We start from the raw sequence: 57,671 nt of genomic DNA on the forward strand, positions 1-57,671 counted from the left end.
CATGCTCCTTTTTTAAAGGTTGAAAACACTAAGGACTTTCAGCTGGATGAAGATTGGCGCTCTGCCGCTGCGAATGGCGTCATACTTCCGCGGCCCGTCAATGACTTGCCAGCTGCTGCTGCATAAGAAACAGGCTTCGTGGATTTCACGAAGCCCATACCGTAAGTAAAGGAGTCGTCAGCCCACAGAGCTATATTCACGTGCCAGCTGGTGCTGCTCAACGAATTGGCGGACCAGCTTGCCGGATAGCGACGAAATGCTGTTTCCGCTCAGCAGCTCGCCGATCATGGGTGCAACGCCAAACTCGTTCAGCAAACGCGCCCTCAGCCGGATCGCCATCATGGAATCAAGCCCGATCTCAGGCAATGCTTTGGTCGTGTCTACCTCATCGGCTGCGAAATGCAACAAATCAGCAATGATGATTTCCAGATGTTGCCGGACGGCAAGCTCCCGCTCGTGCGGGGCAAGCATTTTAATCGCCTCGATCGCAAGCTCTCCGGATTCTGATACGCCGGCGCAGCCGGAATCGTCCTCCTCCAGCAGCTCGAGCAGCGGAATATAGTCATACAGCTTGCGGAAGGCGCGCCATCCCGCGGAAAGCGCAACGATCTGGGTGACGTTTTGCCCGAGCAAATGCTCAAACAGCCGCATACCGACGGCAGGGGTTATAATGTCGATGCCATTTGTCTCGAAAATATCGGTCAATTGCAGCTTCTCCACCATTCCGACAGACCACGGTCCCCAGTTGATGCTGAGTGCCGGCAGGCCGAGAGAACGGCGGTAAGCGGCGAGCGCATCAAGGCATGCGTTGCCTGCCGCATAGTTTCCCTGCCCCGCAGCCGGAAGCAGCGAGCCGAGCGAGGAGAACAGGACGAAAAACTCCAGCGGTTGTTCGAGCATCGCCTGATGCAGCAACCATGCGCCCATTGCCTTCGGGTCGTACGCTTCGTCGAATATCCGGCCGTCCATTTGCGTCAGCAGCACGTCCTTCACTGTTCCCGCGCTGTGCACGACGCCGCGGATCGGCAGTGATCCGCCCGCTTCATACTGCTGGATAAATCCGGACATTGCAGCCTCGTCCGTCATGTCTACACCCACGACAGAAATGTGCGCCCCTGCTGCTTCCAACTCCCGGACAAAAGCAATCCGCTCCCCTTCCCGGCTGTCCGCAGCTATCCGGTCCCACCTCGTCCGCTCAGGCAAGCTGGTCCGACCGAGCAGCAGCAGGTGTCGGGCTCCTTTGTGAACGAGCAGCCGGGCCACCTCCTGGCCGATCGCGCCGAATGCTCCCGTCACGAGATAAGCTCCGTCAGCCCTGCACCGCATTGGGAGCGAGGATGGCGTCTCGCTGTCCCGCTTCAGTCTCAGCACATAGCGACGGTTCTCCCGGTAAGCGATTTGGTTTTCTGCATCGCCCGCTGTCATTTCATTCACCAGGCTTTGTGCTGTATAAGCGGCTGAGGCGCGCGGGTCCATATCAATCAGCCCTTTGCCGTACTGGCTCATCTCCTGCTGGCCGATATATCTTCCGAGCCCCCATGCACCCGCCTGGAATACGGCAACCGGCCGCTCCTCCCCGGGGATGCTTTGCGCCCCTTGTGTAACGATCCATACACCGGTGTCGGCACCGGTGCGCGCGAGGCTTTGGGCCAAATACAGAAGCGAGTGCGTGCCAATGCTCTTGATCCGGTCCCATTGCCCGCCGAGCTGCCGTCCGGCCAGCTCCTCCATCGCAGGCAGATCGGCGTTCCAGATGTGCACAACGCCAGACAGCGCACCTCCTGTCACCTGCACTGCATCAGCTAGCAGCCGGTCATAGTGGGCCGAGACCTTCGGATCGATCCGGCTTGCTCGTGCTTCACCTCCGAAGGCGTACCCGTCCCCGGCGGCGACGAGCAAGCAATTGTTGCCTTCTCTGCGCAGCAGCGCCGCTGCTTCTTCGGCGATGCCCCTGGCATCAGCCAAAATCAGCCATGTGCCGGGTGCCCTGCGGCCCAAGGCGACAGCCGTATCCGGATTGGCAACCGGGAGCTCGGCCTCCCGCCACTCCAGCCTGTTCAGCCAGCGCCGTGCCTGCAGTCCGTCCATCCGGCTCGTCGCCGCCCCGACCGATCGCTTCACAAAGTCAAGAAACTCGGCGACCAGCTTCCCCTGCTCGTTATAGACACGCAGGTTGCCACGGGTAAGGGTCCCGTTGCGCTCGCTCATCCGGCTGTGCGCCCATAGACGCCCGCCCGGTCTCTCATAAAAACGAATGCTCCCGATTCCCACAGGGATGCGGAATTCATGCCCGAAATCTCTGGGCTGCTCGCCCTCAACCGGAAATTCAGCGGCGAGCAGTGCCTGGAAGCACGCATCCATCAAGCTTGGATGAAAGCCGTATTCCCGCGTGACTGCGTCCTCCAACGGCAGCTCGATCTCCACCCACGCTTCGTCCTCTCCCAGATGTACCTGCTGAATGCCTTGAAATGCAGGACCATAGTCGAAGCCGGTATTTTTTAAAATACGGTAAGCCTTCGCTTGATCGATAACCATAGGTGTCGCTTGGCGGGCAGCTGTAATATCGACGGCTGCTTCACCCGGGTGATGCTGAACTTGTCTTAACCGCCCGGAAGCGTTCAGTACGAATGCCGAGCGCTGCTCATCCTGTGCGGAAAAAATACGGAACGTGCCATTTTCTGCATCCAGCACATGCTGTATGACCGCCGACGGTTGGCTCGGAGGCAGTGTCAAGCCCCGATGCAGCTCCAGCTGCTCCAGTACGCAGCTGCCTTCGGCCAGCGACAGCGTCTGCGCGATCGTCGCCATTGCACCCTCAATGTACGCTGCTGCCGGGTACAGCACCTGGTCCAGTACGCGGTGATCCCGCAAATAAGGGAGGCGGCGCAGCGTGATTTCGCTTTCCCAAGCTTTGGCGGCTCCCGGAAGCGGCCGGCCGAGCAGCGGATGATCCTTGTGGCCATGGCGAATGTGCCGGATAAATTCGGGCTCATGCCAATAGCGCTTTTTCTGCCACGCATAGGCCGGGAGCTTCGTCCATCGTCCCTGGCGGCAGACCGCCTGCCAGTCCGGTTCAAATCCGGCCGTGTAGAGCTCTGCCAGCCCGCGCATCATCGCTTCAGACTCATCCTCCTTGCGGCGGATGGAAGCGACCACGAGTCCCGGCTTGTCGCCCAGGCATTCCGCCAGCGGTCCCGCCAGCACGGGATGGGCACCAATTTCCAGAAAATTCGTAAATCCTTGCTGGATGAGCCGGTCGATGGCAGATGCATAAGCTACCGTCTCCCGTACATTTCGCCACCAGTAAGAACCGTCTATCTCCTCGCCACGAACCTCGCCTGCGGTTACGGAAGAATACAGCGGAATGGATACCGTGCGGGACTCAACCCGATTCAGGCTATTGATCAGTTCTTCCTTGACCGGGTCCATATAGCGGCTGTGGAACGGCGCTTGCACGCGCAGCATCCGGGTAAACAGCTTTTTCTCCTCTGCCCGCCGTACAATTTCCGCCAAAGCCTCTTCATCGCCGGATAACGTAACGGAAGATGGGCTGTTGACCGCGCCGATTCCGACTTTATCCTCCAGACCGGCCAGCAGCTCCGCAGCTTCCGTCCCGGAGACGGCGACGAATGCCATTCCCCCGGTGCCGCCCATCCGGTCGAGCAGCCGGCTGCGGTGGTAGACAACGCGAAGCGCGTCCTCCAGCGTGTAGACGCCCGCCTCGTGAAAAGCGGCTACTTCGCCTGCACTGTGGCCAATAATCATGTCCGGCACTATGCCCCAGGAACGCCACAGCGCGGCAAGCGATACTTGCAGCAGAAAGCTGAGCGGCATCGAGATCCCTGTCTCATTCATACGGCTGTGGGCCTCATCCTTGAGCAATTCCTCCAGCATGGACCATCCGGCAACCGGGGTGAACAGCGCGTCGCCTCGCTCCATAATTGCCCGGAAGACGGGCTCCCGCTGCAGCAGCTGTCTGCCCATCCCGTACCATTGCGGTCCCATTCCGGAAAATGTCCATACGAGCTTGGGCTTCTCCCCGGACGGCTTTCTGCCGAAGAAAACACGTTTGCCCCGCTCTGCATCGCTAGTCGGACCCGAGCCGTTCAGCTGCGCAGCCAGTTCCTCGCGGGTGCGGAACACGAACGCCTGCCGGTAGCTGTGGTGCTCACGCCGTACGCCTGCGCTCCAGCACAGGTCCTCCAGCGCGTGAGGCTGCAAATCGCCGCTTCCCGTCAGGCGGAGGTATGCCGCACGTGCTTGCGCAAGCGCCTCACTCTTGCGGGCCGACAGCGGCAGCACGTACACTTGTCCCTGCGAATTGTCCGCAGCCGCAGTTTCAGGACCCGCCTTCGCAGTCCTTCTCCCCGGCGGCGCTCCTGCTGTCTCGGAATCAGATCTGGCAGTCTCCCTCATGGCCGCGTCAGCTTCCCCTGTTGGTGCCATCTCGTTCTGCAAAGGCTCCCTCACAATCGCATGCGCATTTGCGCCACCAAAGCCGAACGAATTAACAGCGGCGATGGCAGGACCTTCGTGCTCTGGCCACGGCTCCAAGGCCGTCGGCACCTTCAGTCTCCAGCTATCGAAAGCAATCGCCGGATTCGGCTGCTGCAAATGCAAGTGCGGAGGAATTTGCCGGTGCCGGAGGCAGAGCACCGCTTTAATGAAGCCGGCGATGCCGGCGGCCGATTCGGTGTGGCCGATGTTCGTTTTGCACGAGCCGATAAGCAGCGGCTCGCTCGCCAGCCGTCCTTGACCGTACACCTCCCCGATCGCTCCCGCCTCAATCGGATCCCCTACCGGCGTTCCGGTACCGTGCGCTTCAACGTACCGAATGTCCGTCGGCTTAACGCCGGCCTTGCGGATCGTATCGCGGATCAATCTTGCCTGCGCGTTACCGCTCGGCACCGTAATGCCGACTGTATGCCCGTCCTGATTGACACCGCTGGCGAGAATGACCGCCTGAATCGGGTCGCCCGCTTCTACGGCGTCGGACAAACGCTTGAGTGCAACAACGCCGACGCCTTCCCCGCGGACGTATCCGCTTGCGGACGCATCGAACGTCTTGCAGCGCCCCTCAGGGGACAAAAAGCCGCCGGCGCTCTCGACCACGGTATATTGCGGTGCAAACGTCAGCACAATGCCTCCGGCAAGCGCCATTGCACTCTCTCCGCTGCGCAAACTCTCGCAGGCGAGATGCAGCGAGACGAGAGAGGAAGAGCAGGCGGTATCAATCGTCATCGACGGGCCGCGAAAATCGTAGATGTACGAAATCCGATTTGACAGCATCGTGGCCATGCTGCTGGCTGCACTGTATGTACTGACGCTGCGCTGGAACGGATCGCCGAACTGCAGCGCATGGTAGTCCAGCGCAAACGCGCCGATAAATACGCCGACATCAGTTCCCCTTAGCTTTGCAGGCACATGTCCGCCGTCTTCGAGCGCCTCCCAGGTGACCTCCAGAAGCTGGCGCTGCTGCGGGTCCATCCGTTCGGCTTCATTGGGTGAAATGCCGAAAAATTCAGGATCAAACTGGTCCATGCCGTCGATAAAGCCGCCAAAGCGGGTCACCATTTTGCCTTTGCGCCCGCGCTCGGGATCATAATAGTCATCCAGGCTCCAGCGCTCTGGAGGAACCTCGATAATGGCATCCTGCCCGCTTCGGAGCAGTTCCCAAAACTGCTCCGGATTGTTCACCCCTCCGGGAAACCTGCAGCCTATGCCGACGACAGCAATGGCATCCCGCGTATCCCGGCCAACAGCGTTTTGGAACGATTCTCTTTTTTCCATCAGTCAGCGACCTGCCTTTCTTAATTTATCTCATGTGGCAAATGGTGCCCATACGCAAACGGAGGCGACGGAATCACCGTCCGGTCCTTGCATCAGCTCATAACCAAGCGTGTAGATATTGCCCCACGGGTCGACACACAATTTATCTGTATTGACGCCTGCGGTGGAGGAGAGGAGCGCTCCGTCAGCGTCATAAATATCCAGTCCGTATTGGCTCGGCCGGGAGCCGTCTCCCTGATAATATAAAAGGTACATTCGACCTGAATTGTCGATATCCAGATCTAAATAATAGGTATTATTATCCGGTTTGAGCGGCAGCAACGCCGATGTTCCAAAGTACGGGTACGGATTGCCGAATACGTCGAACGCCTGCAGCCGGCGATTGCCTGCCTCCAGCACGATGAACTGGCCTCCCGGTGCTGCCGCTACCGCGACAGGCATAGACAGCAGTCCCTCGCGGGTTCCCCGCCCGCCGACCGATACCGGAACCGGCGCATCCGCATCGTTCACAGCTTCCGTGCCAAGCCGCACGATTTGCAGATTATTTTCCGCAGCCCCGACGGCGGCCGCAAAGCCTGCCGAATGGATGGCCAGATCGTCCACATAGCTTAACCCTAACGTTCCGAGACTTGTGCCTGAAGGGAAGCGGAACGGCGTTGTATCGCCTATTTCAATGGCTCTAAGCCCATACGGGGCCGTCCGGTTGTCGTAAAACAAGTTGTTCGCAGCCCCGTTGCCGCAGGCAATAGTAGCGACCGTATACAAGCCGCATGATGCCGGCTTGAGTGACTGCTGCACAGATGCCGACACAGACACAGCTTGGAGCCGGTACAGCTGCTGTCCGCCTGACCCTCCACTGCAAGGCAGCGCTGCCGGACCTGAAGCTCTCCATCCGTAGACCAGCGTTCGCACGGCTGCATTATAGGATATACCGGTCAACTGACACAAACGCGTGCCGGTATTGCTGCAATCCAGCGCGGTGTGCGTCGCCATGCCGAACGAAGAAGCATGCTTCCAGCCATAGCCGTTAATGTCGTCATAGGAAAGCGCCATGACCGGCTTGTATACGGTGGACGAATCAATGACCGCCTTCGCTTCTTTAAGAACGACAACCGTCTGCCGGGACGCTTGGCTTGTTACCGCCCCTTGGGCCAGCAACACACCTAGTTCATCATAGACGAACGCCTGCACCACGGCGTATTCCCTGCTGAGGACAGCCGGGAACGATACGTGTACGGGAGTGTTGGTCCAAAGGCCGTTCATTGTTCCTTCGGCGTATTTGCTTTCGCCGTCCGCCTCCCAGGTCACACGGTAGGACGCTGCCTTCAGCGGGTATGCGCCATGTGCAGGATCGGGCCGTACCTCGACGAGCGCATCCATAACGAGCCGCATGCTGTAAGATTGCAGGAGCGAGGCAGGAACGGATAGCGTCTGGACAATGCCGCTCATCGCCCCTGGCAATGTCGAAATCAGCCCTGAAAGCGACCAGTTCAGCCCTTGGGCGCCATTGATAAGAGCAGCATCGCCGAATTGCTTTTTCAACTCCGTCAGCAGCAGCGGCAAGGATCCGCCGAACAATAGCGTTCCGATCTGCTGCTGCAGCAACTGAAGCGCCTCCTCCGTAGAGGGGGCTTCCGTTAAAAATCCTGCGGCGCCTATAACTTCATCCAGCAATTTCTTATTGGAGATCAGCGAATTGTACCAGGTTTGATCAGGGGTTGTTGTCTGCCCTTTCATGATCCAGGGCACGGCATAGCCGAGCAGGCCGGTCACAATCAGCGGCAGCGCGTTCACGGTGGAATTCCAGCCTTGTGCACCCATTGTGCCGATAGTAAGTCGAATCGTCTCTGTTCCTGGCGGAGCGCTTCCCTCGAACTTCACCTGCTTTGTCGTCATGGGAATGCCTGCAATAGCGACAGTGGGTGGCACAAAGCAGAGAAATTTCATCGTTGCCGTCTCAAAGCCGGAACTGCCTCCCGGCAGCCGGGATACCCAGCCGTCAGGTGCAATCAAGTGGCCGTCCGCGTCGGCAAATTCCGCATACACGCTATAGAATGCCGGAGCTGCATTGCTCAACACGAATTGAAACGCTCCAGTAGCCGGGTCGGCGCTGACTGACTGGACCGTCAGGCCGAATTGCGGCTCGAACCGTTCCGCCGTCCACGCAAAGGGAGCAACAGGTGGCACAGAAGGTTGTATCGGACCTGGCTGGCCTTCTTGCAGCGTCCACAATTTGTCTTGTAAGGAAGCATCCTGCTTTACAAGCGCGAGTGTGCCTTGGAGGATTGCAACGGCGCTGCTTGCAGTTTTCTCCGACCAGTTGTACCCGTAGACAATCTCTGTCCCAAGCGTACCGACTTCCACCTTGCGGGCCCATCCGCCCGTCTCCGTTGCCGGACCTTGTGCGGAAATGGTGCTGGCAAACGCGTTGAGCACATTTTCCTGACTGTTAATATAGGCGAGCACCGGGGTGCTGACCGCCGCATCTGGCGAAGACAGCTCGGCATGGCTGCCGGCCAGTGCGCGCGCGTAATCGATCGGCGCAGAACTGCCCGCAACATCATTATCGGGGTGGTTCATAAACGTAAAAACACCTCTCTTTCTGACACCAGTAATCCATTCACGCCATGCATTCCTGCGACCTCGGCTGTTCCGTGGTGTCTATCAACTCCTGCACAGGATACTGCGAGGTTCAGCCGACGACAGCAGCGTGTCCGCAAGCTCCCCTCTCTTTACGGGCACCAGCTCTCCGGGCTTGGAACGCAAACGGGCGGGTTCGGCGGGGCGGCCGCCGTCATCATCTGTTCCCACGTAATGCGCTCCGGCGGCCGCTGATCCAAATAGCGGGACAGGCGCATGCCGTTCGGGCATGTTGTCGACCGGTCCATGGCATTCTGCGGAAGCTGCGTCGTCGGCAGGGCGATTCGCACATTTTCAAGCTCATGATCCGCTCCGGTACGAATAATCATCAGCACCCGTCCGTAAACGTGCAGCATATTGTCGTCATTGTTGTTCAACACGTAAAACTCGGAGTAGCCTTTTTGCAGCTTCGACGTATCCGATTCAATATTTTTCATATGCCAGAAGCTGCCCGGGATGATCACTTGATCGATATTAGCCGACGACAGCAGCGGATAGCCATTGTTGCTGAATGCATCCTGTATAGCCCGGGACACATTTTTTCGGTCCAAATCTGCACTGAGCGACTGTCCCATGTCAAATAGATGAACGCCGAACGGCCGGCCGGATACGTTAAGCTTCTGGTCCGCTTCCGCGATATTATAAACCGGATATACCGGGTCGGAGCCGTTTAAGATCGTCCAGCTGCTATTTGGAATGTTTACGGTAACCGTAGCGTTCAGAGCGAGCGGATAGTTGTTGGTCTGAAATTGAGTCCGCAAATCGGACGATATCATCTGATTGTTCAGACCGGCCGCATAAGACATAGACAGCGTGAAAAATGGCCCTTGGTCAAGCGACACGGCCGCATTTGTCAGCACGGCCCCTTGCAAATGCGCCTGGACGAACGATGCCCCCTGTACATTGGCAAAGGCGAGCGACGCGGGCTTTTTACTGACCGAGGTGCGTAAATAAGCACCGTTAAAAATGGTGTCGATCAAAATCGACTGGCTTAACGTACAGCCGTACATGCGAGCCTGCGTGAAATCCATGCTGCCCAAATTGGCGCCCGATAGATTGACATCCTCCAAATCGGCGTTATCGGCCTTGGCGGCAGCACCGTACCAGTTCACGCCTGACATATCGACCGCATACAAATTCGCGTTCGTGAACACCGCATTAGGCATATAAGCCCCGGCCAGCACGGCTGCATAGTGCTCGTTGGAGTAGACCCATACAATTAGCTCTGAGCTGTTGTTCGTGACCGTATAAATGGTGTTGACATTGGTAATGACCCAGTTCTCATTCGGGATACGCACCTCCACAGCGGCACTGCCCGACAGCGGATGCCCTCCGTTTTGAAATGCGGTCCGCACGCCCGAGGTGACCGACCCGCTGTTCAAGTCGGAAGCGAGCGATTTATTCATCGTGAACGATGCTTCCTTTGCTCCAAGCTGCGCGCCGGTGAAATCCGTCGATGTCAATGTCGCGTTGGACAGACTGGCACTGTAGAGCTTTACGCCTCCCGTAAGCTTTGCTTTAGTCAAATTGGCATAGCTGAAATCCCCCCCGGTCAGGTCGGTGTTGTCAAGCAGCGCTTCGCTCAGATCAGCGCGCGTGAACGTCACCTTGGGCAGTAAGCAACCGGTCAGCCGCACTTTTTGCATGCTCGCTCCGGTGAAATTCGTCTTGGCATCGATTTGCGCCGTCCGCAAATCCAGTTCGTCCAACTTGGCCGCGGCAAGCGTAGCGCCAGGCAGATGAATATCCTCCACACTGGCCTTCCTGAGATCCGCGCGCGTTAGATCGGCATTGTCCAATCTGGCGTTTCTTATTAGCGCTTCGCTCAAATTGGCGTCGGCCAGATTGCTGTTTTGGACGCGCGCATTCAAGAGCAGCGCCTTGGTCATGTTCGCTCCGGTAAAATTGCTGCCTTGCAGGTTGGCATCCGACAGCTTCGTACTCAGCATGGTTGAATTGGTCAAATTGGCACCAGGCATCGTCACCTGATTCATGACAGCGTAAGACATAATGGCGTCCACGAACTTGGCGCGGGATAAATTCGTATCCGTACCCGGAAACTGGGCTCCGTATAAATTGCAACCCGAAAGATCAGCGTCCGACAAATTGGAGTCGGTAAAAATAACCCGGCTTAAATCGGCGGATGCCATATAAGCCCAACTGAAATCGGAGTCCACCGCTACCTTGAATGCCTGAATGTCGTCAAGCCCAGGCGAGATCGTCTCTCGGCTTAGCAGCGTACTTGCCGGAGGATTGCTTACCGGCACCCGACTTACCGTACTGCCGCTGACGCTGACATAATACCTCGTGCCGGACGCCTGCTCTACAAGCCGGACAGAGGCTCCCGATGTCTCCAGTGTAAATAAGGCAGGGGAGCCGGTTCTCGGCTCCGCTGCGGTATATCCGCTCCCCTTATAAGCGACATATTTCCCGTTATTGCCCTGCAGCCAAAATCCGCTGCCCGTATTGCTGTAGCTGTTGAACCGCTGGTTCCCGCCCGGCGTGGAAGCGCCACCGGCCACAAGCTTACCGCTCGCATCCAAGCTAATGTACGAGCCGGCGCTCGTACTGCGCAGCGCCCATTTTCCGATAAACCGTTTATCCGAAGCCATCGCTTCTCCTCCCTGTTTCCAGCCTCCGGCTACAACTGATCGACCTGCTCGACGGAAACGGCTCCGCTCCTTCCGGTAATCCCCGGTGTCCCCGGTGTGCCGGACACGCCGTTTGCCCCGTCGCTAGCGCCGGACGGCGGCTGGCCCGGCGTTGTGCCGTTCAATCCTCCCGGACCGCCGACACCTGCACTCCCCGCAGGGCCGCCTGCCCCGCCGACACCGCCGGATGAATTGCCGGAGACAGGGCTTAGCAGCGAAGTCGTCACATACCGGACGGTAATATCCCCGCCGTTCCCCCCATTGCCCCCGTTACCTCCGTGTCCCGCGTTGCTGCCGTTGCCGCCGACACCGCCAAGTGCTGCCGGAAGCGAGTCCTGGCACTTGGAATCCTGCTGTCCCGCACTGCCCCCGGCGCTTCCATTGCCCCCGTTGCCGCCCCGTCCGCCGCTTCCGCCATTGCCTCCACGGCTTTCAATTGTAATCATCGACTGCGTCACGAACTCCTGCACCCGCAGCACAAAATCAAAGCCGTTGCCGCCCGCGCCGCCGTTTTCCCCGCTTATACCTGCTGATATCGCGTTTTGTCCGGGCTGTCCGTTGGTTGCCGGAGTGCAGTGCGGATTGTCATTTTTATTGTAAGAACCATTCTGGCCTCCGGCTCCGTTTTGTGTCGCGCTTTGCCCATCCGTACCGTCCGCTCCGTCCGCCCCTTCAGGCGGTTGAATTATAATATCGTACATAAACTCATTCCTCTCCTTATAAGTTCAGTCTGGCTCCGTGCTTTTCGGCTTACCGTCTGCCAGAAAAGCGCAGGCTGCCGATGCCCGCTTACCTGTCAACATCGGTTAATTGAGCGGCACATTGTTGACATACACTTTGCCAAGCGTGCCGCTGACGCCGTTCTGGCCGACGCTGCCGGCACCGCCACCGCCGCCGTTCGGGTTTCCTTGACCTGCGGAACCGCCGTTGCCGCCCCGTCCGCCTTGACCGGCCTGCCCGTAACCGGATGGCGGAATAACCTTGAATGATCCGCCCGGAGCTAATGTGGAATATGTAATGTTAATCGTCCCTCCGGCCCCGCCATTGCCGCCTTTACCGCCGTTTCCTCCACCGCCTCCATTTCCGCCCCTGCCTTGCGCCCCCTTTGAGCAATTGCCCGTTGCGGGCCCTCCCGGTCCCCCAGTCCCCCCGGTACCTCCGTTGCCCCCGTTGCCTCCATTCCCGCCATTGCCGCCTACTGAAGCGACAAGCACCTCGCCATTGACGGTATCAAGCGTGAGCACGACCGGTGCAGCATCTCCGCCATTGGAGCCATTTCCGCCAGCGCCCCCAGGATTGCCTGTACCTCCGGTTCCTCCTTGTCCCGGCTGCTTGTCACAAGAGTTTTTCCCGCTCGATCCCGAGCTTCCTGTTGATCCCGTGGTGCCGGTGCCGCCATTGCTGCCCGAGTTGCCCGGGGTTCCTGTCGTTCCCACATTAAGCATCGTGTAGCTGCCGGTGCCCGGCTCCTGAGTCAATACATTCGTGATCAGCTGAATATTGCCCGTAGCCATAAGCTTTCCGCCGGCACCAACTGTCACCGAACTATAATCGTGGACAACAGGCTGGTTCGTGCCTCCTTGCAGGGTTACCGTCTGCCCCGGCGGCACGTTCAGGCTGCCCGCGGCCAATATCGCCAGCTTTGTAGGGAAGAAATATTTCTGAATCGCTTCCTTGTACGATCTCACTTTCTTTGAATTGCCGCTGATATAGGCCGTATACGCTTTGCAAATTGCCGTTCTCTCCTGCGGCGTCAGATCATCGTATGCCAGTGCCGTTCTCCCCGCAGGCCACGGAGCAGGCACCTCGTGTCTTTCCTCCAAAGCGCCGTTCTCGAACAAATAATCCGGCTGGCCGCCAAATTCCTTAAACTCGTCAAGGGTATTGATCGTAACGTAAACCGGCTTTACCGGAGACGGCGCGTCCGGGTCGGCGGAAATAATGACAGGATTCGGTCCCTGGGCATTAATATCGATTCTTGGAAGCATCTCTTCCGTAAGACCGTAACGGGACATAAACACTTGGCGAAAACGATTCACTTCACTCATGGCATGGCGCCTCCTTGATATTCAATAATTGGTTTTCGTTTCAACAAAGTTTACTTTTTAATAAATTGATTAGCCGTAATAATGACGGGAGCATGGCAGATGATTTGTCCTTCCGGCTCCAGCGTTATCGAGTTGGCTGCCACGATGACCGGATCATGGCCTTGCGGCTCGATGACAAGCGGATTGTCCTTGGTCACGACGATATCTTCGGCCGCATACACGACAGCCTTCATCGGGAAATACCGGCGCTTTACCAAGTCTGTATAGCTGGACACCTCCTCCTGCTTTCCGGCCAATATGGCGCGCAGGGCGGCGTATACGGCCCGCTCCTCCGACTCGTTCAGCCCCTTGGGGTCGACTTCTCTTCTCACATGAGGCCAAGGCTCGGGCAACCTCGCCGGTGCGCCTGTCCCGGCAAACCCGCCAACAATGTCCTGCAGTTCCTCCACAGTTGCAATTGAAACCAGCTTGGCCTTCAGCGCCGACGGAAACTGTTTCTTGGCCGACAAATACGTCGGGCGTGCGGTGCCTTTGGTGGTCAGCGTGCCTTGATGGATGTCCGCTTTGGTCAAACCGAGCCGGCTGGACGTTTCTTTGAATAGATCGACCACGTGTTCTCCTCCTTATAAGTGGAACTATATATTTATGAAAAAGTCCCTGCCGGGCTTTAAGTGCTGTACCATGATGAAGCAGGCAGGCAGGGACGTTTCATACGGTAATTTGAGACCAGCTCTTACGATGCCGGAATGCCGTATACTTGCAGGCTGCTGCCGCTGCGGATGACATCATACGTTTTGGATCCGTCGATGACGTACCAGAATCCGCTCTCGTTCACGGTTTCGATCCTTGTGGAGGTACTTAGCGTAATTCCGTTCGCTGCAAAATCCGCCCGTATGGCATTCACATTATGATTGTCGAAGTCCGGCTGCTTCTCCAGCGGAAGATCAAAGAGCGGCGGAGTCGGCGTCCAGTGGCTGATGCTCGGCTCCGTCCGGTTGTTCGCCCCGACGATTGCTTCATAGTTGAGCGTGTATACGCTGCGCCAGACATCGATGACGAACTTCGCCGCGCTTATATATTGCGGATTTGCCGGCTGCAAGCGGGAGTTTGGCGTCCGCACGAGGAACGAGCCGTCCGGGTTGTAAATATCCATGCTGTAATTGCTGACCACACTGCCGCTGGACACATACGAGAGCACATAGATATACCCTTTTGCCTCTACAGCGACATCGAGATACGTAATGTCCGTCCGCCCGTCCGGATTGTAGAGCTTCATATGCGGCAAATAGCGGTTCACATTCAACTGCTTGTTGTTCGTCTCATCCTTGGCAATATAGTAAGATTTCGCACCGGCGCTATCCTCCAAGACCCAAGTGCTGCCCTCAGCGCGCACATCAATCGTAACATCTGTCAGCGCATGATTGACGTTCAATACGTTGCCCGCTTTTTGGATGTCATAGACGGCACTGCGCGTCGGGTCGGTAATTTTCCACTGTTGGCCCTGCACGACAATCGTCACAAAAGCGCTGATATTATGATCGTTCATGTGCTCTTTGTCGTACGCGAGATATACGCCTTCATCGGCGAAGGCATCAATCAAATAATCGGTCAGTACGCCCGAGTTCAAATCAGAAGCCAGCGAACCGGCCAAATCGAAAATATGCGTCAAGCCGTTCGCTTGGAACTGCTGCTGCAGCGCTGCGGAAAATTGCCCTTTGTCTAAATCGGCGGCATAGCCGGAGGCCGGCAGTGTAAACAATTTTTCACCCAGGAAGCTGGCTACCGGGTTTCCTTTCGTATCGAACGACTGAATGCGCTGGTTGACGGTTTCGAGAATGAGCACACGCCCGTCCGGGGTCACCGCCAGCGCCCGTGGTCCGTTGAGCAGTCCTTGCCTCACACCAAGCCCGGATACCATCTGCGCATCCTCCGCCTTATTGTCATCTGACGGCGCCTCAGGAATTTGCAAAATTTCCATTTTGCTGTCCCGCCAGCTGACGGCAATCACCGCACCGTCCGGATGCACCACGACTCCGTCGATATTGGACAAATTGAATTTGCCCCAGCTTTTCAAATTCGAATCGTTCAAACCGAAGCCCGGCTTGTTATCCATCAAATCGACACGGCGCAAATGGAACTGGTTATTTCGCGTATCGACAATAAAGTTATTCAGGCTGACCTCCCGCTCTTGCCCTTCCTTCGGCTCGACGCCAAACTGGTCATAAGCGATGGCCGGCTGAACGGGAAACGCTGTCTCGGACAGCTTGAAGCGCGACTGCGGATCAGCCAGCACAGACAAGTTTTGCGCCAAATAATTTTGGCTGCTGGCGCTCCATACATAGCCAACCTGATACGCCTGTCCGTTCAGCGTCATGCCGACCGGCTTGCACAGCCGGTTGCCCCCGCTGCTGCAATCAAGACTCGCCACCGTCGCTGTCGGCAAATCGCCCGCATGCCAGACGTGCTTTTGACTCGGAGCGTCGTACACGATTTTTTCCTTATAGTTGTACTGCGTATCCTGCGTGAGCGGGACGAGAATTTCCGTAATGTTGCCGGAAATCTGCAGCGAGGTTGATCCGTCGTCCGGGAAAGCGGGCAGCCATTCACCCTGGTATTTGCCGCATAGCCAGCCGCTCTCGGAGTAGATGCCTGACATAATTTGCAGCTTGCCTCCGACCGGAATGTCCGCAAACGTCAGCTTAAGCGGCGTGCTGGACGTCGTCTCCGGCATTCTGCCCTTCAGGACGAAGTTCGTTCCGCCCTCATACTGCACGGTCACCTGATAGTGATGCGAGACAGCAGGCCAGACGGCCGTCTCCGGATGTCCCGCTTCGCCATGCTCCGGGTCCGGCTTCAAGGTGAACTCCAAATCCATGGAACGGGCTACGGTAGCTGACAGTGTCGATGGGGAGGACAAAATTTCGCCCGTTGTAACCGCCATGGCTGCGATATTAATCGCCATATTCGCCGCACGCAGCGCCCAGCCTGCAAACGGAATGTTGGTCGCAAGCGCAGCGACTGTAATTTCGCCCGCAATTTTCAGCGCGAGCTTCTCCAGCCCTTTTTGTACCAGCATTCCTGCAACTGCATTGGCTACGGTGGACAGCGCCCACTTCGTTTGGTCAAACGCAGATGCCGTCGCTACCCCTCCACCGACAATTGGGAAGGCGACGCCCAATACGGCGACAATGTTATCCCAATCCTCGACGAATTCGTTATACCATTTCGAGCTTTTAACCGCTGCTCCCGCTACAAGGAAGATGGTCGGGATGCCGTACTGCATGATGCCCGTCATCAGCGATCCAACCAGTGCAACGTCCTTATCCCACTGAGACGTGCCCAGCCCGCCGAACAGCAGTTTGAGGCTTGTTGCATCGCTTGGAAATTGGAACGACAGCGTTTTAGGATCGGTCGGCATCGGTATGCCCATCACCGAGTTGACCGCCGAGACGGGTGTAATGAATTTTTTGTAATCCGTCTCGAACCAGCTTCTCATAAATTCCGGAAGCTTCTCTTCCCAGCCCGCCGGATTTTTGATCGTTTCGCCTTTCTCGTTAAAAAACTGCGCAAACGCGCCGAGCGACCTCAAATATGTATTTTTTACTTTGATGGAAAACGTGCCGTCCGCATGGAACTTCAGTGAGCCCGCATCCACGCCCAGGCCGTGATTCGGTGTCAGTTCCTTCACGGTCCACTTGAACTGAGGTGCGGCAGTCTCCACGGCGGCAGCGTACGCTCTGCGAACGGTGACGCTGCCCGATCCGCTGTTGTCTTGATGCTCGCTCGCCGTCTTGCCCTGGTTTACGCTCCATGTCTGGTTTTGCAGCGAGGTATCGTTGCTCGCCGTCTGCATGGCCCCGCCGTTGGGTGCTGTGGCTTCATCTGTCGTCATTTCCGACCATTTGTACTCCAGAACACGGTCACCTGTTTTGCGGTCGTCTAAATCAAACTCGAAATAAAGCGGGTTGCCGTCCTTATCGACGGAATCGGTAATGGTCGCCCATCCGCCAGTCGAAGTGGCCTGGCCTTGTTTGCTGATGATGGTTGCCAGTTGGCGAACGCGGTTGTATTGCTGCGGATTAATGATTTCCGACGGGTAAATATGATCGTGGGTCACAATGGCGGCCGTATGCGGCCGGTTGGAAGCCAGCTCCGGATTGGAGAACAGGATCGAGATTGCAATATCTAATGGTGTCTGCAGCAATTCAGCATCGACACAGGCCTGAATGAGCTCGCTTGTGCTCAAAGTATTGGATAGTTTGGCAAGGCCCAGTGCGCTCAGCTTCGGGTGGTGGTACATGCCGCTTCGCGCCATTTTGCGCTCATAGTACCTTCTTCGGTGCCGCTCAGGGATATGGATTGAAACGTGATGCAGAGCAGGAAGATAAATATCTGGATCGGGATCAGGAGATGTGACCCGGATGCGGGTTAAATGATTGGTCGGGAGCAGCTTTTCCGGAATTTCCGCATAGTGGGTGAACAGACTTTGACTCGTTCCCGGGAGCAGCGTGAGCGCCCGGTTGCCCGAAACAGCATTGCGAAGCGTATGCGGGGTATGCGCTTTTACAGCAACCTTTTCCGTGCCTACCCAAGTGGTTAGTTCCTGGTCCGTGTAGCCCTCTACGAGTTGGAAATGAAATGTTTTTGCCATTCACATTCTCCTTTTCAGCTTATACTTCTGAGATGGAAAATTTGTGGGATAGGATATCAGAAGCGTAATATCCTTTTTTCACTATGCACCTCCAATTACTGGGAAACAACTTGACTTATGACAACGAGTTAATCTTATGACAACTTGAATTCCGCTAGAACACAAAATCCGGACATGACAAAACAGGTCAGCCAAAAGAATGGACTGGCCCAGTAATATGAAAGCGCTGTCTAAAATGAGCTTTCCTTTTCCAGTTATACTTGCCGGGTTACTTTAACGACAGCTTAAAAGGCTGCCGATGACCGGCAGCCCTGTAATTGAACGTAAATGGATCTCTTACTTTCTTGCCCTCATAATCATAAAGCTCTGGTCAGGATTTACTTCAAGCACAGAATAATCACCATAAATGGAAATGTCGTTGAATCCGGCCTTTTCAAGCATCATCATGAATTCATACTTACCAAACCATCTCATTTTAGTCGTGCTGTATCGGGTATCCATCAGGACACCGTCTTTGAAAATTTCATACCGTTCCAGCTTGCTGTGAATTTGTTCCAGGAAATCGATTTTTGTTTTTGAGCTTACGACAACTTCAGATCCGTCACTTCTCTTCCCCTTGAATCCGGGCATCCATTCATCATCTTTATGATTAAACAGATGTTTAGGTATAAATAGAGGAATTAGAGTTTGTCCGCCATGCTCAAGATGCGCATAGATTCTCCTTAAAGCCTCCATGGCGTCCTCTCTTTCATATAAAAGCACAAATGAAGCTGCGGGTATATAAATCGTCATATACTTTTTAGGTAAATGGAGCTGCTCCATAGATTGCTCATATAGAACGGGATTCTGCCCATCGATCTGCGCCTTGGCTCTGCATATTTCCAACATTTCTGTAGAGCAATCCACCCCATCAACATCCATCCCAGCCGCCAAATAAGGCAACAACAATCTACCGGTACCACATCCAAGCTCTAATGCTGCCCCTGGAACCTCCAGGATCAATTGCCTGAAAAACTCGTGATCATGAGCCTCATTACCGGCAAATCGCATATCGTAGGTTTCGGCAAGGATACCTTCATAAGTTTCAACTTTATTAAACGACATTTGGTTGTTCCCTCCATGATTTGAAATAGCTTTAACATCCATGGAAGGTTAACAATACGACGATTAGATTAACCTTCCCGTACCTCGAAATAGATTGTTTTTTCTGCGTCACCATATGTATTCACCATGATCAATCACTCGCTTCCATATTTGGTAATTTAAATATAGTTCATAATGTCGTCCATGTCTATTAATGAACCGGATTATGTTCAATGTCCTGCCTTAGGATTCCTCTTTAATCACTGGCAATAAATAATCAAGAATAATTTTCTGCCCTTTTTCCAGCGGTGTGCAGTATCTGTCGTAAGTGTAAACATCACACCAGTAAAAGTTTTCTATATCAATTTTGTATCCTGTTTTCTCGATCGCTTCGGAACAAATTAAATAGGCGCAATCAATAATATCATCAAGCTTATCGGCTTCAATCCATATTTTTGCAACTGTCCCTCCCGGGATATGCTCTGCATACATGTTCTCAGGTACAGGCGCATCAGGGTCTACAAATTTGCCTATTATGTATTGGAAATTATCTTTGCCAGCGAATTTGCTCATATGTCCAAGGCCAATGTAATCATCAATATCTGTGCAAACCCAACTTTCAATTTCTTGAATTCTGTCCAAAACGCCTTCCTGAAATGCTGGACCCCAGCACTCTTCACCTGCTTTTTGAAACGAAGTCATTTTCATCATGCCTACAATTTTACGAGCTCCAAAGTTTGCATACTCGATTTTTTTAAGTTCTGCCATAATTCGTTTCCCTCCTACAATTCTAATATTTGTAAAGGAGGTGCGAGGATAATCATAAAGATGTTCTCCATTGTTTCTGATACTGGAAGGTGAAGCCTTGTGATGCTCTTTGAATGCCCTTGTAAAAGCAGCATGCGAATTAAAACCATATTTCATGGCGATATCGATAATTTTTTCACTGCTGTTCCGGATATCATAGCCTGCCAGCGTCAACCGGCGTTTCCTCAAGTATTCGTGGATTGTAATTCCGGTTATATATACGAAAATACGTTGAAATAACGGTGCCGGACAGCCTGCTAATTTAGCAATGACATGATAGTCAACCTCTTCCGGGGTAGGAATAATACGTTCCAGATACTCCACTACACACTCAAAAGTATGAAAGCTATCCATTTCACGCACCTCCTCTCAAATAGAAATTATAGGAAATGGCTGGCCATATCACTTTACAGGAAGTGTGCATTTTTTGTAAAGCAAAATAGGAATGAAGGCTTGGAGCCGGCTAATACGGTTACCCTGCTATCTGTCACGGTCAGTCTCGCCCTGCCTCGTACAGCTTCTGCGCTATCATCGCGGGCCTTGTGAACGCATCCGTAAAGTGGTCTCCGTCCCCGACGATCAGACGGAACAGGCCGAGCCTTATCGACATATGCGGGTTCCAGCCATAGCCCTCTCCTTGTGGAAGTGCATTGTCCTGATAAAAATAGACATAGCTTTTTGGCGTAGCCAGTGTGTAGAACACTTTAAGATCCAGCTTCTCAAAAAGCGGCTTAGCAGGTTCCGGAGTGACGCCTGCATACATTTCTTTGGCTTCCTCCAATGTGGCTGTATTCACGAATAAATCCCGAAACACCGGAAAAGGAAGCATGATCGTATCGTCCGGGGAGTCGGCTCTGAGCTGCTCAAAAACCTGCCTCGTTTGGGGTGGAAACTCGTCGGCAGCCGACTCGCCGTCTTTCAGTACGAATGCGTCCCAGAATACGAGACGTTTAATGCGATCCGGCACCTGTTCGGCTACCTTCTGAATGACGGTTCCGCCGAAGCTGTGCCCGACAAGAATAATATCATGCAGATTCAGTTGCGTAATAAAATCGACGACGGATGTGGTAATCATAGCATGCGTGACGTTTTTGTTCGGATCTTTGCCATGGCCTGCATATTCCGGTGTGTAAACGATATGTCCTTTGCTTTTCAATACCGCCGCTACGCGGTCCCAGAAGCTGGCATCGGCCCACGAACCATGCACAAGCACGAAGGTAAGCCTCTGCTGTGCAGGAAGCCGGTAATTTTCGCCATAAGGAGTGTAATAATATCCGCCAGGCATATACGGATAATATGAACCCTGGAATTGATGAATTCCTGTGTGATAAGGAAACATATATAACCTCTTCTCAAATTGATATGGATCAACTTATGCCCATTTCATTTGAGGGGTTCCCGGTTTCCGCACCAAAAATAAAAAAGCCGCGAAATACGCGACTTTGTTTTTATATTGGCCAGCATGTATTCATGTATATAGATTGGTTACTTTTTCCGCGGCATACTTCACATTCAGCAGGTAATACAGATTCGATTTCACCTCTGGCCATTCGGCATCCAGGATGCTGTAAATGACGTTGTCATGGATCGTACCGTCAGACTTCATCTTTTGCCTGCGCAGGACGCCTTCCTTGATTCCGCCAAGACGTTCGACAGCTCTTTGCGATCTTAGATTATAACTGCTGACCGAGAACTGCACCCGCAGCAGCCTCAACTCTTCAAAGCAATAATGCAGCAACAGGGATTTGGCTTCCGTGTTGGCCCTGCTCCTCCAAAATTCCGGTGAAATCCAGGTGCAGCCTATTTCCGCGTTAAGGTGAGTCAGATCCGGATGGATAATGCGTGTGGTGCCGATAATGCGTCCGGTTTCCTTTTCAATCATCGTAAAAGGCATGGCTGTTCCGCTCGTCTTGTTGTCCAGCGCTGTTAAGATAAGCTGCTCCGCCTGCTCTATAGTCGTAATTCTTCTCCAGGTGAATTCCCAAATCTCCTTGTTTCCCAGCACTTGAATCAAAGCTGTAATATGACTTGCATCCATAGGCACTAGATCGATGTACTCGCCTTCAAATATACGGGTCTGGTTGATGTGCACTTCATACAACGCTCCTTTGTAGAAAGCTGCTTACAGGCTAATTGTATAACCGCTGTATAAAATGTGCTCATCAATGATGTAAAATTTGAGTTTACGTTGGCCTTTTTTTAAAAGCCCCAGCGCTCGCGAAAGCCGGCATATTTACCCTTCCACCACATCAGCTTGCAGATCAGTTGCAATTTCAATCATTTTGGGCACGATAGCTTCGTTTGAAATCGCCACATATATATCTCCCATGTAAAGCCGGAAAGGAATTTCCACGTTCAAAAGCTTCCACATAAAAAAATCGCCTTCAATGGACATGGTGCTCTCGGGCCCTTTTACCGTAAGCACCTGGGAGTATGTAAAGTCAGGCTTGGATGCAAAATATTGTTTGCACTCTTCCAAAGAAATGGATTGCTCCGCTTCTTGCATCGATCGTGTGATACGAAAACGCTGATTCATGAATAGGCCTCCAAAATTGTATTGTAAGATGCTACAAAACAATATTTTCTCATTCTCTGCGTCCACTGTCAAAAACAAAAAAAGAGGATATTAGCTCGTCATGAACTAATAATCCTCCATTTAAACGTTCATCTTTAATGATACTCAGCGGCCTGTTCTTTCCCCGCTTTGCTCCATGCAAGTAGTAGTCCCTGCCCGATCAGCGCTGCGGCTGCAAGACCCCCGGCCAAGTAAGGCAGGTGTGATGGTGAAAATCCGATCAGCAGCACCGCTCCGCCAAGCGAAGCACCGACAGAGCTGCCCAAATAATTGGCTGAGCTGTTCAGAGCTACAGCGGCCGGCCCTTGCTGCGGCTGCAGCTGCAGCAGCGTATGCTGCTGCGGCGCTTGTGAGGCCCATCCTGTCACGCCCCACAAGAAAAAGGGAATGAAGCCGAGCACTGCATAATGAAGGCTGAACGGCAGGCTGAACATCGCGATGGCCATGATTGCCAGAATGCCGGCCATCAGTATTGCCGGTTGTTTGGTGCGGTCAATCAGAGAACCAATAAAAAAGCTGCCGGCCACACCCCCGATTCCCCATACCCAGAGATAGGCTGTAATCGTATGAATCCCGGCCAAATCCAGCAGAATGGAGGACACATACGTGTACAGTCCCAAGCTGGCTACGCTGGTCAGAAATGTAATGCCCACTGTGGCAGCCACCCGCCTGTTAGCCATCATAATCAGACGCTGGCGCAGGTTAGGAGGCGCGGATACAGGAAAATCCGGAAAACGGAGCAGGATGCTCACGATTGCAACTGCACCAAGCGCAGTAATAACCCATAGTGTTCCCCGCCATCCGGCTTGCTCGGCAATCAACAGGCCGACGGGAACGCCGATTACCGTCCCCATGCTCATGCCGCCGAGCGTTGTTCCGAGCGCACGTCCCCGCTTCTCCGGAGAAACCAGAGATGCAGCGGCAGCTGCGGCCAGTGGGGAATACAGCCCGGCGCCAATGCCTGCTATAGCCCGTGACAGAAGCAGCAGTGTAAAGCTTGAAGCCGCCGCCGTGACGGCATTGGCCACTGTGAACACGGCGAGCGCGATCAGAAGCGTACGGCGCACGGGCTTGCCTGCGAGCAAAGTGGCAAATATCGGAGCGGCCAGTGCATAACAAAGCGTAAAGACGCTGACCGCCTGCCCCATTTGGGATGTCCCAAGCTGGAAATCTGCTTCCATCAGCGGGAGAAGGCCCGCAATTACGTAGGCATCCAATCCAAGCGCGAACATGCCAAATGAAAGAAGAAAGACTTTTTGCATGCCTAGTTCCTCGCCTATTTCATAATAGTCAGACTAGAGCTGGCTTAAAACTGCAATCTCAGCCAAGTCGCTCCAGGTTGCTTTCATCATAATAAGACTCTCTCTCAGCGCCTACTACATATTGCACAGGGCCAAGTGTCCTGGAGCTGTCATCAATATGGTTAAGCAGCCTTTGCAGCTTCAACGCTGTTTGTAGATCAGCAAATGGCTGTGCGGGCGCCTTCCCGCTCCGGGCAAAATGCGCGGCATCGGATGCCAGACGAATCAGCTTGCGGATCGTAAGCAACTCCGGCCGGGCCTCCTCCTCCCCGGTCTGAATATCCAGAATGATCCGGTCTCCCGTCACGCTTTTTTCCCAGACCCGCAGCCGGTCGAAATCCCAGGCAGGGGTATCGTAGATCAATGACGCGTATACAAGCCGGTCATCGGGCGAAGCAAACACAAGATCGATTTCCCGCTTGCGGTTAATGTTCACAAAGCTGCTGTATCCGGTAATAACGGCTTCTTGAAGCTCGGCTGTAATTGATGCGCTGTCGAGCACATCGTCTCCGGAAATGGAGAAATCAGAACGGATGCCCTGGCTTCCTTTCAGCTGCAGCTCCGCCTCCGGGGCGCAGATCCACTGTACAAGATCAAGCGGGTGGATAATTTCGCTGATCACGCCGCTGGTCGGTCTAAGATCATGAATCCGGTCTTTTCCCCAGTAAAAATTGCCCCGCAGCAGCCGCAGCTGTCTTTTGGCCACATATTGCTTCAATGCAATGGTGGCATCCGAGTAACGCTCGACAAGGTCAAGAGCAAAGCCGGAAGTATGCCCCAGACTGGCTTCCAGCACATCCAGGTTGTCGTGTACGCCGGCGAACGGCTTTTCACAAATGACAAAGCCCTTATAATTGCTAAGCTGGGTAATGACCTCCGCATGGCTGCCGTCATTCACACTAACCACAACAATTTGCGGCTCGAATTCTTCAAGCGCGGTGGCAATGCTCGTATAATAAATGAGATCCTTCCGGCGTTGTCTTCTGCCAACATATGCAATGTCGATCTTTTCCTTGCCGGGCAATTCGATATTTTTGAAAGCATTGTAAAACCTTGTTCCCGCATACCCCAATCCGATGATGAGCACGTTCATTTCTGTATCCCTCTTTCTTCACGGCAGTTGTTTGTATAAAAGGTCCTCGCCTGTTTCCTCAAATCCCAGCTTTCCGTATAAAGTTTTGGCAACTGCGGTTGTTTGCAGGACAATTTTTCCAACCTCTTGTTCTTGAAACCATGACAGCAGGTAGTTCATGACCTTCTCCCCTACTCCTTGCCCGCGCCAATTTGGATCTACAACGACCGTTTGAACCCAGCCGGAACGTCCGTTTAATATCCCCTTCATCGGGGCTCTCTCATCAATAATCCCAATTGCGCATGCGATAATTTCGTCTGCTTCGTCTGAAGAAGCCACAGCAACAAGTATGAGCGGGTTATCCTGCAAATTTTTGTACAGCCAAGCACGATAGCTGTCTTGCCAAGCCGATTCCTCTTCAGGGGATTGTGCGGCATAATGCCCTGCTCCTCCGCTAAGGAGATGCTTTCTCAGCTCAATCAGCCTCTCGATATCCGCCTCTTCGGCTTTTCTTGCCACTACAGGGCTTTTTGTCTGCATGTTTGTGTCCTCTCTCTAATTACACTGCTACTGCCGGGGTCTGGATTTCAAAATAGTCAAAGACCTCCGCCAGCGAGTCAACCAGATGCCGGATTTGTTCATCCGTATGGTTGGGTGTGACGTTGACGCGAAAGCGTTCTGTACCCGCTGGTACCGTCGGAGAATTGATCGGCTGAAGATAAATTCCATGATGCTCAAGCAATCGCTTCGCCGCAGCTTTGCATTTCTCCGCATTTCCAATCCTGATAGGCAGAATATGTGTTTCGCTTGATGCCATAACAGCGATTCCCTTTTTGGCAAGAGCCTCTCTCAACCTTTTCGTCTTCTCATGCAGGCCGCTTCTTTCCCGCTCCGAATGTTTAAGATGCTCCACGCTGGTCAGGCAAGCTGCGACGATGGCCGGAGGAAGCGAGGTTGTGAAGATGAAGCCGGAAGCGAAGGAACGGACAGAATCGATCAATATGGCTGAAGCAGCGATAAAACCGCCGATAACGCCAATGGCTTTTGCCATCGTACCTTGAATAAAATCAATTTGATCCGCTACGCCGAGCTGAGCGGCAATACCGGCTCCGTATGGGCCATACATGCCGATGGCATGTACTTCATCCAGAAAGGTTAATGCATTATATTTTTTGGCCAAGGCCACAATTTCCCGAATAGGCGCTACATCGCCATCCATGGAGTATACGGACTCGAACAGAATGATCTTGGCTCGTTCTTTGGGAACAGAGGCGAGCAATTGTTCCAGATGACGGACGTCGTTGTGCCGAAAAATCAGCTTGTCTGTCTTGGAGGCGCTGATGCCATTAATGATAGAAGCATGATTCAACTCATCGGAGAGGATCAGGCAATCCGGGAAAATGCGCGTCAGGCATTGAATCGTAGCATCATTGGAGCCATAGCCGGTCGGGAACACCAGTGCGGCCTCTTTGCCATGCCATTCCGCGAGCGATGCCTCCAGCTGTGCATAGTAATGATGGGTTCCTCCAATGTTTCTTGAACCGCCTGAGCCCGCGCCATACAAATCAATCGCTTCATGCATAGCCTGAAGCACTTTCGGATGCTGCGACATTCCCAAATAATCATTGCTGCACCATACGACTACCGGGCGGCCTTCCTGCTGATTCACATTAGCGAGTGGATACTGTGAGCACAGACGGTTAATGGTTACAAACTCCCGGTAATGCCCTTTGCTTTTTAGCTGGTTAATCTTTTGTTCAGCAAGCTCAGCATACATTCTCATCCCTCCACTGTTTTTGTTATCTTATCTATTCTAAGTTGTATTATCCGTAATTTACCATCATATACCCGATTTATCCAATAGGAATTATCTATTTAAAATAAATAAATTCTATCCATTCCGGTACTGCAATAGAAAGAGGATCGTTTCACGTCCGCAGCTTGGGGTGTGAAACGATCCTCCGGATTACTCCATTCATGGATTAATTTGAAAAAATGTGCCCATATTTTGCTCAGCAGGTCAGGAGGCCGCCTGCACAGCCTGATCTTTCCGGCTGATGGCATATAGGCTCGTGATCAGCCCAAGCAGTATGAGGAAAGAGCCAACCCATCCTGTATGGATGACTGACGATTGACTAATCACGACGCCTCCAATGTAGGTGCCAAGAGCAATGCCCGCATGCGCCATGCCGGAATTGGTACTAATCAGCGTTTCGTAGGTATTTGGCGCCAAATGAATAATCAAGCTGTTCTGCACCGGGGTTACCATCCAGCTTAATGCGCCCCAGATGCCCAGCAAGCCCAGACAGAGCGCCAAAGGCAGCTTCACGCCAAGCGGCACCGCTGCCATGCTGAGCATAAACATTGCCAGTACGATGACGATCGCCTTTGCCGGATGAAGCTTGTCGGAGAGAAAGCCGCCAAGCCCTCCTCCCGCCACAGCCGCAATGCCGTACATAACGTAGATGAAGGCAACCATGGTGGATGTAGCTCCGAGTGCCTCTTGCAGAAACGGTGTGAAATAGGCGTACAGCGTGAGAGAGCCGGCCAATACCAGCAGCGTAGTCAGATGAATTGCCGCCATCTTCCGGTTCAGCAGTGCGGACAGCTGCATCTTCAAAGGCACAACCGGAACAGGCTGCATCCGCCCCATCGTCAGACCAACTGTCAGGATTACCACCCCTGTCAGCACAGCAATAAAAAGGAATACCTCACGCCAACCCGCCAGATTGCCAATAAAGATGCCCAGCGGCACGCCAACGATCAGGGAAGCGCTGCCCCCTATAGCAATCATGCCTACGGCCCGGCCCTTGTACGCCGGTTCAACCATCCGAGCTGCAAGAACCAGCGATAGTACAAAGATCAACGAGCCTGAAGCTGCACCTATCACCCGGCCAAGCATAAGCATTCCGAAGCTGTGGCTGAAGCCGGAGATGATATTGCTGATGAAAAACACGGCCAGGGTCCACATGTATACCTGCTTGCGTTCATATTTGGCTGTCAAATTCAGCAGAACCGGAGCGGATATTGCATACACCAATGAAAACATGGAAATGAAATGACCTGCCTCGGTCAGAGTCAGGTGAAGATCCGCTGCGATCAAATCCAGAATACCTCCTAATATGAGTTCCACCGTGCCGACCACAAAGGCAGCAATCGCCAAAATATATACTTTTTTATTCACTCTACCAGCTCCTATAAAAGTTACTACTAAGATAGTAACTTCAATGAAGAGATAATTCAAGCACTATTTCTTAAGGTCTGTAAGTACGTTGTGAATTTTTCGCCTTGTATAAATAAAAAAGGCCTTCCCTTATGAACTGAACTGTAACCCAAGTTATAGAACCGAGAGAATCAGGCAGCCTTTCTGTACCTAAGTTCGCATTCATTAGGTGTGAGGTAGCCGGTGGTCGAATGAACTCGTTTGGCATTGGAAAAGCAGCTTTAAAAGCTGTTGCAAATGTTTTGCGCGGTGGTGGAAAAGCCCTCAGCGAGCTGATGGCTAAAAAATCATCTGTTGCTGAGCAAGTTATAATTGACACGATTTCTGGCGCATTATACGATTTAGGTGTCCCTCTTTCTGTAGCAAGAACCGTGGCAAATGTTTTCACCTTTCTTGCCTTCTAAGTTATAATCCAAATCGTTTGACGGAAGTCTCACCCAACTTCTTAGTAACTAGGAGAAAAAAATGAACAATGAAGAGCGAATTATTAAACTGGAAGATACAGTCAATAGATTAGAATACTACATTGATCTATTAAGAGACTACGCCACTGATCCAGAAACATTTTTGTTATGGGACTGGGCAATTAGTAAACGGCTCAATCGTGAACAAGTAAGGAAAATAATTAGTAAATCTCAAGAATTTAACAAGAGAATTAAGGAATTAGATAATGCGCCGAAATTTGCAGAGTTTAGAACAGAAATTGAAAAAATACTACTTTTACAACCTGATTTAGAGATAGAAGTAGATGACAATCTTATTCTGCAATTGCTAAAAAGAATATCTAATATGGGAATGATGCTGGAACTAACGAAATATTACTTGCAAGATGACAAGAGTGAGCCATTATCAGACACTAAAGACCAATTGTAATATGCAAAACGACGAGTGTTTATGAATAACTTAACAGCTTATACTTTGAACTCCGATTTGTAGGTTATGGCTTTTTCAGAGATATGTACAACATCAGAATTTAGACTCCAGCAGTCTCATTTATGTTGACTTGAAAAGACGTTTCGACATGATGTTGTTGCCTCATTTCACTGTAGTTTGTTTATTAAAACACAAAAACCCGAAAGACAGGCACTTTTTTAAAGTGTCATCTTTCGGGTTACAGTTCACTAAAGGAAAAGCCTTTTAATAAATGAGGCGGGACATCAGTCTGGAGATTTCCTCGTCCTTTAGCAGCTGGTCACCGTATTTTTTAAAAATCTGCGTCAATGCTACATCGTGGTAGAAATAGTCGGTGAGCGCTTTGACGATTGGCCGGGACATCGTTTTGATGGCTTTCCAGGCATCATGCTCCAAACCTGCGAACATCATGTACGTGTCATCAACGATAACCAGTTGTAACGGCTCCAAGGGGTTGCCTTCAACCCGTGGGATCAGCGAATACGTGTAGTTTAATGTTGTATTCGTATCTCCAACCGTGTGGATTTCAACATGAACACCTTCTGCTTCCTTGCGCTCCAGCAGCTCGAGGTACTTCTCCATATGCTCGCTCCACGCCAGAAACAAAACGGACGTTTCCGCTCCGGCAATCAACTCCTCAATTTGGGCCGCTATCGCTGCTTCGTCTTTTAAAGTCCAGATATGCTCATCATTGAATGACCGTTTGAAGCGGTAGTTTCTAAGCTCCTCCAGATCACGATCAAAATCGGCCTTCAGCTTGAGAATAATCGTTTGCAGGTCCACGGCCGTGTACAATTTCTTCTTGCCATGCATCGTCGTAAGAACAGCACCCTTGTCGATGAGCCTGTTCATCACTTCATAGATTTTGGCCTTGGGGACGCTCGAGTAATTGACGATGGATGTAGCGTCAAGCGGTTTCTCCTGTGCCATGATTGCTTCGTAGACTTGGCTTTCATATTGGGTAAAGCCGAATTTTTGCAACATGATTTCCTGGTGTCCCCCCTTCATTATATTTTTCATCAAATCTATCCGAATGCTTTAGTGCCCATTGGTTGACCAGTCAATTCCATATCAACTACATTACCATTAGACAGGAGCAAGCCTCAAGTAAAATATGTGTCCCATGTCCTTTGATTCATAAATAACCCTCAGCTTGCTGTCTAAAATTCAACAAGCTGAGGGTTTGAACTTACGAATACGCCGTCCTCTTTTAGCAGCTTCCCCGCCTGCAATCGTTAAACCCTCATTCAAGCTCCTCCTCCATAGCTTTAATTAGCTCCCTTGTGGCATTCTTTTTCTGGTCAATAAATACACAAAATAAGGCACACCAATAATTGAAATGACGATTCCTACAGGCAACTGGGCTGGAGCAAAGATCGTCCTGCCGATAAAATCAGCAGCAAGTACCATCAGCATGCCGACTACGCCGCATACAGGGAGCACATATTTATACGGAGTGCCAACCAGTCTTCTTGTAATATGAGGGGCAATCAGGCCAACGAAGCCAATGCTTCCCGATACCGCCACACATGCGCTGACAAGCCCCACACAGCATAATAGAAAAATCATTCGCTCCCTATCTTTCCGCAAACCAATACCCGCAACCGTCGTCTCATCCAATTGCAGGAGATTCAATTTGTAAGATCTCCACCACATGACGGGAATTAGCACGACCAGCCAAGGAAGCACTGCCAACACCTGTATCCAGTCCGTGCTGTATATACTGCCGGCAAGCCATACGGTGGCCATCTCAAAATCCTTCGGGTCCATTTTAAGCGAGACATATAACGTAACTGCCCCAAAGCCCGCGCCAAAAGCTATACCAACCAAAATTAATCGCTGAGGGTCGATAGTCCCGCGATGACGGGCAAATAGCAGAAGCAGCAGTGCAGCTGCTGTCCCGCCAATCCAGCCGAACACTGGCATCGATAATACAGACAACCAGCTAGCATTTTTTACCGTGCCCTGCACAAAAAACATATAGAGAACAATACTCATGCCCGCAGCTGCATGAATGCCGAGAATTCCGGGATCTGCCAGCTGATTGCGCGTCATCCCCTGCAGGACTGCGCCAGCAACCCCCAGAGCAAAACCGACCAATGCTCCAATCACAATGCGTGGAAGCCGAAAATCAAATACGACCAAATCATAGTCCCCCGATGTATGGATACGCAGCAGTGTCTTCAGCACGTCCAGCGCCGATATATCAAAGGTTCCATTCGTAACACTGATATACATCACAACAATCGACAGGATCACCGCCGTTATCAGCACGATCAAAAAGCGGGTCTGGTGCCGGAAACGTCTCACGCGCTCTTTCCTCCTCTCGTCTTGATCAGATACAGGAAGTAAGGAACACCTACAAGTGCGGTTACCACGCCGATTGGTGTCTCGAACGGATAATTTAAAAACCGGCTGATGACATCTGACCAGGCGAGGAACAGCGCGCCGATGATCGCGGCATAGAAAATGATTTTGCGGTAGTTCTGCCCCACAAGAAATCTCGTAATATGGGGAACGACCAATCCAATAAAGGCGATTTTGCCCGCCATAGCTACCGATATACCAGTCAGAATGACGACACTGAGCATGGTCAACACCTTCATGAGCACCAAATTGATTCCAAGTCCTTGTGCAACCTCTTCTCCAAGCGCCACGGTTGTGATAGAACGAGAGACCGCAGCAGCCAACACCAGGCCCGCAATTGCGAACGGAATTGTCCATTTAATCAATGTCGGGTCCATTTGATGCAGTCTGGCGTTATACCAGAAGCTAATATTTTGCGATACCTGATAATAGGTAGCCAGTGCTTGAGAGATACCGCTCAGGAAGGTGCCAATGATCGTACCCAGAATGGCTAAGGTAAGGGGCGACATGCCATTAGGCAGCAGTCTGGCAATCGAGAATACCAATATGGCGCCAAGTGCGGACCCTATTAATGAAAATATAATCAAGGTCTTCGAAGAAGCACCCGGCAACAGAATGACACAAAGCGTAATGACGAATACTGAGCCGTCGGAAACCCCCATAATGGAAGGAGAAGCCAGATAATTTCTTAACAACCCCTGCATCAGGGCACCCGATACTGCCAGAAAGCCCCCGATGAGCAGTGCGCCCAATACGCGCGGGAATCGTGATGTGTGAATAATCAAATGGTCCATATTTTGAGCATCATAATCAAACAATGATTCCCACACGGTCATATAGCTTATCGATTTAGAGCCTAATGAGACCGACACTGCAATCGTAATGGCAAATAAAATGAGAATGAAACCAGCCAGAGTAAATTTCTTGATTAACCATGAGCACATTGCTCCCGCTCCATTCTATTTCTGTTCGAGCTGCTTCATTATCGCTTCCAGGAATATGTTCCGGCTGAAGGCTGGGCCTCCCTCTAACAGTGGATCTACGACATTAACAAAAACATGCCCATCTTTGACTGCCGCAATATTTTGGAAAATTGCATTTTTTTTCAACTCATCGTAGGCACTTTGAGTCTCGCTGCTCTCACTCGTCGAGAACTGGATAAACAAATAGTCCGGATTCATTTCCGCGAGCTGCTCGATCGAAATTACCTCTTGTGTTTTGGCCTTGCTTACCGCTTCAGGAACATCCAGACCGATTTCGTCGTACAGCACAGGATTAAAGTAGACGTCTTTCGGATAGACATAGGCTTGTGTACTGCGAATTCGAATTGTAGCAACCGTCTTTCCCTTCAGCTTTTCTTGCAGGGTAGATTTGGCCGCTTCGCTGTCTGCCTTGTATTTCGCTATGATTTGATCCGCCTTTGCTTCCTTGCCGGAAAGCTCGCCCATCAGCTTCAAATTGGCTTCCCAATTCGTCGAAATGTGGGAAACGAGAATCGTAGGTGCAATTTTTTGCAGCTTCTCATGCATTTCCTTCTGGAATTTGGTTGATCCCAAAATAACGTCCGGCTTCAATTGCAAAATTTTCTCCAAGTCCGGCTGAATTTTCTCGCCGATGGATTCAGACGCCGATGTCACAGAAGCAAATATCTCAGGAAACTTGCCGCCAATCGAAATAGCGCCTGTCGGACGCACATCCAGCGAAGCCGCATCCTCCATCGCTTCCATCGCACCGGTAATCACGATTTTCTCTACATGTTTTGGAACCGTGTAGCTTTGACCCAAATACTCAATCGTTCTAGTCTCGCCTGCTGCGTTGGTATGATCCTTACTGTCAGCTTCATCCGTGCCTTTGTTCTCTGCTTGGGATACATTTTGCCCGCTGGTGGTTCCACTGCCAGATACAGGGACACTTTGCTTATTTCCTCCACAAGCCGTCAACATAAGCAAGAAGAGCGCAATACAACCTAGCGTTATCAATCGTTTATTCATTTTTCTTCATATCCCCTTTCAAAAAATTTCCCTCTATTCATAGAAAATGATAATCATTATCAATTTTTATGTATACCCAGGTGCTCCCTGAGCGTTGTACCCGTATACTCGCTTCTAAACAAGCCAAGCTCAACCAGTTGCGGCATTAGTTGTTCAAAGAAGAGCAGCATCGAACCCTCTGAACCCCCAGGAAGAGCTATAAATCCATCAATCGCTCCTGCCTCAAAATGCTTGATAATATCAGCCAATACATCAGCCACGGTGCCAATCGATACCCAGTGGGCCGATCCTAGCACTTCCGGCCGGCATAATACTTCTTCGACTGTAGGTTCATTCTTGGCGATAAAATGCCGCAGAAGCTCCGCATGCGTGCGGCTCCGAACAGGCAGATTGGGGTCTGGCAGCATATCTGCCGTGACGCGGTCCTCAGATGCAAAACCGCTTAAATCAAGGCCCAGAACAGTTATCAAAGCTGCATTCCTGTATTCAAAGCTCATATGCGCGTGCGTGGCTTTGTACAATTCATAGGCTTCCTCGCGTGTATTTCCCAGGAAGAAATACAATCCCGGCAGAACCCGGATATCGTCCCCGCTGCGCCCCTGCTCCTGAGCCCGTCTTCTCAAATCCTTGCGCAGTTTAACTCCTGATTCCAGATCAGGCATTGCAGCAAAAATGGCATCAGCCTGCGAAGAAGCGAAATTTCGTCCGGTATCGGATGCCCCGGCTTGAAATAACGGAATACTCCCGGCTTGGTGCCCTGGCACAGTAAGCGGACCTTTAACACTAAAAAACTCGCCTGAGTGATCGATGGCTTTCACTTGCTTCATATCAACGAAGACACCTGACTCCCGATCCACACGAAGCGATTCATGCGGAAAGCTCATCCACAGCTTGCGGACCACCTCCGTAAATTCCCTTGCCTTGGCATATCGCTCCTGTGGAGACGGCATTGGCGAATCCCCGAAGTTTTCTGCCCCCTCGATCGAGGTCACTATATTCCAGCCGGTGCGCCCATTGCTGAGCCAGTGCAGGGATTGAAGCTGTCTTGCGACCACATATGGCGGGTTAAAGGTTGTGGACACAGTCGTTACGAGCCCTATTCTTTTAGTCTCGCGGGCTATCGCAGCAAACATCAGCGTAGGGTCCGGGCTGCCAAAGCTGGCAACTTTTCCGATCATCTGCGGGCTCACATAGAGATAATCAGCCCGGAAAAGGAAATCGAGCTTGGCCTTCTCCGCCAGCTTGGCCAACCCGATATAAAAGTCAATCGTAGCCATTTTCTCTACATCGCTGTCCGGTTCCCGCCAGCCCTGCCCCTTCATCCAGGTTGTCGACAATGAAAACCCGATACACAATTGTCGCTGTGCTGTCATTTGCATCAACCTTCCTTCTAAGAATACATATAGTATCCTAGTACTTTAGATAACCTGTGATTCATCACATTTCCGTCTTATTAAAGCTCCAAACTTTTCGGATCAGCAAATAATAATGATAATCGTTATCTTTTTGTATTTTAGCAAGGACCTATACAAATGAAAATACACAAATAACGAATGCGATATGAACAATTATCTAAAACTTTCTCCTTTCGATAGAGAGATTAATATGGAGAGTTATTCATTTTTCTCCAGATAGGAAGATGGAGTAATACCTAATTTCTTTTTAAACAGCCTGCTGAAATATAATGGATTCGTGTAGCCGACACTGGCAGCAATATCCCGTATAGGAAAATCCCCTGTCTGCAGCAGCTCTCTTGCCCTCTCCATCCGGTAATGGATGACATAATCAATCGGGCGGAATCCGGTATACTTGTGGAAGTAATAAGAGAATTGCTTGGGGTTCATAGCATGCAGCTCCGCCAGCTCATCAAGCGTCAGCATTTCCATATAGTGTTTTTTAATGTAGGCAATCGCTTCATCGATAACCTTTTTGCTTGGTGAAGTGCCGCGGCTGTGGTGCAGATGACTCCCTAAGACTTGATGCATGATGCTTAAAAACAGCTCCTTTGCACGAAGCTTTCCCATCCCTCCGGGTGTGCGGACATGCTCATGAAGCATCAGCAGCGAATCAATGATTCTTGGAAGTGCCCCATGCTCCAGCTTGAAATGGGCGTTGCATACATGCTTGTATTCCTCTTCGCTTCTCTTTTCCGGGCTATAGAACACCGAGTAGTATTCCAGCTCCGATTCGCCCACGACCCTTGAATCCATTTGCATGAAGGGCGCGGCGTGAAATACTGAACCCGGTTGCAATTCATAAGTAACTCCATTCACACGCAACCTGGCCTGCCCCTGAATAATAAACAGAAAACCGTACTTTTCCGTTCTAAACTCCCGCAGCACGCTTTTCTGCTGAATAACCAAACGGTAAACTTCCTTTATCTTATAGGAGCTGCAGGCTAACGCCTCTGCTAGCTGATCAACATTGATCATGATACTTTCCTTCCTCAATACAATGTGAACAAATAAAAAACAGCCTTCAGTTACGAAGGCCGCAGCTTTACAATAAGAACATATCGCACATCTAATAATTGGGCAAGTGGAAGCCAGCTGTCCCATAGCTCTAATTTTCCGGGATTTTAAGAATTACTTCAAGTATCTTCCTGTGATCGACTGCTCCGCTTGGATAATATTGGTTGGGGTGCCCTCGAACACGACTTGCCCTCCCTTGCTTCCCCCGTCCGGTCCCATATCGATGATCCAATCCGCCCGGCTGATCACATCGAGGTTGTGCTCGATGACAATCACTGTGTTGCCAGCATCAACGAGCCGGTTCATAATCTCCAGAAGGTGTCCGATATCGGACATGTGCAGGCCGGTCGTCGGCTCGTCCATCACATAAATGCTGCCTTTTTTATGCAATTCACTCGCCAGCTTGATACGCTGGCATTCCCCGCCTGATAGTGTGCTTAACGGCTGGCCGAGGGTAATATAGTTCAGCCCCACATCACTCATCGCCTGAAGCTTGCGCACCACCTCTTTCAGCTGGAAAAATTCCAATGCCTGCTCCACGGTCATTTCCAGCACTTCGGCAATTGACTTTCCGTTCAGCTTGTACTCGAGCACTTCTTCCTTAAAACGTCTGCCCCCGCATACTTCGCACGGCAGCTTTACACTTTCAAGGAAAGCAAGATCTGTATACACAACGCCTAGTCCTTGACAGTTCTCACAGGCCCCCTTGGAGTTAAAGCTGAATAAGCCTTGATTCACCTTGTTTGCGGAAGCAAACGCCTTGCGCACATCATCCATAATGCCCGTATAGGTTGCGGGATTTGAGCGTGTAGACACGCCTACCGCAGACTGGTCGATGACAATCGCATCCGGATTCTGGCTCAGGAATACGTCGTTAATCAGCGTACTCTTGCCCGACCCGGCAACACCGGTAACGACGGTCAGAATTCCGGTTGGGATATCTACACTCACGTTTTTCAGGTTGTGCAATGTAGCATCCTGGATGCTCATTGTGCCGGATGGCTGCCTGATATCGTGCTTCAGCTCCAGCGGCCGCTTCATATGGGTGCCCGTCAACGTATCTGCTTCCAGAAGGCCGAGGTAGCTCCCTTCATACACGATCGTACCGCCGCGGTTCCCAGCATGAGGCCCGACGTCGACAATATGATCTGCCACCTTGATCACATCCGGATCATGTTCGACCACAATTACCGTATTGCCCTTGTCGCGCAGCTTTTGCAGCAATTCATTCAAGCGGTGTACGTCACGGGGGTGCAAGCCAACGCTCGGCTCATCGAAGATATAAGTGACATCCACCAGACTTCCGCTCAGGTGCTTCACCATCTTGACACGCTGCGACTCACCGCCGGACAATGTATCTGTCTCACGATCCAGCGTCAAGTAGTCCAGTCCAATATCGACCAGATGCTGCAGCCGCTCTGTCAGCGATTTAACAACTGGGGCGCCGACAGGATTGTCGATCTCACGAATGACGCGAATGAGCTGGCCGACTTCCAAGGAGGACATCTCCGCAATGTTGAGTCCGTTGATCCTGCAGCTCAGCGCAGCCTGACTAAGTCTCGCGCCGCCACAGCTGGTGCAGGGACCCTCGGTGATGTAGGGTGCAACCGCTTTTTGCGTTCGTTCAGACATCGTCTTTACGTCCCGCTTGATGTACTTGTTGGTGAACTTCTCAATGACGCCTTCCACTGTAATGTTCACTGTCTTCCCGCCGAACTGTACCTCTAATTTCTTCGCTTTGCCATACAGAAGCTGCTCAAGTTCCTCGTCTGAGTAATCGGTCAGCTTCTTGTCAGGATCGAAGGGCCCGGACTGAATGACCATTGTCCAGTCAAAGCCGTTCACCGGATAATCCGGCAGCATAATTGCACCTTCATGTAATGATTTTGATTTGTCCAGAGCCATGCTCATGTCAACAGCTAATTTGCGCCCAATTCCGTTGCATTCCGGACACATGCCTTGCGGATCGTTAAACGAGAACATATTAGCTTGTCCAATATAGGGATGCCCCACCCTGGAGAAGAGCAGACGGAGAATAGGAGAGATATCGGTAATCGTGCCCATCGTGGAGTGGGAACCGCCGCCAAGACGCTTCTGATCGACAACAACAGCCATGCTCAGATTCTCGATCGCATCCGCATCCGGCTGTGGATAGCGCGGCAGGAAGTTGCGGACGAACATGCTGAAATTTTCGTTCAGCAAACGGGTAGATTCAGCGGCAATTGTATCGAAAACGATCGATGATTTCCCGGAACCGGATACCCCGGTGAAAATCGTAATCTTCCGCTTGGGAATGCGCAAGGATACATTCTTAAGATTGTTTTCCCGGGCAGCCGATATGACGATATATTCCTGATAAGATTCGTTCATGATTAACACCCTTCCGGTATTAATTTGATAAGTTCTATTTCTACCTGCATCATAGCATTTGATTGTGTAAACCTCATCCCGACCCGCCATTAGCACGCATAAACCGGCTGCAAGCAGGCTGCAGCCGGTTTATAGCAGTTCAAGATCGTACCCATTACTCCGCCAATACTTTTTCGAGCTTGCCGCTCCATCCGCTCCATCCGTATTTGGCACCTTCAAGTCCTTGAGCGTTGGCGAACCCGGTTTGTTCGAGATGAAGATTAACCTTCCCGTCTCCTAAATCCTTCAGCGTCCAGGTCACGGTATGCTGCTCCCCGGCACTGGCCCAAGTATAGGACAACTCGTTTGGCGCCTCTACGGTCAGCACTTCACCGGTAATGATGCCATCCCACCACTCATTTGGCTCCGTACGAAACTGAAAACGGTACCCAACCTCGGCCTTGAAGTCATTGGACATGACCCACTTGGCAAGCTTGCCTGATTCCGTTAAAGCGGACCAAAGCTTTTCAATCGTTGTCGTGTACTGAAAATCCAGAGTTAATTTTAAACTCATTCTTCTTCCTCCTCTAAGAGCTTGTTTAAGCGCAGCATATTCATACTCCAAAATTTACTGTAAAAGCCCACCCAATCTTGAACTTCTCTGAGTGGCAAGGCATTTAGTCTGAATAGCGTTTCTCTGCCAACCTTCCGGTCAAATACCAATTCGGCTTCTTTTAGAACTGTCAAATGCTTGGATACCGCAGTGCGTCCCATTTGAAAATGCTCCGTTAGCTCATGAAGCGGTCTTTCATCTGTCTCTGCCAACAATTGAATTAATTGGCGCCTGGTGGGGTCTGCAATGGCGTCATACACATCCCGTAAATGTTTATTATCACTCACAACAACTTCTCCTAAATAGTATTTCCAAGGGATAACTATTAATTTCAATATTTTCTCATAATCGTTTACATTTAACTTAACCAGGAAAAAATATTCAAACAAATACACCTAATAAGACAACATTTAGTGATAATTTTATTTTAGGACACCACTTGGTGTCTCGTCAATAATCTGATCGTTTTCACATCAACACTGTAATCTGGCTATATTATCCGCTATTATTGTGGCTTCATTTGCTCCATGACTTTAAGTTAAAAAGCCTCAGCACAATAATGCGGAAGCTTTGGTTAATACATGGGACCCGCTATTCGGATAAATTTGATATTTAGATTTGATATCGTATTTTGAATGCGAAAATCTCATCCGCAGCTTGGTGATACCCGCCCGACTTCCGAAAGGAATCCCCCAGGCTTTTAGCAGCTTTCTGGTAACATGTGAGACTAGACACATGATCAACGGCACCACGCAGCTGGCTTGCAGTCAGGCTTTTCATTTGCAATTGAATACCTGCCCCGAGAGCGGCGACTTGTCCGGCAATTATGGGCTGATCTGCGCTTTGTGGGATTACAATTAAAGGAACGCCAAAATAAAGACCTTCATGGGCACTGTTCATTCCCCCATGCGTAATAAATAATTTCGTGTATTGCAGGATATCGGTTTGCGGAACATAATTTTTCACAATGAAGTTTTCAGGAATTTCTCCTAAATCAGATATCACGGTTTTATTTCCTATAGCCATGATGATCTTATGCCCGGTGTTCCTGAATGCTTCCAAACAAAGCTTGTAGAAATCAATGGCCCGATTAAAGACTGTACCGAGGGAGATGTAAACCGGATTTTCCCCCTTGATTGCAGCCAAGTCGAAGCTGGTTTGTGTGAATCGTGACGAAATGGACGGACCTGTAAATTTATACGTTTCGTCAAAGGTTTCTCCATCCGGCTGAAATTCCTTTGTTGTATACACGATGGTTAGTGGTGCAGGATTACAAAACACTTCATAAGGAGAATCGATCTCCACATCGTATTTTTCCTTCAGCATTGCCGTCAGGCTTTGAAATTGACCGGTGATAGGATCTAATATTTCTATAGGGACATCCTTATGAAGTTCTTCCAGCATGCTGTCGAATTCTGCTTTTGTCTGTGCAAATGTTGTGCAAGAGCTGATTGCAGGAAGCTTAAGAATTTGAGCAAGCAACCGTCCGCAACCAAACATAGAATCATGGATGATATAATCAAAATGCTCTCCTTTGATTTGTTCGAGAACGCTTGGAATGACGATATCCGCCGTAAGTAAAAGCCCGTTGACTCTTTCGAGCAAATAATTTCTTCCGCCTGAAATAAAGGCTTTTATAAATTTTTGATCGTCAAATGTTCGTACGGAAGCCCCAGTCTTCTCCATACGCTCCCGAAAAGCTTCTATAGAAAAATATACAACCTCTTCCCCGCGCGAAATAAGCTCTTGCACAACACCGACCGTTGGATTAATATGTCCCTCTGAACCTGCATTCACAAATAAAACACGCGCCATCCCGACCACTCCTTATGGCAACTGAATTCTAGCAACAGCACCAAGTACCACTCTTTTGCCGCTTGCAAGTCACGAACGCCGATCGATGTCCATGAAGGGAAAAATCCATCCTCCGTCAGGGGATTGTCTCCCTGTTAAGGTTTGCCCTCGTTTCCATCCCATATACTTGCCGCACCAGGCAGCTGCTTGCTCATGATTATCATATAGGACATCGCCCTTTTTGAATCGGTTCGACCATATCTACTCCCCTGGCCGCGTAAGTACATTATACAAAACACAAACACATGTTCTTGTTATATTTTACCATTGTCTGCAATATAAAAACAAGGGCTATTTAAAATAATATATTCCAACAGTGTTCCTGAGACTTTAACCACACTTTCTTCCTGTGAGAACAACTTTGTACAAGAAAAAAAGCCGCAGCGTGTGCGGCTTTTAAAATCTATAAGTTTTTATATGCCAACATTTGCCCTCGCCCTTTATGTGCCCAGGAACGATTAGAGATCAGCTTCATTTCTGTTGAAGCCACTCCATTTCATTTAACTGGGCTTGATGCGGCAGCCCGGTCCGGGCACCTGCCACGGCTACTGCCCTCGTGCCCAGTTCAATCCCCAAGCGCAGCACCTGCTCTGCAGGCCAACTACGGGATAGGGCGTATAATACGCCAGAAGCAAAAGCATCGCCTGCGCCTGTCGAATCCACAGCTTCAACCGGCAAAGCAGGATGGTAGAGCGAACGTACCCGCCTATCTTCAGCCGTATAGCTATACATTGCCCCCTGCGAGCCAAGTTTGACAAACACATGGCCAATGCCCAGCTTGTGCAGCTCTTGTACAGCATATCCACGCTTCTGTTCAGGGAATAAATCATGCAGCTCCGCTTCATTCAAGAACAGAATGTCCGTCTGCCTGAGAAGCGGCAGCAGAAATACAAGTCCTCTGCCTGTAAGCAGCTTGCTCGGATCAAGCGACAGCCTGAGCTTGTGCCCCTCCGCCTTCAATGAAATCAAATGTTCAAGACTGGATGCTGCCGGGCTGCTTGCGTGCAAATAGTCAAGACGGTCAAGGAAGTCCTTAGGTACCAAACTCCAATCATAGTGCAAATTCGCGCCAGGGTACGTATAAAGTGTGCGCAGTCCCACGCGGTCGACGATAACCATAACCGTGCCGGATACAATGCCGGGTATCGTCTGTAAATAATCACAATTGACATCCTCCAGCTCTTTCTTCAGCAGGGACGCGTATCCGTCATCCCCTATAGCTCCAAGAAAGAACGCCTCTTGACCGAGCCTGGCGAGGCCGACTGCGACATTGGCAGCCGAACCTCCTGAGAACACTTGAACGCCCTCCAGCTCTGCTTCCTCGTCAGCACCTGCAAAAGCAGCTGTTTTGCCTACAAGATCTACGTTAATAAATCCATGGACTGCTATTGCGGCCATATCTGACCCTCCTAACGCAGTTTGGCGACCTGGTCCATAAACCGTTGTACACGCTCTAACTCAACAGGCCCCCACCAGTTGCCGTCCACCTTCAGGCAGCTGCCTACAATTGCGCCATCCGCTGCGGACAAAATGGATACTGCATTGTGCTCGGTCATTCCGCTCCCGACGATAACAGGAAGGCTCGTATGATTGCTGATGCCGTTGATTTCGTCCAGCTCCGTCTCGTCTCCTGTCCGGTTGCCCGTTGCGATCAGAATATCTGCATCGAAAAACTCATTGTCACGCGTCTGCTCCGCCAGGCTCCGGTCAGCTACAATGGAGTGGCTGCCATGCTTAACATGCACATCCGCCATGATTTTAATATCATCGCCGAACAGACTTGCTTTATACCGCATCGCCCGCGCAGAGGCACCCTCAATGAATCCCTCATTGGCAATATAAGCGTTAACCCATTGATTCGAGCGCACCCAGGTCGCTTTACAGCCCTTGGCAATGGCGATCGACGGAAGAACGGCATTTGCCAGACAGTTGACGCCTAGTGGCAGCTTGCTCGCCTTGCGTATTTCAACCCCTATTGCTGTCATCGCTGCCACCGTCTCGATGCCGAAATCCTCCGGTTTAGGGAATGGAATATCCCAGGCATTCTCGATTTGCAGTCCGTCTACGCCGCCTTCAACTAGCACACTGACATCCTTGAGCGCAAATTCGATAATTTCGTCCATGCTCTCGCCTTTATAATGCGGCGCTCCAGGTAGCGCTTTCAAATGAACCATGCCAATAATCGGCTTTTTAACGCCAAACAACTCATCAAGTGCATTCTTTTTCGTTGGAAAAATTCCTCCGCTCATTTCTCTCCATCACCTTTACTGTTTATTTTTTTATATTTAATCGAATCAAGCAGCTGAAGCCCTTCTACTCTTCATCGAGTTAAACCACACAGCAGCCAAAATTACGATCCCTTTAATCATCAGCTGATTGTAGGAAGGGACATCAAGCAGATTGAGACCATTGTTCAGAATGGAAATAATAGCGACTCCCATCAATGTGCCGACAATTTTTCCCTCTCCGCCGAAAAGATTTGTACCACCCAGCACAACTGCCGCAATGGCATCCAGCTCGGAGCCGGTTCCCGCATTGGGAGATCCGGTCGACAGACGCGAAGCCAGCAGAATTCCCGCTATGGCCATCACCATGCTGCCAAACACATAAATGCCGGTTTTGACCCAATTCACCCGGATGCCGCATAAGCGGGCCGCTTCTTCATTCCCGCCGATCGCGTAAATGAATCTTCCGAAGCGGGTATGGCTGAGCAGCAGATGACCAATAATGGCAACCACAACCATGATGATGATCGGTACCGGAATCGGGCCGATATAGCCCCGTCCGAGCGACCGGAAAAATGCATCATTGATCGGAATCGGATTCCCTTCCGTGTAGACGAAAGCGACACCACTTAAAATGGTCAGCATCGCGAGCGTCACGATAAACGGAGGAATCTTTTGCGTTGAGATGACGGTTCCGATAAAGAAGCCAATCCCCGCTCCTACTGCAATCGTAATGATAATCGCGAGCAGTACCGGTACCCCTGAAGCAATCAGTCCTGCCGCAATGACACCGCTTACAGCAATTTGAGAGCCTGCGCTAAGATCAATGCCGCCGGATATTATGATGAAGGTCATCGCAACCGCCATAATACAAAGCACCGCTGACTGCCTGAATACATTCAGTAAATTGTCTACCGTCAGAAAATCACTGCTGGCAAATGACATCAGAACGAAAAGAAGAATAAGTCCAATCGCCGTGCTGCCTTTGTTAAACAAAAAGGCCGAAATCTGTTTCCATTTTGCCTGTCCCTGTTCCTGTGCAATCACATTCGCTTTAAGCACTGGTAGCCCCCCCAAAAGCAAGTTTCAAAATATGATCCGGCGTAATCATCGATTTCTCCAGCATCCCAGCCATATGGCCTTCCTTCATCACCATAACCCGGTCACTCATCCCGACAATTTCTTGAATTTCCGACGAAATCATCAAGACGGTCACACCCTGCTGTGCCAGCTTGCTTATCTGGGCAAAAATTTCCGCTTTGGCTCCCACATCCACCCCACGGCATGGCTCATCTAAAATCAGAATACGCGTCCCCTGAATCATCCAGCGTGCCAAAATCGCCTTCTGCTGATTGCCTCCGCTAAGATTGGAAATGGTCTGTTCAAGTGTTGTTGTCTTGATGTTGAGCAGCTTGCGGTAAACCTCCGCAGCACCTGTTTCTTCCTTGCGATTGATCCACAAAAACCGGTCGAACTGCTTGAGTGTCGGCAGTGTCATATTTTCTCTGACGCTCATTTTCAGCGTAAGTCCCGTCTCCTTGCGGTTCTCCGTCACAAAACCGATACCAAGCTTTATCGCATCGCGTGGTCCGCGGATATCCACCGGCTTGCCATCAATACAGATGGTACCGCCATCCTTCTTTAGCAGTCCGAATAGCGCCATTGCAATTTCGGTCCTTCCCGATCCTACCAGTCCGGCTACACCGAGAATTTCGCCTTTTCTCAGCTCGAAGCTGATATTATGGAGCACTCCCCGCTTGTTAAGCCCTTCAACCTTCAACACCGGCTCGCCAATCGGTGCCTCCACCTTGTTAAAGTAGTCAGCGACCTTGCGGTTCGCCATCAGTTCAACGAGTTCATCCACACCGCTGACTTGATTCAAAGGCATTGTCTTAATATGCTGCCCGTCTCGCAATACGGTAACGGTATCGGCAATCCGGAATATTTCATCCATCCGGTGAGAAATGTAGAGAATTCCAATACCCTGCTGCTTCAATTCTTCTATTAAAGCAAGTAAAATTTCAATCTCACGGTCGGAAAGCGATGATGTCGGCTCATCCATAATTAATACCTTTGCTTGCTGGGAGATCGCTCTGGCAATCTCGATCATCTGCTTCTGGGCGATGCTGATTTCACGTACCAGTTGTTTTGGATCAATCCGAAGCTGGAGGGAAGCAAAGATGTCCTTCGTATCGCTGTTCATCTTCTTCCAATCGATTAGACCAAACTTATTGACCGGCTGATTGCCAAGGAATACATTTTCCGATACTGTCAGATCATTTGCCACATTCAATTCCTGATAGATACAGTGGATACCAAGCTTCTTGGATACCATCGGGTCCATCTGGCTAATGGGCTGGCCTTCAACATAGATTTCTCCGCTTGTTTTGGAATACGCACCAGTCAAAATTTTGATGAAGGTAGACTTGCCCGCCCCATTCTCGCCGACAATGGCATGCACACTGCCGGGCATCAGCGTTAATGAGACATTAGACAAAGCACGGTTGCCGAAAAACTCCTTGACGATATGTTTCAGTTCAAGAATTGGCTGATTCAAAGGCCATTCCCCATTTCTGTATCACTTTGCGAAATGCTCATCGACGTTGCTTTTATCCAAAAGTACAACCGGAATGCTAATATTCTTCTCAAGCTGCTTGCCGTTAATGGCATCCAGTGCGGCTTCAATGGCTTTCTCCCCAATAAGCTGCGGCTGCTGCTGGATCAGCGCATAGATATGACCGTTTCGGATACCGTCTGCGGCCTCTGGCGTCGGGTCGAAGCCAACGATCTGGATATTGGATTTATTGGCTGATTCGAGCGCAGCAAGCGAGCCTGTGACGCTGTTTTCACTCGTTGCAAAAATATAGCTCACATCCGGATTCGCCTGAATAATGTTTTCAACTGTAGCCATCGATTCCTCGCGGTTGTATCCCGGCTGCTCATTCAAAAACTTGACACCCTTCACATCAGCAAGCGCATCTTTAAACCCACGCAGACGCTCCTTCTGAACAAAGGATTGCTTCCAGGTCACAATGGCAATCGTTGCTTCTTTGCCGTCCGCCTCGATTTTCTTCTTCAACTGATCGCCGATCAGCTTGCCCGCTTCATAATTCTCGGTGCCAATAAATGTATCGACACTATCTGAATCAACGACATTGTCTGCTGTAATAATCGGAATGCCCTTGCTCTTGGCTTCCTCGATTGCCGGAATAACACCTGCGTTATCGGTTGCCAGAACAATCAGGGCATCCACGCCTTTTTGCATATAATCCTCAATTGCCGATACCTGCTTGGACAGATCCAGATTCGGGTCATTCGACAGTACCGATATGCCCTCCTCCTCGGCCTTCTTGTTTACACCCTTGCTAATATCAATGAAAAACTCATGTCTAAGCGTTGTATAGGTGACCCCAACAACCAGCTTCTTGTTCCCATCTGACTTGTTTCCTTCTGTCTTGCCAGGCTGACCGTTGGAACCGGAACTGCATGCCGACAGCAATGTTAGCGCTACCAAAAGTGCGGCAAACAACGCTTTTTTCACTTGGATTACCCCCATCAATTTTTTAATTTATTGAGAAGAATCTACAGATTTGCGCGCGCTATCTTCATCTGCAGATTCTATCAACCGGAAGGAAATAAAGTGATGCTCGTTAAAGTTAGTCCATTGTCTTCAGTACGTTCACATATTGGAACTTGTCAGGCAGGAAATACATTTTCGTAAATTCGATCGGGCCCTTGTCTGTTTTGGTGACGCGTTCGATATACAGCAGCGGAGATCCGACCGGAATGTTCAACACTTGTGCCAGCTGCTCGTCAGCCAAAACAGCCTTAACTTTCTCAACTGCTTCAGTCAGCACAATTCCTGCATCCTGCTTCATGGTTTTGTACAACGACCGCTCGGCGAAATCATACTTGTTCAAATCAATGGTCAACAGGTTGTTGCGGATGTAAGCCTCCTGCAGACCGATAATTTCATTATTGACCAACCTGACTCTTGTCAGATGGTACACGGAATCTTCCCAGATCAGTTCCAGATTGCGGACGATTTCATTCGTTACCGGGACAGCCCCGGCTTGAAGCACTGTGCTTCTCACCGTATGCCCCTTCTGTTCAAAGTCCTCAAGCAGACCAAGCAGCTTTGGCCGTTCTCCTTGAAGGGAATGATCCGCTACAAAAGTGCCACTGCCTTGAATTCTATAAAGTACACCTTCATTAACCAGTTCTGCCAATGTCAGCCGTACGGTAGTTCGACTTACTTTAAACAACTCGCACAGTTCGCCTTCACTCGGAATCTTATCCCCGATCTGCCAATGCCCGTCTTGAATTTGTTTTACGATGACATCTCTGAGCTGATAGTATAATGGGCTGCCTTTTTTGCTTCGGTCAAGCATGGCTAATCTCCTTTCAGAAAAATCGTTATGTCATAGTGTTGTTATAACATATTTTCATTTTGCTTGTAAAGCGTTTTCAAAAAAATGATTTGGTGTACTATCACCTTGTAGCCTCTAGCAACTGTTACCGGAAAATGAGCTGCTGCGTGAAGAATAGTCGCTCTAGAGTATTCCAACGAGCTGCAACGTTAAAAAAGCCGCCATTTCAGCGACTTTTTTAACGTTACTTTAGTTATCCTGCATTTTGGGCTTAATCCTCATATTCACCTTGTTCTTGGAAGAAAAAAGTTTTCCAAGCTTTAGCTGCCAGCCTGTCACAAATTTCTTCACTGCGTCCAATAAGAATATTATCTAGTGCAGCTCCAAATAATTCATTATAAGCGGGTGTACGAATGATTTGGAAACACAATGCCGCAACACTTATTATGCTCGTTTTATTCGGGGCAGATATCATATAATTCCACTAAGTTTGTGATTATGAACGTGCTCTGGATAACTTCAGAATGTTCTTCTGACTTTTTGTTCACCCAGCAAGTATCGATTCCTGACAGGATGCCGCCTTGTATATCCGTGTTTAATGAATCCCCAATAATAAGTGCTTCCTTACTATTAAAATCTTTAATATGCCTCGTCACATAATCGAAAAAATGTCTGGATGGTTTTTGAAATCCAATGCTTTGAGAATCAAAAATATCTTCAAAAAAATCGTATAAGCCGGACTTCTTCAATCGCTTTATCTGGGTTTGAGTTATACCGTTCGTAATTACAAACAGTCTGTGGGATGCAGATAATCTCTGACAGACTTCCAAAGCTCCCTCTATAAGAAGCTGTTTTTCATTGCCCAACAGTTCTCTATACGTATTTTCCCATACAGTGCCATCCACTACTTCCCCGAGTCTTAACATTGTTTCGGAAAATCTTGAGTTTAGAACAACCTCCAACCCAATCTTTCCGTTTTCATAATCGGTCCAAAGTTGTTTGTTGACGGAATTGTATACTTGAAACAACTCATCGGAAAACGTATACCCGTGATGCTGGAACAGTTTGTTTAAGGAATCCGTTTCACAGGCGCCGAAATCCAACAATGTATCATCTAAATCAAATAGAAGTATTTTATAGCTCATTGATCACCTTATAATTAGAAAGTTTAAACAACCAATCCCCGTATATAGTCTTGTACACAGGAATTGGCCAACATCATGTTATTTACGTACGGCGGGTTGATAGTCTCCAGGCACCATGCCAGTTGAGATCGCTATCCGATTCCAAGAGTTAATCGCATTAATTGCCATAATCAAATCGACAAATTGCCCCTCATCAAAATGTTTGCGGACTTGCTCATACAATTCCTGTGGCACACCAGCATTTGAAATTTGGGTCACAGCTTCTGTTAATGCAAGTGCAGCCCGCTCTTCTTCCGTATAAAACGGAGCTTCCCGCCATGCGCTAAGCATATACAACCGCTGCTCTGTCTCACCAGTCGCGCGGGCATCTTTCGTATGCATATCCAGGCAGTAGGCACACCCGTTAATTTGCGAGGCACGAATTTTAATCAGCTCCCACAGTTTGTGGTCAAGACCGCTATTTTTCGCATAACCTTCCAATTTCAATAGTGTTTGCAAAGATTCAGGGCGTACCTTCATATAGTTCAGTCTCAATTCCATGTGTTTATACACTCCTTCGTTTTTAGTGGATCACTAAGTGTCCGTTCAAATCAAACGTAATCGGCTTAAGGCTATTATCACGGGTCATTAACTTATAATCGGTTGCTTATTTGTTGTACCAGCAATCTCGGCTGCCGGAAGACTGAATTTGAAGCAGCAATCCTATAAGTATCTCCTCCATGAAAAAATAATTGTAGCCGGCTTGCTCAAGATTAACGTCGATAATATTAATCGACGATTAACTTTGTCTATAATATAGCGCTTAAGTTTATGGTTGTCAACAAAAATAAAGCGCCATTCAGCTGGAAATGCCTAAACCGTCCTATTTGACAAAGGTTTTAAATCAACCTAAGATGGTTATTAGTGACTTTTTTATTTAGAAAGTAGGTGTTTGCATGCAGTATGGTATTGGTGTTGAATATGGACTGCATTGCCTGGTATATTTAATTGATATTCCACCTGATGATACGGTTGGTATAAAAGAACTTTCTGCATTTCAAGGGGTTTCGGAAACTTATCTTTCGAAGATTTTTGGTAAATTAGCAAAGGCTGGTATTGTAAGCTCTGTTCCTGGTGTGAAAGGCGGCTATAGATTAGCCAAGCCTCCTGCGGATATTTCCTTTTGGGATGTAGTTGAGGCTATTGAAGGCACTACTCCCATTTTTCAGTGTAAAAACATTAAAAATAATAGCTATTTATGCCGTGATGAAGAATATTTAGCATGTACTAAAGCTTCTCCCTGTATCATTAATTTAACGATGCTCGAAGCCGAAGAAAGTATGCGCAATGTGCTGCGCAACAAGTCATTGACCTGGTTGAATGAAGAGCTTGATCGTGTATTAACTCCTCAATCGCGAAAGGAAACGCGTGAATATTTTGCTAATAGCAAAAATGTTTAATATGAAATTCAACAGAACGTTAGTGATACATGCGTTTCATAATCAGAATGTACATTCCACTAAGATTCCTGGACATGTAGCAGTTGTTGGACTGCGACATGTTCAGGATTTTCACGTTAATATAAAAAGCCGCATAAAAATGCGGCTTTCCAGTCCATATGCTCTTCTCTTCAGACAATTGCCCGCGACCTACCGGAATTCACCGTTTACCCCAATCATTTCCTGCTCTAATAATTTCATTTCATAAAAATACCCCTGCTGCTCCATCAGCTCCGTATACGTGCCTGCCTCAACGACTCTCCCCTGGTCAATGACCAAAATGCAGTCCATTTCCTCCAGTCCGGTCAGCCGGTGGCAAATCAGAATTAACGTATCGTTGGCGGCCTCTTTCATCAGATGCCGGAAAATATGCTTCTCCGTGATGTAATCCACTGACGACGTCGGTTCGTCGAGAAGCCATAACCGCCCTTTCCTCAACATGGCCCGTGCCAAAGCCAGGCGCTGCTTCTCACCGTCAGACAAGTTTTCTCCTTTTTCAAATACCCTATCATCCAGTGATTTATTGGGCAGCTGGGCTTTATCCAGAATAGCCGACAGTACTTCATCGGGATACTCTTCCTCATCCAGCAGCAGATTGTCCCGGATGGTCCCCCGAAAGAAATGGCTTTGCTGCAGCACAACATTTGATGCTCTCCAGATGCTGGCTTCATCTAGCTCCTCTGTCAAAACACCATTAATTCGAATCTGGCCACCCGTAGGCGTACGCAGCTTGAGCAGCAATTCGATAATGGTTGTTTTTCCGGAACCGCTCGGTCCGACAATAGCCGTTTTAGAACCGGCTGGGAAATGAAGAGAAATGTCTCTTAGCGCCGGACGCCATTCATCTTCATACTGGAATGATACTCCGTCCAGCTCTATTGAGATGCCCTGATTGACAGAAAGGACACCACTTGGCTGTGAAGGCAGTATTGGGGCAGCATGAACCGTTTCCGAAAGCCGTTTGGCCGCATGTTCGCTTTCCTGCTTATAGGCTGGCAGCGTGGCCATTGGCGCAGCTTCTTCAAATACCGTAAGCGAAGCCATGATCAGCATGGCGAGATACACGCCAGCAAGAGAGCCGTCCATAATCAAATAGCTGCCAAGAGCGAGTACGCCCCAGGAGATCAAGTAGCTTACAAAGGTATGAAGGGATTGTCCGCGCAGCAGATTACGGGCTGCTGTTTCCTGTTCAGCCGCCAGTGCGGCGGAGGCACGCTGCAACTGATGATCGCGTTTATTTAATTGCCCATATACTTTCAGGTCCCGGAATCCGTAAAGAAACTCGGTCACTTCGGCAGATAGCAGCGCCCGCTGACGGATAACACGGCCATGAATCTTTCTTTGCCCGAGCAGAACAAGCCCTGGAACCACAAAGGCAGTTGTGAGCATCCCAAGAACAAACAGACCAGCCATCCAGAATGAAAAAGCTGAAGTAAACACCACTGTGGCCAAAAATACCATAACAACAATGACAGGCGGGTAAGCGACACGCAAAAAATAATGCTGCAAGCTTTCAACATCTCCAACGATGCGTGCGAGCAGCTCCCCGCTTCGCTTTTTGCCCAATATCCCTGGTGCCAACGGCACAAGCCTGGAAAAAAATGAGGTCCGCAAACGGCTGAGCAGTGAGAACGTCGCCCGATGGGAATACAAGCGCTCGGCGTAACGGCTTGCCGCCCGCAGCAGACCAAGAATTTTCACCAGAGACGTCAGTACAATTAAAGTATAAAGAGGCGGTGCAAACACCGTCTGGGAAATCATATATCCGCTTGCGGAAAAAAGGATGACTCCTGCCAGGCCGGCAATGAATCCGCCGATGATTGCAAGCGCAATATCCTTCCGTTCCTGAATCATCGCTTTTGTTAAAATAGCAAGCTCCTTCATGCGAATCCCCCTTTCCTCCCGGCATCCACCATTTCAGCATATTGAGGCAGACGCGCCAGCAGCTCTTTGTGGCTCCCACTGTCCAGAATGGCTCCGTTATCCATAACTATGATGCGGTTGGCATGCCGGATTGTGTACAAGCGGTGAGCCACAGTAATCATGGTCGCCTTGCTTGCCAGCTCTGCGATTGACTGTTGAAGAATGCGCTCGGTTTGCAAATCCAATCCAACCGTAGGCTCATCGAACAAAATAACAGCAGGCCGTTTCAGGAAAGCCCGTGCCAGTGCAAGCCGTTGCTTTTCTCCCCCTGATAAACCTCTTCCCCCTTCACCGACGAAGGTATCATAACCCTGCTCCAATTCGGCTGCCAAGGCAGCAAGCCCGGCGGCCTCTGCCGCCTGCACAACTTCGGATCTGGTGACATCCCGACCCGACCCAATCGCAATATTGTCGGCAAATGTACCGGAAAAAATATAAGGGTGCTGAGTAATATAACCGACATGATCAAACCATGAGGCCTCCGTGTATTGCGCAAGCGGATACCCATTTACCAGCACCTCTCCCGCTGTCGGCTTCAGCAGCCCGGCAATGAGATGCAGCAATGTTGTTTTCCCGGAGCCGCTTTTTCCGACAATGGCGATATGCTGCCCCGGTTCAAAAGCTAACGAGCTGGCTGAAAGCTTGAAGGAATCTGGAGCATATTGGAATCGCACGTCCTTCATCCCGATGGATAGAGGCATTCGAAGCACGTCTAAATTGGGTCTCTCAGGCTTGTCTGCTTTATCTGCCAGATCAATTTCAATGCTTCCACCTGTTTTCCCTGTACCCGAATCCCCATCCGTTGGCGCTTCTCCTTCCCTTATGCCCGTAAGCATTTCCTCCACTTTACGTACCGCCCCCATACTGGTGCGGCCATTATGGAAAGCAGTTCCGGTGTTTTTTAACAGACTATAATACTCCGGCACAAGCAGCAGGATCAAAAAAGCGGTATGGAACGAAAGCGATTTGAAAACCAGCAGCTGAAGCGCCAGCTCAAGGGCAACAATGCCAATGCTCAGCATTACGATCGATTCGAGCATGAAGGTGTTGGTGAATGCAATCCGTAAAATGCCCATCGTCGCATCCCGGTAGCCGAGACTGCTGCGTTCAATTTCCTGCTGCTGGTGATGAGTCCGGCCAAACAGCTTCAACGAGACGAGCCCTTGCAGGGAACCAAGGAACGTACCGGAAAAATCGGCGAGCTGGGTAAATTTCTCCTCCGATTTGTTCTTCGTTGTAAGCCCCACAAGCACCATAAATATCGGGATAAAGGGAGCGGTTATGAGCATAATCAGACCGGAATTCACATGCTGGCTGAACACAATGGCCAATATCAGAATTGGAATGACCGCAGCTTCTATCATTCGCGGCAAATACTGGCTGAAATAACTGTCTGACTCATCCACGGCATCCAGCGTCACGCTCACCTTTCCGCCCGTTTGCCCGCGAAGTGCCACAGGTACCGAAGCATGGGCCAGCTTTCGCAGCACTGCGGCCCGCATGGCTGTCTTTGCCCGGGCAGCCATGTACAAGCCGATTCGCCCGTTCCCATACGACAGCAGTGTACGCACCGCCATAACTGCAAGCAAAACGCCAAGTACGGCAGCAACGGATGAAAAGGAAGCGCGCTGTACAAAAATTTTCTCGACGGCTTCCGCAAGCAGTGCCGCCTGCGCTGAAATGGCTGCACCGAGCACAAGCGATATGCCAGCCAAGAAAACAAGCGATTTCCTTTGCGCAGCCCGCAGCTCAGAAATAAGTCCCCTTTTCCTCTTCACGCGACTCCCCTCCTTTATATGAATGCTAATGAGATACTACCATAGCAGGAATGCAAACTATTTTTTTCCTTTTACATAATCCGCATCAAACAGGAATAGCTTGAACACAAGAATGAGAGACGGAATCAGCAGGCAAAGGCCGCCGATAAAGGCAATGACAAGCGCAATGCCCATTGACTCTTGCGTAGCCCCGCTCTGAATGGTAATGTACGGGTCCAGAATATAAGGATACTGCCCGATGCCATAAGCAAAAAAGGCGCTGAAAAATTGCAGCATCACACAAATAAAAGCCAAACCATAACGCCGCCCGGTGTACAGCAACCACATTGCGATCATAAAGAAACCAACGGAAAGCGCCAGCAGCCACCATAAATCCATCATGTTCTGAAAATGCCGCTCATTATGCTGACTAAGGTAAATAAACGCTGTTAGCGCAGCAATTATCGTTGGCGTACCCCAGAATAAAGCGTAGGTCCGCACCAGTTTTAGCGCTGGCTGATCGTCCGCCCGGGACGCATAGAAGGTCAGGAACGCACTGCTGATAAACAATACGGATACGATAGCCAGGGCCACAATTATCCATGACAAGGGGCTGCTGATTAGCTTCAAATATTCAAGTGTAACAGCTCCTCCTTCCTCCACGATAAAACCGCCTTCGGACAGCGTCAGTGCAACCGACAGGGAAGCCGGGATCAGCAAGCCTGTAGCCCCATACAAAAACAGATACACGCTGTTTTCTTTGGAGCCGTAATTCTCAAATGCGTAGAAGGAACCGCGAATCGCAAGCAGAATAACAGCAATACTTCCCGGCACCAGCAGCGCAGAACCATAATAATAGGCTGTATCGGGGAAAAATCCGACGATGCCGACGTAGAAAAAAACAAGAAACACATTGGTAATTTCCCAAACTGGCGATAAATAACGGGATATTAAACGATTAATCAGATGGTCCTGCTTCGTCAGACGGGCGTAGAAGGCAAAAAAGCCAGCGCCGTAGTCTATGGAAGCAACAATTAAATAACCGTACAAAAACAGCCAAAGCACCGAGATGCCTATCAACTCATAACTCATACCGGTTCACTCTTTTCCATAGATTGAACATTTTTCTCTTTCACCAGCTTTGCCAGCTCGGCTTCTGCCGGTTTATTACGGAACAAGCGTCTCAGCACAAGGACACACATAACTCCCAGCACGATATATAACAGGAGGAAGAGGAAAAAGAGAATCCTCACATTCGGTGATGAAGTAGCCGCTTCCTCTACGCGCATGTATCCGCGGATAATCCATGGCTGCCGACCGACCTCTGCATAGAACCAGCCCATTTCAACGCCCAAAAATGCCAGCGGTGTACTCACAACAATCGCCCGCAGCAGCCACTTGTTGAGTTCATTGCGTTTCTTCCAAAATAAGAAGAGGAAATACAGCAATGCAACGGCTAAAATTACAAAACCGATTCCGGCCATGAAATCAAACAAATAATGCACCACAAGCGGCGGCCATTCATCAGGGGGAAACTCCTCAAGCCCTTTCACCTCGGCATTGAAATCCCCAAATGCCAGAAAACTGAGAACTTTCGGGAAGTGAAGGGCCCCCATTATCTTATGCTCCGCATTAAGCCAGCCCAGGAAGATCAAATCCGCTCCGCTTTCTGTTTCAAAATGCCATTCCGCTGCCGCCAGCTTCTCCGGCTGATGCTCTGCCAAAAACTTGGCCGATACATCCCCGGCGATCGTGGTCAGCAAGCTGAACACTAGAACAACTCCCATCATGAGCTTCAATGCTTTTTTGTAATATGCGGATGTCCCTTTTCTTAAGATGACGTAGGCAGCGATTCCGGCCAGCAGAGCTGCTCCCGTTAAATAGGCTGACGTTAATACATGGAATACTTTCGAGGGTGTCGCTGCATTAAACATCGCCTGCAGGGGATTAACTGCTGTAAAATGACCGCCTTCCATTACAAACCCGCCGGGCTGATTCATAAATCCGTTCACCGTTGTAATAAATAATGCGGACATGCCTGCCCCGGCAACAACAGGCAACGTCAACAGAAGATGGATATACGGATTGCGGAACCGGTCCCACGTATACATATAAATCCCCAGAAAAATGGCTTCAAAGAAAAATGCAAAAACCTCCATAAATAACGGGAGTGCAATCACATTCCCTGCCAATTGCATAAAGTTGGGCCACACGAGCGCCAGCTGTAAGGCAATCGCCGTTCCTGTCACCACCCCTACGGCTACCGAAATGACAAATCCTCTTGTCCATCTTTTGGCCATGAGTATGTAATGCGGGTCCTTCTTGCGTATACCGACAAATTCTGCAATGGCAATCATTAAGGGTACACCGACGCCAACCGTGGCAAAAATGGAATGAAACGCCAAGGTCATCCCTGTCAGCAATTTACTCCACAACACCGTATCTACAACCACGCTGCACTGCCTCCTTCCAAATCCTGATCATGCATTTATCGGAATTGCCCCCAACCCTGGCAAGCACATCTCGATATTTAAAAATTATAATAACTGAGCAATGTCTCAAAAGGAATTACCCAAGCTTCTATGTTCAAAATAGAATCAAATCTTTCTGACAACTCGGTGAAAGACACAAAAAAGACTCGATCGAGTTATTGCCCACGCATCTGATGTGTGGTATTCAAAGCAAAAAAAGCCGCATTTTATGCAGCTTTCTAAGGGTATAGGAATGTAATCGTTTATAATTTCAGCTATGAATTCGCGGGAATATACATCCTTTGTAACTCCTGCACACCCGGAACAAAGCCAAGATTAAAATAGACTGACTCTGCATCATTGCCTTCCATGACGTACAGCCTTAACAGCGGATAGTTGCCTTTGAGCTCAGACAAGGCTCTTTGGAGCATACGTGTAGCGAGCCCTCTTCCCCTATAAGCGGGCAGGACACCAATACTGTAAACGGCTGCCTGATTGTCTTGCAGGCAAAGACGGCAATTTGCAATCAACTGGCCTGTATCCTTATCATAGACAAGTGTGGATGCTTTGGTTAATATCTCATTTGTATAATTCGGATCTTCATCAGGCATGAAATCTTCAAGAGAGGACTTTTTTCTTCTTACGGCTTCAAAACCTCCTGCAAAGCTATTAAAGTCGCAAAGAGCAATTTCATCTTGATTCACGAACTGCTTGGCACCGATCTCATTAACTATAATTTCAGGATACTTAATGATCAGATTTTCATCCCAGTTAACATTGAAATGCTCTGCGGGGCGCTGCATCCAGCGGCATCTGAACTCATCCGGCCAAAATCCTGCCCTTGCAAACAGATGTACCTGATCGGGAAGAATCTCGAAACTTATTATAGGCTGAGTACGATCCGACCATTCCATTAAAATGTTTTTTAGAAGCTTTAATACCTCGAATGAATCCTGGAACGGGGGAATGAAGAACAAATGATAGATTCTGTTTGGGGCCATCCGCACTCCGCCTATTCTGGTTTTCCCTTGATAAATCCAAAACTCATTTTTTCGCGGAGCGTTAAAGCCCTCCTCCCTAAAAAAGCCAATATAACGCATATTATAATAAACGGAACAATAGATGCCCCACTCTTCAGGCTCTGCCTGTCGAATCAAATATTCGCTTGATAAACCATATTCATGAATATGTTCGGACCAATCCGCTAATTGCATTCGTTATTCCTCCCCATTGTCCCCATCTCCTGCAACCTGCCGGAAATAGACTCGCTTTCCGGAAAAATTGCGGCAGCACAGGTCAGAATGCGAAAAGCATCATCTTCATGGCCGTGCCAGCGTAATGCTTCCGTGATGCGCATAAATTCAAAATCCACTGCATAATACTTGTCTTGCTCCATGCCAGTAATGCGGTGATATTCTTTCATTGCCTGCTCCGCGCCTTGGGATACAGCGATGCTGGCAACTTTGTGGGCCATAGATTGTTTGATATGGCGAATGTCCATACCAAGGATTTGGTCAAGTATTGGATAGGTCACGCTTCCCAGCCATACATAGTCACAATTGGTCATCACAGAAATCGCGATATTGTCATCAGGCAGCAGAATCAGATCACTCAGAAAACCGGTATCCCATCCCGAGTGTGAGAGGATACGGCGACCCTTATATTCGCCCAAAAACCAGCCCAGACCGATTTGTGAATTTTCTTGTCCATATGCAGTAGCCGCATGAGGCTTCCACATTTCATCATAAGTGCCCGGCTGCAAGGCATTAAATCCATCCTTTGCCCTTCCCTGGTTGAGGTGCATCAGCATGTATTGGCACATTTCTTCCACATTGGTATATAGAGTGGAACTCGGTCCATGGAACTGGATTGCATCCCGGACGGTATAAAAATATTGGTTTTCA

General features: G+C 50.2%; 44 protein-coding genes (1 of these 44 cut by a window edge). 3 read left to right on the forward strand and 41 right to left on the reverse strand.

Translation table 11 applies throughout. The annotated features are described in order from the left end of the window. Positions 1–177: 177 nt before the first annotated feature. The 17 genes from H583_RS34635 to H583_RS0128545 all read right to left on the reverse strand — a co-directional run bounded on the left by H583_RS34635 (position 178) and on the right by H583_RS0128545 (position 27,802). On the reverse strand, positions 178–5,790 hold the full coding sequence (locus H583_RS34635) for a type I polyketide synthase (RefSeq protein ID WP_051237173.1): 5,613 nt from the start codon (positions 5,788–5,790) through the stop codon (positions 178–180). A gap of 30 nt (positions 5,791–5,820) precedes the next feature. Further along, positions 5,821–8,370 carry an NHL repeat-containing protein gene (locus H583_RS0128470; RefSeq protein ID WP_028563450.1) on the reverse strand — a complete coding sequence of 850 codons (2,550 nt, stop codon included), beginning with the start codon at positions 8,368–8,370 and terminating at the stop codon, positions 5,821–5,823. 152 nt (positions 8,371–8,522) lie between these two features. Continuing rightward, complete coding sequence (locus H583_RS0128475; protein WP_028563451.1) at positions 8,523–11,042, reverse strand: pentapeptide repeat-containing protein; 2,520 nt, start codon at positions 11,040–11,042, stop codon at positions 8,523–8,525. Between the two features lie 29 nt (positions 11,043–11,071). Further along, positions 11,072–11,782, reverse strand: a complete 711-nt coding sequence (locus H583_RS37920; RefSeq protein ID WP_028563452.1) for a hypothetical protein — start codon at positions 11,780–11,782, stop codon at positions 11,072–11,074. A 105-nt stretch (positions 11,783–11,887) separates the two neighbouring features. Then, the gene (locus H583_RS34645; protein WP_036711361.1) at positions 11,888–13,129 is read right to left on the reverse strand and encodes a hypothetical protein; all 1,242 of its coding nucleotides are present in this window, start codon (positions 13,127–13,129) and stop codon (positions 11,888–11,890) included. A 50-nt stretch (positions 13,130–13,179) separates the two neighbouring features. Beyond that, the gene (locus H583_RS0128490) at positions 13,180–13,740 is read right to left on the reverse strand and encodes a hypothetical protein (protein WP_028563453.1); all 561 of its coding nucleotides are present in this window, start codon (positions 13,738–13,740) and stop codon (positions 13,180–13,182) included. 122 nt (positions 13,741–13,862) lie between these two features. Then, the gene (locus H583_RS0128495) at positions 13,863–17,780 is read right to left on the reverse strand and encodes an NHL repeat-containing protein (RefSeq protein ID WP_028563454.1); all 3,918 of its coding nucleotides are present in this window, start codon (positions 17,778–17,780) and stop codon (positions 13,863–13,865) included. Between the two features lie 336 nt (positions 17,781–18,116). Then, complete coding sequence (locus H583_RS0128500) at positions 18,117–18,884, reverse strand: class I SAM-dependent methyltransferase (RefSeq protein WP_028563455.1); 768 nt, start codon at positions 18,882–18,884, stop codon at positions 18,117–18,119. Positions 18,885–19,106: 222 nt separating this feature from the next. Then, positions 19,107–20,024 carry an AraC family transcriptional regulator gene (locus H583_RS34650; RefSeq protein WP_036711364.1) on the reverse strand — a complete coding sequence of 306 codons (918 nt, stop codon included), beginning with the start codon at positions 20,022–20,024 and terminating at the stop codon, positions 19,107–19,109. Positions 20,025–20,163: 139 nt separating this feature from the next. Further along, positions 20,164–21,009 (reverse strand): alpha/beta fold hydrolase, encoded by an 846-nt coding sequence (locus tag H583_RS0128510; protein WP_028563456.1) that lies wholly within the window; start codon positions 21,007–21,009, stop codon positions 20,164–20,166. A gap of 129 nt (positions 21,010–21,138) precedes the next feature. Further along, the gene (locus H583_RS0128515) at positions 21,139–21,762 is read right to left on the reverse strand and encodes a GNAT family N-acetyltransferase (RefSeq protein WP_245586018.1); all 624 of its coding nucleotides are present in this window, start codon (positions 21,760–21,762) and stop codon (positions 21,139–21,141) included. 141 nt (positions 21,763–21,903) lie between these two features. Then, entirely contained in the window at positions 21,904–22,206 is a 303-nt protein-coding gene (locus tag H583_RS0128520) for a hypothetical protein (RefSeq protein WP_028563458.1), read from the reverse strand. A 134-nt stretch (positions 22,207–22,340) separates the two neighbouring features. Further along, complete coding sequence (locus tag H583_RS0128525; RefSeq protein WP_028563459.1) at positions 22,341–23,507, reverse strand: MFS transporter; 1,167 nt, start codon at positions 23,505–23,507, stop codon at positions 22,341–22,343. Positions 23,508–23,565: 58 nt separating this feature from the next. Continuing rightward, positions 23,566–24,639: a Gfo/Idh/MocA family oxidoreductase gene (locus H583_RS0128530; protein ID WP_028563460.1), complete on the reverse strand. Its 1,074-nt coding sequence runs from the start codon at positions 24,637–24,639 to the stop codon at positions 23,566–23,568. A gap of 18 nt (positions 24,640–24,657) precedes the next feature. Next, a complete protein-coding gene (locus tag H583_RS0128535; protein ID WP_028563461.1) occupies positions 24,658–25,158 on the reverse strand; it encodes a GNAT family N-acetyltransferase in 501 nt (166 codons plus the stop codon). Between the two features lie 19 nt (positions 25,159–25,177). Then, the gene (gene hemA / locus H583_RS0128540) at positions 25,178–26,395 is read right to left on the reverse strand and encodes a 5-aminolevulinate synthase (protein ID WP_028563462.1); all 1,218 of its coding nucleotides are present in this window, start codon (positions 26,393–26,395) and stop codon (positions 25,178–25,180) included. Positions 26,396–26,638: 243 nt separating this feature from the next. Next, on the reverse strand, positions 26,639–27,802 hold the full coding sequence (locus H583_RS0128545) for an MFS transporter (protein WP_028563463.1): 1,164 nt from the start codon (positions 27,800–27,802) through the stop codon (positions 26,639–26,641). A 230-nt stretch (positions 27,803–28,032) separates the two neighbouring features. Here H583_RS0128545 and H583_RS0128550 point away from each other — a divergent pair, with 230 nt between their 5' ends. Next, positions 28,033–28,245, forward strand: coding sequence for a hypothetical protein (locus H583_RS0128550; RefSeq protein WP_028563464.1), 213 nt, complete (start codon positions 28,033–28,035; stop codon positions 28,243–28,245). A 61-nt stretch (positions 28,246–28,306) separates the two neighbouring features. After that, positions 28,307–28,714 (forward strand): hypothetical protein, encoded by a 408-nt coding sequence (locus H583_RS0128555; RefSeq protein ID WP_028563465.1) that lies wholly within the window; start codon positions 28,307–28,309, stop codon positions 28,712–28,714. A 264-nt stretch (positions 28,715–28,978) separates the two neighbouring features. On the opposite strand, the gene H583_RS0128560 is transcribed toward H583_RS0128555, so the two are convergent. The 18 genes from H583_RS0128560 to H583_RS0128645 all read right to left on the reverse strand — a co-directional run bounded on the left by H583_RS0128560 (position 28,979) and on the right by H583_RS0128645 (position 48,678). Then, on the reverse strand, positions 28,979–29,737 hold the full coding sequence (locus H583_RS0128560; protein ID WP_028563466.1) for a TrmB family transcriptional regulator: 759 nt from the start codon (positions 29,735–29,737) through the stop codon (positions 28,979–28,981). Between the two features lie 288 nt (positions 29,738–30,025). Continuing rightward, positions 30,026–31,063 carry a FecCD family ABC transporter permease gene (locus tag H583_RS0128565; protein WP_028563467.1) on the reverse strand — a complete coding sequence of 346 codons (1,038 nt, stop codon included), beginning with the start codon at positions 31,061–31,063 and terminating at the stop codon, positions 30,026–30,028. Further along, positions 31,060–32,064 carry a FecCD family ABC transporter permease gene (locus tag H583_RS0128570; RefSeq protein ID WP_051237176.1) on the reverse strand — a complete coding sequence of 335 codons (1,005 nt, stop codon included), beginning with the start codon at positions 32,062–32,064 and terminating at the stop codon, positions 31,060–31,062. Before H583_RS0128570 ends, H583_RS0128565 begins: the two co-directional genes overlap by 4 nt. Before the next feature lie 15 nt (positions 32,065–32,079). After that, positions 32,080–33,111, reverse strand: a complete 1,032-nt coding sequence (locus tag H583_RS0128575) for an ABC transporter substrate-binding protein (RefSeq protein WP_028563469.1) — start codon at positions 33,109–33,111, stop codon at positions 32,080–32,082. A 59-nt stretch (positions 33,112–33,170) separates the two neighbouring features. Next, positions 33,171–34,484 carry an NtaA/DmoA family FMN-dependent monooxygenase gene (locus tag H583_RS0128580; protein WP_028563470.1) on the reverse strand — a complete coding sequence of 438 codons (1,314 nt, stop codon included), beginning with the start codon at positions 34,482–34,484 and terminating at the stop codon, positions 33,171–33,173. A 240-nt stretch (positions 34,485–34,724) separates the two neighbouring features. After that, complete coding sequence (locus H583_RS0128585; RefSeq protein ID WP_028563471.1) at positions 34,725–35,543, reverse strand: AraC family transcriptional regulator; 819 nt, start codon at positions 35,541–35,543, stop codon at positions 34,725–34,727. 153 nt (positions 35,544–35,696) lie between these two features. Continuing rightward, the gene (locus H583_RS0128590; RefSeq protein ID WP_028563472.1) at positions 35,697–37,952 is read right to left on the reverse strand and encodes an ATP-binding cassette domain-containing protein; all 2,256 of its coding nucleotides are present in this window, start codon (positions 37,950–37,952) and stop codon (positions 35,697–35,699) included. A gap of 154 nt (positions 37,953–38,106) precedes the next feature. Continuing rightward, positions 38,107–38,505 (reverse strand): SRPBCC family protein, encoded by a 399-nt coding sequence (locus tag H583_RS0128595; RefSeq protein ID WP_028563473.1) that lies wholly within the window; start codon positions 38,503–38,505, stop codon positions 38,107–38,109. Then, on the reverse strand, positions 38,502–38,831 hold the full coding sequence (locus H583_RS0128600) for an ArsR/SmtB family transcription factor (RefSeq protein WP_028563474.1): 330 nt from the start codon (positions 38,829–38,831) through the stop codon (positions 38,502–38,504). Before H583_RS0128600 ends, H583_RS0128595 begins: the two co-directional genes overlap by 4 nt. A gap of 325 nt (positions 38,832–39,156) precedes the next feature. Beyond that, the gene (locus tag H583_RS0128605; protein ID WP_028563475.1) at positions 39,157–40,359 is read right to left on the reverse strand and encodes a macrolide family glycosyltransferase; all 1,203 of its coding nucleotides are present in this window, start codon (positions 40,357–40,359) and stop codon (positions 39,157–39,159) included. A gap of 510 nt (positions 40,360–40,869) precedes the next feature. Next, positions 40,870–41,796, reverse strand: a complete 927-nt coding sequence (locus H583_RS0128610; RefSeq protein WP_028563476.1) for a carbohydrate kinase family protein — start codon at positions 41,794–41,796, stop codon at positions 40,870–40,872. An 11-nt stretch (positions 41,797–41,807) separates the two neighbouring features. Next, positions 41,808–42,647, reverse strand: a complete 840-nt coding sequence (locus H583_RS0128615) for a BtpA/SgcQ family protein (RefSeq protein WP_028563477.1) — start codon at positions 42,645–42,647, stop codon at positions 41,808–41,810. Between the two features lie 45 nt (positions 42,648–42,692). Further along, positions 42,693–43,685, reverse strand: coding sequence for an ABC transporter permease (locus H583_RS0128620; RefSeq protein WP_342663562.1), 993 nt, complete (start codon positions 43,683–43,685; stop codon positions 42,693–42,695). Further along, complete coding sequence (locus H583_RS0128625) at positions 43,678–45,180, reverse strand: sugar ABC transporter ATP-binding protein (RefSeq protein ID WP_028563479.1); 1,503 nt, start codon at positions 45,178–45,180, stop codon at positions 43,678–43,680. Before H583_RS0128625 ends, H583_RS0128620 begins: the two co-directional genes overlap by 8 nt. A 21-nt stretch (positions 45,181–45,201) precedes the next feature. After that, the gene (locus H583_RS0128630; RefSeq protein WP_245586019.1) at positions 45,202–46,164 is read right to left on the reverse strand and encodes a substrate-binding domain-containing protein; all 963 of its coding nucleotides are present in this window, start codon (positions 46,162–46,164) and stop codon (positions 45,202–45,204) included. Between the two features lie 115 nt (positions 46,165–46,279). Next, complete coding sequence (locus H583_RS0128635) at positions 46,280–47,014, reverse strand: GntR family transcriptional regulator (RefSeq protein WP_028563481.1); 735 nt, start codon at positions 47,012–47,014, stop codon at positions 46,280–46,282. Between the two features lie 434 nt (positions 47,015–47,448). Then, positions 47,449–48,138, reverse strand: coding sequence for a YjjG family noncanonical pyrimidine nucleotidase (locus H583_RS0128640; protein WP_028563482.1), 690 nt, complete (start codon positions 48,136–48,138; stop codon positions 47,449–47,451). Positions 48,139–48,216: 78 nt separating this feature from the next. Beyond that, positions 48,217–48,678 (reverse strand): carboxymuconolactone decarboxylase family protein, encoded by a 462-nt coding sequence (locus H583_RS0128645; RefSeq protein WP_028563483.1) that lies wholly within the window; start codon positions 48,676–48,678, stop codon positions 48,217–48,219. Between the two features lie 395 nt (positions 48,679–49,073). On the opposite strand from H583_RS0128645, the gene H583_RS0128650 reads away from it, so the two are divergent. Further along, complete coding sequence (locus H583_RS0128650; RefSeq protein ID WP_028563484.1) at positions 49,074–49,577, forward strand: Rrf2 family transcriptional regulator; 504 nt, start codon at positions 49,074–49,076, stop codon at positions 49,575–49,577. A gap of 189 nt (positions 49,578–49,766) precedes the next feature. On the opposite strand, the gene cydC is transcribed toward H583_RS0128650, so the two are convergent. The 6 genes from cydC to H583_RS34655 form a co-directional block, all read right to left on the reverse strand. Further along, on the reverse strand, positions 49,767–51,500 hold the full coding sequence (gene cydC, locus H583_RS0128655) for a thiol reductant ABC exporter subunit CydC (RefSeq protein WP_028563485.1): 1,734 nt from the start codon (positions 51,498–51,500) through the stop codon (positions 49,767–49,769). Further along, positions 51,497–53,317, reverse strand: coding sequence for a thiol reductant ABC exporter subunit CydD (gene cydD, locus H583_RS0128660; RefSeq protein ID WP_028563486.1), 1,821 nt, complete (start codon positions 53,315–53,317; stop codon positions 51,497–51,499). Before cydD ends, cydC begins: the two co-directional genes overlap by 4 nt. A 57-nt stretch (positions 53,318–53,374) precedes the next feature. Continuing rightward, complete coding sequence (locus H583_RS0128665) at positions 53,375–54,388, reverse strand: cytochrome d ubiquinol oxidase subunit II (protein WP_028563487.1); 1,014 nt, start codon at positions 54,386–54,388, stop codon at positions 53,375–53,377. Continuing rightward, positions 54,385–55,749 (reverse strand): cytochrome ubiquinol oxidase subunit I, encoded by a 1,365-nt coding sequence (locus tag H583_RS0128670; protein ID WP_028563488.1) that lies wholly within the window; start codon positions 55,747–55,749, stop codon positions 54,385–54,387. The genes H583_RS0128665 and H583_RS0128670 overlap by 4 nt, the downstream gene beginning before the upstream one ends. 293 nt (positions 55,750–56,042) lie before the next feature. After that, entirely contained in the window at positions 56,043–56,981 is a 939-nt protein-coding gene (locus H583_RS0128675) for a GNAT family N-acetyltransferase (protein WP_028563489.1), read from the reverse strand. Further along, positions 56,972–57,671, reverse strand: partial view of a serine hydrolase domain-containing protein gene (locus tag H583_RS34655; protein WP_051237178.1) — the 3' portion only. It continues 545 nt past the right edge of the window; 700 of the gene's 1,245 nt are visible here — the last part of the coding sequence; the start codon falls outside the window, past its right edge — the gene reads right to left on this strand; the stop codon is at positions 56,972–56,974. The genes H583_RS0128675 and H583_RS34655 overlap by 10 nt, the downstream gene beginning before the upstream one ends.

The organism is Paenibacillus pinihumi DSM 23905 = JCM 16419 (assembly GCF_000422505.1).
Lineage (GTDB): Bacteria > Bacillota > Bacilli > Paenibacillales > Paenibacillaceae > Paenibacillus_D > Paenibacillus_D pinihumi.

What these genes read in the sequence shown, in the direction of transcription:
- H583_RS34635 (WP_051237173.1), bottom strand. Translation starts at nt 5,790, where the DNA reads ATGGAAAAAAGAGAATCGTTCCAAAACGCTGTTGGCCGGGATACGCGG.
- H583_RS0128470 (WP_028563450.1), bottom strand. Translation starts at nt 8,370, where the DNA reads ATGAACCACCCCGATAATGATGTTGCGGGCAGTTCTGCGCCGATCGAT.
- H583_RS0128475 (WP_028563451.1), bottom strand. Translation starts at nt 11,042, where the DNA reads ATGGCTTCGGATAAACGGTTTATCGGAAAATGGGCGCTGCGCAGTACG.
- H583_RS37920 (WP_028563452.1), bottom strand. Translation starts at nt 11,782, where the DNA reads ATGTACGATATTATAATTCAACCGCCTGAAGGGGCGGACGGAGCGGAC.
- H583_RS34645 (WP_036711361.1), bottom strand. Translation starts at nt 13,129, where the DNA reads ATGAGTGAAGTGAATCGTTTTCGCCAAGTGTTTATGTCCCGTTACGGT.
- H583_RS0128495 (WP_028563454.1), bottom strand. Translation starts at nt 17,780, where the DNA reads ATGGCAAAAACATTTCATTTCCAACTCGTAGAGGGCTACACGGACCAG.
- H583_RS0128500 (WP_028563455.1), bottom strand. Translation starts at nt 18,884, where the DNA reads ATGTCGTTTAATAAAGTTGAAACTTATGAAGGTATCCTTGCCGAAACC.
- H583_RS34650 (WP_036711364.1), bottom strand. Translation starts at nt 20,024, where the DNA reads ATGGATAGCTTTCATACTTTTGAGTGTGTAGTGGAGTATCTGGAACGT.
- H583_RS0128510 (WP_028563456.1), bottom strand. Translation starts at nt 21,009, where the DNA reads ATGTTTCCTTATCACACAGGAATTCATCAATTCCAGGGTTCATATTAT.
- H583_RS0128520 (WP_028563458.1), bottom strand. Translation starts at nt 22,206, where the DNA reads ATGAATCAGCGTTTTCGTATCACACGATCGATGCAAGAAGCGGAGCAA.
- H583_RS0128525 (WP_028563459.1), bottom strand. Translation starts at nt 23,507, where the DNA reads ATGCAAAAAGTCTTTCTTCTTTCATTTGGCATGTTCGCGCTTGGATTG.
- H583_RS0128530 (WP_028563460.1), bottom strand. Translation starts at nt 24,639, where the DNA reads ATGAACGTGCTCATCATCGGATTGGGGTATGCGGGAACAAGGTTTTAC.
- H583_RS0128535 (WP_028563461.1), bottom strand. Translation starts at nt 25,158, where the DNA reads ATGCAGACAAAAAGCCCTGTAGTGGCAAGAAAAGCCGAAGAGGCGGAT.
- hemA (WP_028563462.1), bottom strand. Translation starts at nt 26,395, where the DNA reads ATGTATGCTGAGCTTGCTGAACAAAAGATTAACCAGCTAAAAAGCAAA.
- H583_RS0128550 (WP_028563464.1), top strand. Translation starts at nt 28,033, where the DNA reads ATGAACTCGTTTGGCATTGGAAAAGCAGCTTTAAAAGCTGTTGCAAAT.
- H583_RS0128555 (WP_028563465.1), top strand. Translation starts at nt 28,307, where the DNA reads ATGAACAATGAAGAGCGAATTATTAAACTGGAAGATACAGTCAATAGA.
- H583_RS0128560 (WP_028563466.1), bottom strand. Translation starts at nt 29,737, where the DNA reads ATGTTGCAAAAATTCGGCTTTACCCAATATGAAAGCCAAGTCTACGAA.
- H583_RS0128570 (WP_051237176.1), bottom strand. Translation starts at nt 32,064, where the DNA reads ATGTGCTCATGGTTAATCAAGAAATTTACTCTGGCTGGTTTCATTCTC.
- H583_RS0128575 (WP_028563469.1), bottom strand. Translation starts at nt 33,111, where the DNA reads ATGAATAAACGATTGATAACGCTAGGTTGTATTGCGCTCTTCTTGCTT.
- H583_RS0128580 (WP_028563470.1), bottom strand. Translation starts at nt 34,484, where the DNA reads ATGACAGCACAGCGACAATTGTGTATCGGGTTTTCATTGTCGACAACC.
- H583_RS0128585 (WP_028563471.1), bottom strand. Translation starts at nt 35,543, where the DNA reads ATGATCAATGTTGATCAGCTAGCAGAGGCGTTAGCCTGCAGCTCCTAT.
- H583_RS0128590 (WP_028563472.1), bottom strand. Translation starts at nt 37,952, where the DNA reads ATGAACGAATCTTATCAGGAATATATCGTCATATCGGCTGCCCGGGAA.
- H583_RS0128595 (WP_028563473.1), bottom strand. Translation starts at nt 38,505, where the DNA reads ATGAGTTTAAAATTAACTCTGGATTTTCAGTACACGACAACGATTGAA.
- H583_RS0128605 (WP_028563475.1), bottom strand. Translation starts at nt 40,359, where the DNA reads ATGGCGCGTGTTTTATTTGTGAATGCAGGTTCAGAGGGACATATTAAT.
- H583_RS0128610 (WP_028563476.1), bottom strand. Translation starts at nt 41,796, where the DNA reads ATGGCCGCAATAGCAGTCCATGGATTTATTAACGTAGATCTTGTAGGC.
- H583_RS0128615 (WP_028563477.1), bottom strand. Translation starts at nt 42,647, where the DNA reads ATGAGCGGAGGAATTTTTCCAACGAAAAAGAATGCACTTGATGAGTTG.
- H583_RS0128635 (WP_028563481.1), bottom strand. Translation starts at nt 47,014, where the DNA reads ATGCTTGACCGAAGCAAAAAAGGCAGCCCATTATACTATCAGCTCAGA.
- H583_RS0128640 (WP_028563482.1), bottom strand. Translation starts at nt 48,138, where the DNA reads ATGAGCTATAAAATACTTCTATTTGATTTAGATGATACATTGTTGGAT.
- H583_RS0128645 (WP_028563483.1), bottom strand. Translation starts at nt 48,678, where the DNA reads ATGGAATTGAGACTGAACTATATGAAGGTACGCCCTGAATCTTTGCAA.
- H583_RS0128650 (WP_028563484.1), top strand. Translation starts at nt 49,074, where the DNA reads ATGCAGTATGGTATTGGTGTTGAATATGGACTGCATTGCCTGGTATAT.
- cydC (WP_028563485.1), bottom strand. Translation starts at nt 51,500, where the DNA reads ATGAAGGAGCTTGCTATTTTAACAAAAGCGATGATTCAGGAACGGAAG.
- H583_RS0128665 (WP_028563487.1), bottom strand. Translation starts at nt 54,388, where the DNA reads ATGAGTTATGAGTTGATAGGCATCTCGGTGCTTTGGCTGTTTTTGTAC.
- H583_RS0128675 (WP_028563489.1), bottom strand. Translation starts at nt 56,981, where the DNA reads ATGCAATTAGCGGATTGGTCCGAACATATTCATGAATATGGTTTATCA.